General features: G+C 68.6%; 47 protein-coding genes and 1 pseudogene. 32 read left to right on the top strand and 16 right to left on the bottom strand.

What is annotated here, in order from left to right:
• Positions 1-345 precede the first annotated feature (345 nt).
• Positions 346-741, top strand: a complete 396-nt coding sequence (locus tag H5U26_RS13625; protein ID WP_290620622.1) for a hypothetical protein — start codon at positions 346-348, stop codon at positions 739-741.
• A gap of 145 nt (positions 742-886) precedes the next feature.
• Here H5U26_RS13625 and H5U26_RS13620 read toward each other — a convergent pair whose 3' ends face one another.
• The 6 genes and pseudogenes from H5U26_RS13620 to H5U26_RS13600 all read right to left on the bottom strand — a co-directional run bounded on the left by H5U26_RS13620 (position 887) and on the right by H5U26_RS13600 (position 8562).
• The gene (locus tag H5U26_RS13620) at positions 887-1966 is read right to left on the bottom strand and encodes a hypothetical protein (RefSeq protein ID WP_290620620.1); all 1080 of its coding nucleotides are present in this window, start codon (positions 1964-1966) and stop codon (positions 887-889) included.
• 418 nt (positions 1967-2384) lie between these two features.
• Positions 2385-2537: pseudogene (locus H5U26_RS14985) on the bottom strand (cysteine synthase A); the annotation flags it as partial.
• A gap of 141 nt (positions 2538-2678) precedes the next feature.
• Positions 2679-2867, bottom strand: coding sequence for a DUF3008 family protein (locus tag H5U26_RS13615; protein ID WP_290620618.1), 189 nt, complete (start codon positions 2865-2867; stop codon positions 2679-2681).
• Between the two features lie 88 nt (positions 2868-2955).
• Positions 2956-5058 (bottom strand): catalase, encoded by a 2103-nt coding sequence (locus tag H5U26_RS13610; protein ID WP_290620617.1) that lies wholly within the window; start codon positions 5056-5058, stop codon positions 2956-2958.
• Between the two features lie 265 nt (positions 5059-5323).
• Complete coding sequence (locus H5U26_RS13605) at positions 5324-6706, bottom strand: sodium:alanine symporter family protein (RefSeq protein WP_290620615.1); 1383 nt, start codon at positions 6704-6706, stop codon at positions 5324-5326.
• Between the two features lie 287 nt (positions 6707-6993).
• Positions 6994-8562, bottom strand: coding sequence for a class I adenylate-forming enzyme family protein (locus tag H5U26_RS13600; RefSeq protein ID WP_290620613.1), 1569 nt, complete (start codon positions 8560-8562; stop codon positions 6994-6996).
• A gap of 245 nt (positions 8563-8807) precedes the next feature.
• Between H5U26_RS13600 and H5U26_RS13595 the strand changes: the two genes are divergently transcribed.
• Positions 8808-9959: a CaiB/BaiF CoA-transferase family protein gene (locus H5U26_RS13595; protein ID WP_290620611.1), complete on the top strand. Its 1152-nt coding sequence runs from the start codon at positions 8808-8810 to the stop codon at positions 9957-9959.
• A gap of 71 nt (positions 9960-10030) precedes the next feature.
• On the opposite strand, the gene H5U26_RS13590 is transcribed toward H5U26_RS13595, so the two are convergent.
• The 3 genes from H5U26_RS13590 to nfi form a co-directional block, all read right to left on the bottom strand.
• The gene (locus H5U26_RS13590; RefSeq protein WP_290620609.1) at positions 10031-12148 is read right to left on the bottom strand and encodes a DUF1631 family protein; all 2118 of its coding nucleotides are present in this window, start codon (positions 12146-12148) and stop codon (positions 10031-10033) included.
• Between the two features lie 78 nt (positions 12149-12226).
• A complete protein-coding gene (locus H5U26_RS13585; protein WP_290620607.1) occupies positions 12227-12577 on the bottom strand; it encodes a PilZ domain-containing protein in 351 nt (116 codons plus the stop codon).
• A gap of 94 nt (positions 12578-12671) precedes the next feature.
• The gene (gene nfi / locus H5U26_RS13580) at positions 12672-13355 is read right to left on the bottom strand and encodes a deoxyribonuclease V (protein ID WP_290620605.1); all 684 of its coding nucleotides are present in this window, start codon (positions 13353-13355) and stop codon (positions 12672-12674) included.
• On the opposite strand from nfi, the gene paaI reads away from it, so the two are divergent.
• Positions 13354-13803, top strand: coding sequence for a hydroxyphenylacetyl-CoA thioesterase PaaI (gene paaI, locus H5U26_RS13575; protein ID WP_290620603.1), 450 nt, complete (start codon positions 13354-13356; stop codon positions 13801-13803). The two genes, nfi and paaI, sit on opposite strands and share 2 nt — an antisense overlap.
• 11 nt (positions 13804-13814) lie before the next feature.
• Here the strand turns inward: paaI and mazG are convergent, their stop codons facing one another.
• Positions 13815-14597 carry a nucleoside triphosphate pyrophosphohydrolase gene (mazG, locus tag H5U26_RS13570; protein WP_290620601.1) on the bottom strand — a complete coding sequence of 261 codons (783 nt, stop codon included), beginning with the start codon at positions 14595-14597 and terminating at the stop codon, positions 13815-13817.
• Between the two features lie 140 nt (positions 14598-14737).
• On the opposite strand from mazG, the gene H5U26_RS13565 reads away from it, so the two are divergent.
• Positions 14738-15538, top strand: a complete 801-nt coding sequence (locus H5U26_RS13565; RefSeq protein ID WP_290620599.1) for a UDP-2,3-diacylglucosamine diphosphatase — start codon at positions 14738-14740, stop codon at positions 15536-15538.
• Entirely contained in the window at positions 15535-16581 is a 1047-nt protein-coding gene (locus H5U26_RS13560) for a glycosyltransferase family 1 protein (RefSeq protein ID WP_290620597.1), read from the top strand. Before H5U26_RS13565 ends, H5U26_RS13560 begins: the two co-directional genes overlap by 4 nt.
• A 39-nt stretch (positions 16582-16620) precedes the next feature.
• On the opposite strand, the gene H5U26_RS13555 is transcribed toward H5U26_RS13560, so the two are convergent.
• The gene (locus H5U26_RS13555) at positions 16621-17460 is read right to left on the bottom strand and encodes an NAD(P)H-binding protein (RefSeq protein WP_290620595.1); all 840 of its coding nucleotides are present in this window, start codon (positions 17458-17460) and stop codon (positions 16621-16623) included.
• A gap of 187 nt (positions 17461-17647) precedes the next feature.
• On the opposite strand from H5U26_RS13555, the gene gstA reads away from it, so the two are divergent.
• From gstA to H5U26_RS13505, 10 genes are all read left to right on the top strand, one after another.
• Positions 17648-18256, top strand: coding sequence for a glutathione transferase GstA (gene gstA / locus H5U26_RS13550; protein ID WP_290620593.1), 609 nt, complete (start codon positions 17648-17650; stop codon positions 18254-18256).
• A gap of 160 nt (positions 18257-18416) precedes the next feature.
• Positions 18417-20177, top strand: coding sequence for an arginine--tRNA ligase (gene argS / locus H5U26_RS13545; RefSeq protein WP_290620591.1), 1761 nt, complete (start codon positions 18417-18419; stop codon positions 20175-20177).
• The gene (locus H5U26_RS13540; protein WP_290620589.1) at positions 20177-20821 is read left to right on the top strand and encodes an SPOR domain-containing protein; all 645 of its coding nucleotides are present in this window, start codon (positions 20177-20179) and stop codon (positions 20819-20821) included. The genes argS and H5U26_RS13540 overlap by 1 nt, the downstream gene beginning before the upstream one ends.
• Before the next feature lie 66 nt (positions 20822-20887).
• The gene (locus H5U26_RS13535; RefSeq protein WP_290620587.1) at positions 20888-21370 is read left to right on the top strand and encodes an arginine decarboxylase, pyruvoyl-dependent; all 483 of its coding nucleotides are present in this window, start codon (positions 20888-20890) and stop codon (positions 21368-21370) included.
• A 3-nt stretch (positions 21371-21373) separates the two neighbouring features.
• Entirely contained in the window at positions 21374-22213 is an 840-nt protein-coding gene (gene speE / locus H5U26_RS13530) for a polyamine aminopropyltransferase (protein WP_290620585.1), read from the top strand.
• A gap of 41 nt (positions 22214-22254) precedes the next feature.
• A complete protein-coding gene (galU, locus tag H5U26_RS13525) occupies positions 22255-23172 on the top strand; it encodes a UTP--glucose-1-phosphate uridylyltransferase GalU (protein ID WP_290620583.1) in 918 nt (305 codons plus the stop codon).
• The gene (locus tag H5U26_RS13520) at positions 23169-23726 is read left to right on the top strand and encodes a hypoxanthine-guanine phosphoribosyltransferase (protein WP_290620581.1); all 558 of its coding nucleotides are present in this window, start codon (positions 23169-23171) and stop codon (positions 23724-23726) included. Before galU ends, H5U26_RS13520 begins: the two co-directional genes overlap by 4 nt.
• The gene (locus H5U26_RS13515; RefSeq protein WP_290620579.1) at positions 23723-24523 is read left to right on the top strand and encodes an S-methyl-5'-thioinosine phosphorylase; all 801 of its coding nucleotides are present in this window, start codon (positions 23723-23725) and stop codon (positions 24521-24523) included. Before H5U26_RS13520 ends, H5U26_RS13515 begins: the two co-directional genes overlap by 4 nt.
• Positions 24524-24663: 140 nt before the next feature.
• Complete coding sequence (locus H5U26_RS13510; protein ID WP_290620577.1) at positions 24664-25332, top strand: response regulator transcription factor; 669 nt, start codon at positions 24664-24666, stop codon at positions 25330-25332.
• 100 nt (positions 25333-25432) lie between these two features.
• Positions 25433-25744: a hypothetical protein gene (locus H5U26_RS13505; protein WP_290620575.1), complete on the top strand. Its 312-nt coding sequence runs from the start codon at positions 25433-25435 to the stop codon at positions 25742-25744.
• Positions 25745-25801: 57 nt separating this feature from the next.
• Here H5U26_RS13505 and H5U26_RS13500 read toward each other — a convergent pair whose 3' ends face one another.
• Genes H5U26_RS13500 through H5U26_RS13480 form a run of 5 tightly spaced genes read right to left on the bottom strand, consistent with a single transcriptional unit; the run spans position 25802 to position 31017 of the window.
• Positions 25802-26542 carry a polysaccharide deacetylase family protein gene (locus H5U26_RS13500; protein WP_290620573.1) on the bottom strand — a complete coding sequence of 247 codons (741 nt, stop codon included), beginning with the start codon at positions 26540-26542 and terminating at the stop codon, positions 25802-25804.
• A gap of 1 nt (position 26543) precedes the next feature.
• Complete coding sequence (locus H5U26_RS13495) at positions 26544-27605, bottom strand: glycosyltransferase (protein WP_290620571.1); 1062 nt, start codon at positions 27603-27605, stop codon at positions 26544-26546.
• A 6-nt stretch (positions 27606-27611) separates the two neighbouring features.
• Positions 27612-28727, bottom strand: a complete 1116-nt coding sequence (locus H5U26_RS13490) for a glycosyltransferase (protein WP_290620569.1) — start codon at positions 28725-28727, stop codon at positions 27612-27614.
• Complete coding sequence (locus H5U26_RS13485; RefSeq protein ID WP_290620567.1) at positions 28724-29749, bottom strand: glycosyltransferase family 9 protein; 1026 nt, start codon at positions 29747-29749, stop codon at positions 28724-28726. Before H5U26_RS13485 ends, H5U26_RS13490 begins: the two co-directional genes overlap by 4 nt.
• Positions 29737-31017 (bottom strand): O-antigen ligase family protein, encoded by a 1281-nt coding sequence (locus H5U26_RS13480; RefSeq protein ID WP_290620565.1) that lies wholly within the window; start codon positions 31015-31017, stop codon positions 29737-29739. The genes H5U26_RS13485 and H5U26_RS13480 overlap by 13 nt, the downstream gene beginning before the upstream one ends.
• A gap of 112 nt (positions 31018-31129) precedes the next feature.
• Between H5U26_RS13480 and H5U26_RS13475 the strand changes: the two genes are divergently transcribed.
• From H5U26_RS13475 to H5U26_RS13395, 17 genes are all read left to right on the top strand, one after another.
• Complete coding sequence (locus H5U26_RS13475) at positions 31130-32251, top strand: glycosyltransferase (protein WP_290620563.1); 1122 nt, start codon at positions 31130-31132, stop codon at positions 32249-32251.
• Positions 32248-33375 carry a glycosyltransferase gene (locus tag H5U26_RS13470; RefSeq protein ID WP_290620561.1) on the top strand — a complete coding sequence of 376 codons (1128 nt, stop codon included), beginning with the start codon at positions 32248-32250 and terminating at the stop codon, positions 33373-33375. The genes H5U26_RS13475 and H5U26_RS13470 overlap by 4 nt, the downstream gene beginning before the upstream one ends.
• A 24-nt stretch (positions 33376-33399) precedes the next feature.
• Positions 33400-34497, top strand: coding sequence for a glycosyltransferase (locus tag H5U26_RS13465; RefSeq protein WP_290620559.1), 1098 nt, complete (start codon positions 33400-33402; stop codon positions 34495-34497).
• Between the two features lie 17 nt (positions 34498-34514).
• Positions 34515-35204 (top strand): sulfotransferase family 2 domain-containing protein, encoded by a 690-nt coding sequence (locus H5U26_RS13460; RefSeq protein WP_290620557.1) that lies wholly within the window; start codon positions 34515-34517, stop codon positions 35202-35204.
• A 37-nt stretch (positions 35205-35241) separates the two neighbouring features.
• Positions 35242-36501: a Rieske 2Fe-2S domain-containing protein gene (locus H5U26_RS13455; protein ID WP_290620555.1), complete on the top strand. Its 1260-nt coding sequence runs from the start codon at positions 35242-35244 to the stop codon at positions 36499-36501.
• 4 nt (positions 36502-36505) lie between these two features.
• A complete protein-coding gene (locus H5U26_RS13450) occupies positions 36506-37045 on the top strand; it encodes an NUDIX hydrolase (protein ID WP_290620553.1) in 540 nt (179 codons plus the stop codon).
• A gap of 262 nt (positions 37046-37307) precedes the next feature.
• Entirely contained in the window at positions 37308-38735 is a 1428-nt protein-coding gene (ccoN, locus tag H5U26_RS13445; RefSeq protein ID WP_290620551.1) for a cytochrome-c oxidase, cbb3-type subunit I, read from the top strand.
• A gap of 10 nt (positions 38736-38745) precedes the next feature.
• Positions 38746-39360: a cytochrome-c oxidase, cbb3-type subunit II gene (gene ccoO, locus H5U26_RS13440; RefSeq protein ID WP_290620549.1), complete on the top strand. Its 615-nt coding sequence runs from the start codon at positions 38746-38748 to the stop codon at positions 39358-39360.
• Positions 39357-39521: a hypothetical protein gene (locus tag H5U26_RS13435; protein WP_290620547.1), complete on the top strand. Its 165-nt coding sequence runs from the start codon at positions 39357-39359 to the stop codon at positions 39519-39521. Before ccoO ends, H5U26_RS13435 begins: the two co-directional genes overlap by 4 nt.
• On the top strand, positions 39518-40411 hold the full coding sequence (gene ccoP / locus H5U26_RS13430) for a cytochrome-c oxidase, cbb3-type subunit III (protein WP_290620545.1): 894 nt from the start codon (positions 39518-39520) through the stop codon (positions 40409-40411). Before H5U26_RS13435 ends, ccoP begins: the two co-directional genes overlap by 4 nt.
• Positions 40398-40703 carry a hypothetical protein gene (locus tag H5U26_RS13425; protein ID WP_290620544.1) on the top strand — a complete coding sequence of 102 codons (306 nt, stop codon included), beginning with the start codon at positions 40398-40400 and terminating at the stop codon, positions 40701-40703. Before ccoP ends, H5U26_RS13425 begins: the two co-directional genes overlap by 14 nt.
• Positions 40696-42075 carry a cytochrome c oxidase accessory protein CcoG gene (ccoG, locus tag H5U26_RS13420; RefSeq protein WP_290620542.1) on the top strand — a complete coding sequence of 460 codons (1380 nt, stop codon included), beginning with the start codon at positions 40696-40698 and terminating at the stop codon, positions 42073-42075. Before H5U26_RS13425 ends, ccoG begins: the two co-directional genes overlap by 8 nt.
• The gene (locus H5U26_RS13415; protein ID WP_290620540.1) at positions 42068-42574 is read left to right on the top strand and encodes a FixH family protein; all 507 of its coding nucleotides are present in this window, start codon (positions 42068-42070) and stop codon (positions 42572-42574) included. Before ccoG ends, H5U26_RS13415 begins: the two co-directional genes overlap by 8 nt.
• Positions 42571-45009: a heavy metal translocating P-type ATPase gene (locus tag H5U26_RS13410; protein ID WP_290620538.1), complete on the top strand. Its 2439-nt coding sequence runs from the start codon at positions 42571-42573 to the stop codon at positions 45007-45009. Before H5U26_RS13415 ends, H5U26_RS13410 begins: the two co-directional genes overlap by 4 nt.
• A 9-nt stretch (positions 45010-45018) precedes the next feature.
• Positions 45019-45207, top strand: coding sequence for a cbb3-type cytochrome oxidase assembly protein CcoS (gene ccoS, locus H5U26_RS13405; protein WP_290620535.1), 189 nt, complete (start codon positions 45019-45021; stop codon positions 45205-45207).
• A complete protein-coding gene (locus tag H5U26_RS13400) occupies positions 45188-45922 on the top strand; it encodes a sulfite exporter TauE/SafE family protein (RefSeq protein WP_290620533.1) in 735 nt (244 codons plus the stop codon). Before ccoS ends, H5U26_RS13400 begins: the two co-directional genes overlap by 20 nt.
• A 75-nt stretch (positions 45923-45997) precedes the next feature.
• Positions 45998-46813, top strand: coding sequence for a TIGR01458 family HAD-type hydrolase (locus H5U26_RS13395; RefSeq protein WP_290620531.1), 816 nt, complete (start codon positions 45998-46000; stop codon positions 46811-46813).
• Positions 46814-46996 lie beyond the last annotated feature (183 nt).

The raw sequence follows: 46996 nt of genomic DNA, 5'->3' as shown, positions 1-46996 counted from the left end.
GACATCGCCCGGCTTCTGAACGGCCGTCCTCGAAAAACCTTGGACTGGAGAACACCGGACGAAGCCATGGCCGAAGAAATCGCCAATTTCTCAAATCGTGTTGCACTTGATTCTTGAATCCAAGCCCTCCTCCGGAGGGAAATCGACTCGCACATTCCGAGTGGAAAGCCTTCCGAAAACATCATAGACATTCGCTATCGGTTTCATCCCGATCTTGCAACTGGGAAATACGTATTCCCAGAAGTCGCCGATGAAGCCCTTGATGAAGAAAACTGCAAGACCCGTGGAAACGTTGCCTCCTTTATCCAGCGGGCGCAGGTTATCGCCGAGGTCTTTCCTGAATTGTTGAGCGGCAGTGACTCCGATAGGGAAAGCGCCAAGAATGAAGCAATCCGCATCATCGCTACCGATACCGCCTCAGTCTTGAAGTTCTACGGCGCCCTTGAACCATCGCCCGGAGAGGAACCACTACCTCCTGCTGAAATTGTTACTCCCGAATGGGCACTATTCCGCTGGGTACAGGTTCAGCTTCTCATGTCCCTGGACGTCTTCTTTCGTTACCGTGGAAGAGTACCTGAGGCTTCGGCGCTGACTCACTGTTGGTACGAGAAGATCGAACATGATTTTCTCGATGCCGAATATCTTGTCCTCGGAGTGCTCGAAGGCGCGTTCGCGACCTTTGAACGAAAGCTTCAGGCATATTGGCAGATGTTGCGCCCCGACGGAGTGCTAATGTCATGACTGCTAGCATTGCAGTCAACCGGATCCCCGGTAAGAGGTCGTAGGGTGGGCAAAGGCCGTCAGGCCGTGCCCACGTTGTCGGCGCCATCACCGGCCGCGCTGCGTGGGCACGCTTCGCTTTGCCCACCCTACCTGGGTACCGCGCTCACCGGAGTAGGGCTGCGAGTTCATTTATCTCGGATTGCTGGAGTCTTGGCATAAATTCAGTGCCGAGGGAGTAGTGCAAATTGAGTAGCGCATCGACGGTGCTCTCGCCGCGTACTGCTAGTGCACTCCAGAATTCGGCGAGAGCGCGGTCAGCGGTACAAAGTGCAAACTGACCGTCGTCGACTACTGCTCCGCTCAGGGCAGCCAACTCGACATGGCGAAGGTCGCTAATCACATTGTATGCATCTTCTGACGAGTAATTCGCCTTCGGCTTAACCAAGCGCCTTCCGATCGATGGTACGGAACCATGCACGTCATCAAAGAGGGCAGAAAATATGGCTAGGCAAATTAGCGCGTTGGGAATCACTCCGTGCTTGAGCGAAAGCTCAAGGATTTTGTCCCGTACTTTAGCCTCTGACCTTCGAGATACTCGTTCGACAATCAGAGGCACCGCATCCAACAAAAAGCGGGCGTCGCGCTCTCCTCGAACGACAAGAGCCTCAAGCTGTGCGTATGCGGCTTCTGCATGCGCTTCGTGGAACGCGATGATGGTAGCGTCAGGAAACGCTTGGACCAGTTCTCGCCTGCCCTCCAAAAATGACTGTTCGAATTCTTCCTTGGTTGGTATACGCCTGCGTGCACCCTCGTATGCATACGGGAGAGGGTTGAAAATGGCAGCACCACCCTGGAAGAAATTTGTCCACCATTCGAACGTCGCATCTCCATCCCTGGCGCCGTGCTCACGGATTCGACGAAGGGTGCTGACAACATTGCGATCAAGCAGAAACCGTTGAGGCAATACGAAGGGCAAAGGTAGCCAGCCACCTGCCACCAACGCGTATGGCGTTGGTGCCATAGTTAAGTGCAGTGTCATCGAGACGTCTAGCTGTCCCTCTTGTTTAACGCCGTCAAACTTGGCACCCCTTCCGCGGAATCGGAACTGAAGCCCTGCAGAGCGGTCGGCCTGAATCTTCCAGAGGTCAATCACCCCCAGCGGCTGGAATGCCACAGGGGTCACTACGACTGTTTGGCCGTCGTCAAGTTCGCATCGGATGCGCGGATGCAGTACATCTGCCATGTGGAGCCTGACGCTCGGACTCAGGGGGGCGCGACCACGCATCAAGCGCGGCGAGCACTATAAAGAAAAGAAGCATACACATTCGCCGCGCGCTGCGGTGCTACGGCTCGCGCGCAATAAGCCTGTTGGGGGGAGCCTGCGAACCCCAACAGGTCACGATAGGTCATGACCTGTCGTGACAAGCGCTGCGCTTGGCGGCGATCCACCCACGCCGTTCTGGCTGGGGCGGCACGCGCTTGAAGGAAACTGAATAAATCCATCCTGGATTTTCCAGCGCCCGCTATCCGGAAATAGCCTTGTAACGCAGCTTTTCTGCGCGATGATCGCCCGGCGAAGCCGGGCTCCTGCAGTTCGCCGATGGCTCGCAATCTTTAATTCGGCTATCCGGGCTCCCCGGGCCGGCTTGGCCGCGGCTGCCTCACTCCAGCCAGTCGGGCGTCGGCAGGCCTTTCTCACGCAGAAAGGCCGGGTTCCACAGCTTGTTCTGGTAGCGCTGGCCGTAGTCGCACAGCAGCGTGACGATGGTGTGGCCCGGCCCGAGTTCCCGCGCCAGGCGCCGCGCGCCGGCCAGCCCGTAGGTTGGGGTGAGCTTGCGAACCCCAACAGATCATGACAAGCGAGGCAATGGAAAAAAATTTCGATATTGGCGTCCGGATACAATAGCCGGGCGCTAGCAATTCGACGTGTCCCTGACGGAACTGCTTCGCCGATATCACGACTTCGATGCATGATCGGGCTTGCCCTTCTGCTTTGTTGCCGCCATGTCATGAAGCTCTCCTTCGCTCATGGATTTATACATGGACTTGGATGAGCCTTTCAGGTCAGCGACCTTCTTTTTGCCGCGCTTGGCCGCAAGCGCTGCGCCGGCGGCCATTTGCTGGGATTTGGATTTGGCTGGCATTTGAATATCTCCATGCTATTGATAAGGGGGTGCCGCTTCGAATCGATTTGCCATCGTATCTTTAGCGGCACCCCGGTCACCCGTGCCGTTATGCCAACATGCGCACACTGGGCTCACGGTCCCAATAGCGTGTGCCGGCGGCTTTGACGAATGCCTTGTCCGCCGGTACCACGCCGGCATCCGGCTTGACACCCGCCTTGTCGAGCAGGGGTTTTGCTTCCGGCGTATGGCCGATTGCCTTCAGATGGCCGAAGGCGTCCATCATGAACTGGATGGCCGCCGCCTCATTCATCAACATGTCGCAGCCTTCCTTGGACAGGACTACGGCAATGGCATCGACCATGACCGAGGGGCAGCCGGCGAGTTGGGCATCCGCCTTGCGCAAGGAACCGTCTGACATTTTCGCGCCGCCGACCCGGGGTGCAATGATCAGGGGTCGGGCGCCCGCTTCGCCAACGGCTGCAACCAGATCGGCCACGCACTTCGCATCCGACCCGTCCGCGATCAGAATGCCAACCGTGCGGCCTTCCAGCGTGACGAGCTGACGCGGGCCGCCGATGATCCGCAGCGCCGGGGACAGATCGAGATCCTGCACCGGCGCCGCGGTCTTCGAAGCCTTGGGCACGCTCGCGTTGAGGCCCTTCGCCACCCGGCCGGCCAGATCAGGGTCGACGTTGACGAGGTTGGAGAGCATGCGCGTGCGCACGTGCTCCAGTTCCACCTTGGACAGCTCGAAGACCAGCGCCGAGGCCAGATGCGCCTGCTCCGGCTTGGCCAGCGAGCGAAAGAACAGCCGTGCCTGGCTGTAATGGTCGGCGAAGCTCTCCGGCCTGATGCGCAGCTTGTCGCCCTCTTCGTCACGCTCGGCGCGACCCTCGAAGGTCTTGAAGCCGGTAACCGGGCATTCGCGCGGGCCAGTTTCTTCGCCGGCAGCATCGAGGCTGTTTGGCTCGTAGCTGGCGCGGCCCTCGGGCTGAAGCATTTGCATCTGCCCGTCGCGCTGAAAGTTCATCACCGGGCATTTGGGCGCATTGACGGGAATCTGGTGAAAATTGGCGGTGCCCAGTCGGCTCTTTTGCGTATCGAGATAGGAGAACAGCCGGCCCTGGAGCAAGGGGTCGTTGGTAAAGTCGATTCCGGGCACAACGTTGGCCGGGCAATAGGCAACCTGTTCGGTTTCGGCAAAGAAATTGTCGGGCCAGCGGTCCAGCACCATCCGCCCGACAATGCGGATTGGCAACACCTCTTCCGGAATGATCTTGGTCGGGTCCAGCACGTCAAAGGGCAATGCATCGGCAAACTTTTGATCAAAGGCCTGAATGCCGAACTCCCATTCCGGATAATCACCACGGGAGATGGCCTCGAACAGGTCGCGGCGGTGGAAATCGGGATCCGCGCCGGCGATCTTTACCGCCTCGTCCCACAGCGTCGATTGCAGGCCCTGTTTCGGCTTCCAGTGGAATTTAACAAAGGTCGACTTGCCGTTGGCATTCACCAGCCTGAAGGTGTGGACGCCGAAGCCCTCGATCGTGCGCAGCGACCGCGGGATGGTGCGATCCGACATTGCCCACATGATCATGTGAGTCGATTCTGGCATCAGCGAGATGAAATCCCAGAACGTATCGTGCGCGCTGGCCGCCTGTGGAAAGCCACGGTCGGCCTCCATCTTTACCGAGTGGATCAGGTCCGGGAACTTGATCGCATCCTGGATGAAAAACACGGGAATATTGTTGCCGACCAGGTCCCAGTTACCTTCGCGGGTATAGAACTTGACGGCGAAGCCGCGTACGTCGCGCGGCGTATCGACAGAGCCCGCGCCGCCGGCGACGGTCGAAAAGCGGGTGAAGACCGGCGTCTTTTCGCCGGCCCGCTGAAACAGGTCAGCCTTGCTGATATCCGAAAGCGACTCGTAGAGTTCGAAATAGCCATGCGCGGCCGAGCCGCGGGCATGGACGATGCGCTCGGGAATGCGCTCATGGTCGAAGTGGAAGATTTTCTCGCGCAGCACGAAGTCTTCGAGCAATACCGGGCCGCGTTCACCCGACTTGAGCTGGTTTTGATTGTCCGAGACGCGGATACCCTGGTTGGTGGTCAGGTGGCCTTCCGGGTCGTGGCTCCCTTTGGCAGGCACGCGTTGATGCGTCTCGCCGCCTTTGCCTGTTTCCACGTCGTGATTGCTGGGCGTAGCCATCGGAATTTTCCTCGTCGCTGCAGGGGGTACTCGGTTCGACCCTTGGGCTCCGCGACAGTTCTTGCGTCTGGGGACTTATGACGACCAACGTGCCCCCGCCCCCGCTAAAAAAAGGCAGAAGCAGGACATGGACGCGGGCCTCCCGCTTGAGACAGCCCGTTCTTCTACGGTCGACCGAACCAGGCCAGGCCTCGCGCGCCACCGGCAGGCCGCGGACGGCCGACGAGGATGGTTACATGGGCCACGTCAGCCGGCGGGCGGCAAGCTAATCCAGTTGCACCGGCACCGGGGCGCCGGCAATCCCGCGCTCGGCCGCGAAGTACTCGCGCGTCAGCCCGACGATCACCGGGCTGAGCAGCAGTATCGAGATCAGATTGGGAATCGCCATCAGGGCGTTCAGGGTGTCGGCCACCAGCCAGGCGAAGTCCAGGCTGAGCACCGCCCCGAAGAACACCATCACGGTCCATAAAATCCGAAACGGCTTCTCGGACACGGTGCCGACCAGGTATTCCCAGCACTTCTCGCCGTAATAGCTCCAGCCCAGAATGGTGGTGAACGCGAACAGCGACAGCGTCACCGCCAGCAGGTATTTGCCGATGCCCGGCATGCCCGCCTCGAAGGCGGCGGAGCTGAGCACGGCGCCGGTTGCGCCGGAGCTCCACACGCCGCTGACCATGATCGCCAGACCGGTCATCGTGCACACGATGATGGTGTCGATGAAGGTGCCCATCATGCCGATCAGGCCGGAATAGACCGGGTTGCTGGTGGCGCCCGCAGCCTGTGCGATGCCGGCGGTGCCCAGGCCGGCTTCGTTCGAGAAGATGCCGCGCGCCACGCCTTTTTGAATCGCCATCAGAACGGTCGAACCCAGAAAGCCGCCGGTGGCAGCAGTCGGGTTGAAGGCCTGCGTGAAGATCAGCGCCAACGCCTGCGGAATGCGGTCGGCGAACACATACAGCACCACCGCCACGCAGCCCAGGTAGAGCAGGCACATGAACGGCACCAGGTATTCGGCGACACGCCCGATGCGCCTGATGCCGCCCAGCAGCACCGCGCCGGTGATCGCTGCCATCACCACGCCGGTCACCCAGGTCTGGACGCCGAAGGCGTTGTGGATGGCGCTGGAGATGCCGTTGGCCTGCACCATGTTGCCGATGCCAAACCCCGCCAGGCCGCCAAAGATCGCAAAGGACGTACCCAGCCAGCGCCAGCGTTTGCCAAGCCCATTCTTGATGGCGTACATGGGGCCGCCGGCGTGTTCGCCGTTGGCGTCCACCTCGCGGTACTTCACCGCCAGCACGACCTCGGCGTATTTGGTGGCCATGCCGACCAGGGCCGTCATCCACATCCAGAACAGCGCCCCCGGCCCGCCGACGGCGATGGCCGTGGCCACACCGGCAATGTTGCCGGTGCCGATGGTTGCCGACAGGGCGGTCATCAGCGCCGCGAAAGGCGAGATCTCGCCCTCGCCGGCGGCGCCCGGTTGGCGGCTTTTCCACACCATGCGAAATCCGTGGCCGATCCTGAAAATCGGCATGAAGCCGAGCCGCAGCTGCAGATACAGGCCCGTGCCCAGGATCAGCACGATCATCGGCACGCCCCAGACGATGCCGTTCAGGGCGGTGAAAAATTCGTTCAGGTAGTGCATTTCGCGCTCGTGTTGGCCCGGAAAATCGCGCACCCGCTGTCCGGGCGGCGGGCAGTTTGCCGCAAGAATCGGGCCGGCAGACACGCACTCGCCCGCCGCAGCCGGGCTCCCACAGTTTTCCCATCGCCCAGCGAATCAGCAGCTTGCAGCCACGGATTCTCCGACGGCGCATTCAGGGCTATCGGGAAAGTAGGCTGCTTCGCCGGTTCCCTACGGCCCACGCGGTGGTCGCCGGAGTCGGCGCAGGACCCCAGCAGCGCATGATGTTCGGGTCTGCTTGCCGACTCTCAGTCGCCGGCCAGCAGCGCGCGCAGCCCCTTGCGGCTGAGCTTGCCGGTGTTGCCCTTGGGCAGCTCGTCCATGAAGCGGTACTCGCGCGGGCGGGCGTAGGACGCAAGGTCCGTTTCGTGCACGAAAGCGTCCAGTTCCTGCGCCGTCACCTCGCCGCGCGTGACCACGCAGGCCACCACGCGCTGACCCCAGCGTGCATCCGGGACGCCGATCACCGCCGCTTCGCTGACCGCCGGATGGCGCATGACGGCGTCCTCGACGACGCTGGGCAGGATGTTGATGCCGCCGGAGATGATCATGTCGTCGATCCGGCCGCGCAGGTACAGGTAGCGGTCGGCGTCGATCATTCCCATGTCGCCGGAATGCCACCACGGGCCCTCGAACACCTTGCGCGCCAGTTCCGGGCGATACCAGAAACCGACCGCCACCGATGGGCCGCGGATCAGCACCTCGCCCTCCTCGCCCGGCGGCAGCACGTCGTCGGCGGTGCCGCCCGGTTTGATGATGCGGATGTCCGAATTGAGCATCGGCCGCCCGACGCTGTCGATGCGCGACTCGTCCTGCAGGTCGTGCGGGAACATCACCGTGCCGGCCGAGCAGGAGCCGGACTCGGTACTGCCGTAGATGTTGAAGATATTGGGCGAGATGCGCGCCTTGATCTCGCGCAGCGTGGCCGTGTCCATCGGTTCGCCGGCAAAGCCGGCCGAGGTGATCGACGACAGGTCGTAGCCTTCCAGGCCGTGGCGCAGCAGCATGCGCCACATGGTCGGGGCCAGGAAGGCATGCGTGCAGCGCTCGTTCTGCACCGCCTGCAGGAAGCCCTGCGCGTCCCAGTGCGGCATGAACACCACCTTGGCGCCGGCGTTGATCACCGGCAGGGTCACGTTGTACCAGCCGATGAACGCCGTCGACATCATGTTGCACATGGCGTCGGACGGCATCATGCGCCACAGATAGCTGCCGCCGCGGGCGCTTTCCATGAGCGTGCGGTTGCTGTGCATCACGCCCTTGGGCAGGCCGGTGGTACCCGACGACAGGGCGATGATGGCCGTGTCGTGCTCATGGATTTCCATCGGCTCGAAGTCGAGGCGATAGCCCTCCAGATCGCGCGGCAGGATGGGGTCAGTGCCGGCCGTCCGCTGCTCCGGCGGCGTGTGCGGCGACACGATGCGCACAAAGCCGGTCACCAGCCGATTGCGTTGCCGCAGCTCGTCGGCCACGCCGGCGAAGGCGCCGTCGTAGACCAATACCCGCGGCGAGAGCTGTTCCAGGACGCCGCTCAGCGTGCCGACCGACTCGCGCACGTGCAGCGCTGCCGGAATCGCGCCCAGCTCGATGGCGCCAAACAGCGCCACCACATGCTGCACGGAGCCGACCGTCATCAGGGCGACACGATCGCCCTTGCGCACGCCCAGCTGGTGGTACAGCGCGGCGCAGCGCTGCACCTGCTCGCGCAGCTGTGGATAGGTGTAGCGAAACAGGCCGTCCACCACCCGCTCGCCCTGCGGGAACCAGTCCGCCGCACGGTGCAGCATGTCCCGTGCGGTCACATCGCGTGTCGCCATCGCGCCTCCGGGGATGGTGAATTTCCATTCGCCCAACCGTTCGTTTAGCATGAATCTTGCGCATGCAGGCCATGAGCGTCAACCGGCGCCAAGTTCATTGACGGGCGCGAAAAGCCCGTGTTTAGGCCGGTCCTGAGCTACGTGCCACAACGCCGAACACGCCTCTGCGCCAGCGAGCGCATGATGGCCGCCGGCATCATTTGGGAGCGGCGCACGACCGCACATCGACACCCCCGGAGCAAGGCATGGGACCGCTGCAAGGCATCAAAGTCATCGAAATGGTCGGCCTGGGGCCGGGCCCGCTGTGCGCCATGATGCTGGCCGACATGGGTGCGGAAGTGATCCGCGTCGACCGGCCGGGCGGCAACATGTTCAGCGGCGCCAAGGCCGACTTGTTGGGGCGAAACCGCCCATCGCTCGCCGTGGACCTGAAGCACCCGGACGGTGTCGCCACCGTGCTGCGGCTGGTCGAGCAGGCCGATGCCCTGCTGGAGGGCTTTCGCCCCGGCGTGATGGAGCGCCTGGGCCTGGGCCCCGACACATGCCTGGCACGCAACGAGAAGCTCGTCTACGGCCGCATGACCGGCTGGGGCCAGGACGGCCCGCTGGCGCAGGCCGCCGGGCACGACATCAACTACATCGCCCTGGCCGGTGCGCTGCATGCCATCGGCGAGAAGGGCGGCAAGCCGATCCCGCCGCTGAACCTGGTGGGCGATTTCGGCGGCGGCGGCATGTTCCTGGCCTTCGGCATCGTCTGCGGCCTGCTCGAAGCGCAAAAATCCGGCCTCGGGCAGGTCATCGACTGCTCCATGGTCGAGGGCAGCGCCGTGCTGATGGGCATGTTCTACGCCATGCACCAAGCCGGAATGTGGCAGGACGAGCGCGGCAGCAACATGCTCGACGGCGCCTCGCACTACTACAACACCTACGAGACGGCCGACGGCAAATGGGTGTCGGTCGGCGCCATGGAGCCGCAGTTCTACGCCACGCTGGTGCGGGAAACCGGCGCCGATCCGGAATTGTTCAAGAACCAGCACGACGCCAAAGCATGGCCGCAGCTGAAAGCCGAATTGGCCCGCATCTTCAAGACCAGGACGCGCGACGAATGGTCCGCGCTTCTGGAAGGCGGCGACGCCTGCTTCGCGCCCGTGCTGTCGCTGGCCGAGGCGCCCCACCATCCGCACACCGTGGCGCGCGAGAGCTTCATCGAGGTCGATGGCATGCTGCACCCGGCCCCGGCACCCCGCTTCAGCCGCACCCGGCCGGAGCTGAAACATGGCCCGCGCCCGGTCGGAGCAGACACCGATCAGGTTCTCGCGGACTGGGGTTTCGAGGCGGCGCAGATTGCGTGGCTGAAGGCGACTGGTGCCGTTTCGTCCGCGCAGACCACAGATTGATTCAAGGCGCAGCCATCAGCAGCCGGACGGTTGGCCAACGACCGCCCGGCGCCGGGGGCCAGCAGCGGCGATCAGCCGCGCGCGCCCCGCTCGGTGATTTCCACCTCTTCCACCTGCGCGACAGACGTCAGGCCGCGCCGGCGCAGCAGGGCCTCCAGAGTGCCCGCGCCGGTCGCAGCAGGCGGTGGTTCCGGTTCGGTGACGGCCGGCGCTTCGGGCTCGTCTACACGGTCTGCACGCTCGTCGACAGCCTCCAGCCGCGCGTCGTCGCCGGCCGGCGCAGCGTCCGCGAGCTGCGCCGGCTCACTCTGGCCCTGGCCGGGCAGGGCCAGCGGGACCACATCTTCGACCTCCATCTCCTCGGCCAGGTCTTCCAGACTCACCACTTCTTCCTGTGCCGAGGCTTCGGGACTCGGCGCCACATCATCCTGCCCCGTGGCAGGATGCGTTGCAGCCGGTGCCCGGGGCGCGGGTTCAACGACCGCCGCCATGTGCACCGGCGGCACCGGCGTTCCCAGATCGACGACGCTCACGCCGCTGGCCGGCGGCGGGTCCGCAACGTGGGTACCGAGCAATTCGTCAATCGCGGATTCTTCCTGCCAATCCCAGACCGGCTGCCCGGCCTGGGCCCGATCCAGAATTTCGTCCAACGTGTCCAGGAACGCCTCCTGCTCGAACATCGACACGCCGACCTGGTCCATGCCCTGGCGCAGCCGACGCAGCATGCGCGGACGCAGTTCGGCGAGGCGCTGCTGCGCAGAACCTTCCTTGGGGCCAAGACTCCACAGCAACGCGTCCAGCGTGGCCAATGCTTGCTGCCAGGGTGACGCGTCGGCGCCGTGGCGCTCCAGACAGTCCACCAGATACTGCTTCCAATGAGTGCGCAGGAACGCGTCCACCGGGTCCGGCAAGCGCCCGACCTGGTGCCGCCGCTCGGCCAGTTCCTTCTCGGCCCGCGCCGCCAGCGCCTTGCGATGCGACTGCGCGGTTTGTGTCGGATCCGGGGAGGGCAAAGACAAGGTGCGCAGGTCGGCCAGGCCCGTTTCGGCGGCGGCGGCGAATGCCCGATGATCGTCCATGCAGGCTTCGCCGACGCTGTCGATCAGGGCTCCCAGCAGTTCCTGCTGCGGCGCCGTCAGCGGCTCCTGCCAGCCACGGGTGACGGCGATCAACTGATCGAAAAAGCGCCGTCCAAGATGCGAGCGGCGTGCCAGCACGGCGCGATCGCGCAGCGCCAGGCGCAGAAACGGGATCTGCAGCCGGGCGATCTGCAGGCGCGCCGACACCGGCACTGCGCTGTCCGTGAACAGGCTGTCGAACAGCAGCGCCACCATGTCCAGCACCATCTGCTGCGACAGATCCCCGCCGACACCCGCGGCATCGGCCGGCCGCGTGGCGAAACGCGCGAGATCGATCGAAGCCGACCGGCTGCGGCTGCCCGGCTTGTCGTGCTGCTGCAGGGTGGCCAGCAGCTTCATCGCCTCACCGCTCGGGGCGGTCTCACCGCCGGCAAGCGCTCGCTGAATCAGATCGTTCAGGTCAAACTCGGGCGAACCTTGATCCACATCCGCCGCCTGCGCCTGCAGCGGCGGCAGGTCGCTCAGGGTGGTCGGCAAGCCGCGGGTCGCACTCTGCGAGGGCGACATCAGGGCACTCGCCAGGGCGCGGTAGATCGCGGGCAAGGCCACGCCCACATGGCGCTCGAAGAACTTCAGCACCACCAGCCGCACGGCGGGATCCGCTGGCGTGTCCCGACTCGCCGACTCAAACGCGGCGAACACCTGACGCGGTCCAATGATCTCGTCGCCGTCCGGCACGCCCACGGCAAGCGCCAGACCGTCGCGCACTTCGCGCAGCGCGTCGGCGCATTCGGTTTCAGCCCGCCTCACGGCGGCGGTCAGCGCGATGACCTCGCTGCGATCCTGCCCGCTCAGCTGGCGTTGCGCAGGTCCATCACCACGCTCCAAGGCCTGCCAGCAGGCGAGCAACTTGTCTATGAAGCGGCTTTCGATGGTCTCCCGGCCGAGGCGCAGTTCGCGGATGGCGTCGAAGTAATTGCCCCGCTCCAGATCGCTGTCGGCAGACTCCGCCAGCCCAAAAAGGGCATCGTCGAGTTTGCCGAGCATGGCCACGAAAGCAGCCTGCACGGCCGCCAGGAAGGTGTCGCGCGCCGCGGCAAGCACAGACACGTCGTCGCCCCCGGTCGTGGCCGATTTGCGGGAACTCATACGCAAGGTCGCTGTGAAACGCGCGTCACGACACAAGACTCATTCGAAACAGCGCTGCCAGCGCGCCAGATCGTCGCCCGGCACCGGGATCAGCTGAATCCCGTGCAGGTAGTCCGGCGCCACGGGCCGCGACCAGCGCACCTCCCCGCACAGGAAGAACTTGCCGGGCAAGCCGTTCACATTGACCCACAACTCGAGCCGCACGCCGGGCGCCAGCTCACGGTCCAGCCACAGGCCAATGCCGCCTGATGACACGTCGCAGGTGCGCGACGGCAAGGTGGCTCCGGCCAGCTCGGGGGCACCGACCGCACTGACCACTTGCACCAGTAGCCGCTCGTCACGTGATCGACGCCGGTTGGTTCGTCGATCGGCCTCTTCTGGCTGGGACATGTTTCCGCCTGAGATCGATCTGATCGAAGATGTCATGGGAATCCTACACCGCTCCTGCCACATGGTCTGCGTATCGGAACGGCGGAACGAAACTTTACGCGTCTGCCGACGCAAGCGCATGGGCCGCGCGCGTGGTCTGTGGCAGACGATAGCGACCGGTGCAAGCCATGACCCATTCGACCGCTCGCTCCAGACTCAGCCGATGTCCCACCGAGACATAGATGGGCTTGACGCCGACCCGGCTGCGCAGCACCGCGCCGATCACCTCGCCGCGATCATGCAGCGGCACCCAGGCACCACGCCGGTCGGGCACCGGATCGTGCGCACCGACCAGGCGCGTCTTGGCGACACCAATGCAGGGCAGCCCGGTCAGCACTCCGAGGTGGCAGGCGATGCCGAAACGGCGCGGGTGAGCCAGACCCTGACCGTCCACCAGCAGCAGGTCCGCCGGCTGCGCCAGACCGGCCAGCGCCGCCAGCACCGCCGGCAGCTCGCGAAATGACAACAGGCCGGGAACATACGGAAACGCAACCGGCAGCTCGGCCAGCGCCTGCTCGACCGGCCGCAGGTCTGGGAACGACAACACCGCCACGGCCGCCCGGGCGATCTGGCCGCCGCCCGGAAAACCCACGTCCACGCCGGCCACCCGCCGCACGCTGCCGACATCGTCCACCCGCAGGACGCGGCCGGCCAGCTCGCGCTGCAATGCAATGGCCTGCGCCGGGGTTTGCGGCCAGGACAGGTCCGTCGCAATGCCGATGCTATCCTCGCTCACCATGTCCGAGCCTGAATCCTCATCTGCGCTGGCCGCGGCTGTTTCACGCGCGCTCTACGCCCGCGACACAGCCGCCCAGCACCTGGGCATCGTGGTCCAGCACTGCGCCCCCGGGCAGGCGGTGCTGACCATGACCGTCCAGGACGTGATGCTCAACGGCCACGGCATCTGCCACGGCGGCTTCATCTTCAGCCTGGCCGACACCGCCTTCGCCTACGCCTGCAACAGCGGCAACGAGCTCACCGTCGCCCAGCATTGCAGCATCGATTTCCTGCGCCCGGCGCGCGCCGGCGAACAGCTGACCGCGACCGCGCGCGAGGTGGCGCGCCGTCCGCGCAGCGGTATTTACGACGTCACCGTATGCGGCGCAGACGGCGACACGGTGGCCATGTTTCGGGGTCTGTCGCGCAGCCGGCCGGGTACGCCGGTGATCGACGACGCCCCGCCCTGAGCGGGCACGCCTTACAGTCCCTGCGCCTTGGCAGCGTCCCACAGCGCATCCAGCTCGGCGAGTGTGCAGTCCTCGGCCTGCCGGCCGGACGCCTGCAATGCCGCCTCGATGTAGGCAAAGCGGCGCTCGAACTTGGCATTGCCGCGGCGCAGCGCGTCCTCGGCGTCCACCTCGAGGTGCCGGGCCAGATTCGCCATCACGAACAGCAGGTCGCCCAGTTCGTCGGCCACGGCGTCGCGGTCGCCCTGCGCCAGGGCATCGCGCACTTCGGCCAGTTCCTCGTCCAGCTTGTCCAGCACCGGCGCCAGGTCCGGCCAGTCGAACCCGACCCGCGCCGCACGCTGCTGCAGCTTTTGCGCGCGCTTGAGTGCCGGCTGGGCCAGCGCCACACCGGCCAGCACGCCGCCCTGCGGCGCCCGCTCGGCGCGTTCGGCAGCCTTGGCCGCTTCCCAGGCGGCCGAGCGCTCGGCGTCCGTGTCGAACACCGCGCCCGCGAACACGTGCGGGTGGCGACGCAGCAGCTTGTCGCAGATGCCGGCCGCGACGTCCTCGAAATCGAACAAGCCGGCCTCCTGCGCCATCTGCGCGTGGAACACCACCTGCAGCAGCAGGTCGCCCAGTTCCAGGCGCAGATCGTCGAAGTCCTCGCGCGCGATGGCGTCGGCCACCTCGTAAGCTTCCTCCAGCGTGTACGGCGCGACGCTGGCGAAATCCTGGCGCAGATCCCAGGGGCAGCCTTCCTGCGGGTGACGCAGGCGGGCCATGAGTTCGAGCAGACGGCGGGTGTGTTGCATGGCGGCTATTATCGGGGCGGGCGGCAGCGAGCTTCGGCGCTATTCCGGCGGAAAAATATTACATTTCAAAAACAGCACGTTAATAAATCTGCAACAAACCATCTTCAAACTGGCCGCAATTTCATCCAGGGGATACCTGAATGTCGCCAGCAAAAGGCCAGCCCCGGCACTACCGTACGGTGTGGATTTCCGATGTCCATCTGGGTTTCCGGGGCTGCCGGGCAGACTTCCTGCTGGATTTCTTGCATCAGGTCACCTGCGACCGGCTGTACCTGGTCGGCGACATCATCGATTTCTGGAACATGCGCCGCGGCCTGTACTGGCCGCAGGCGCACAACAACGTGGTACGGACCCTGCTGGGCAAGGCCAAGCACGGCACCGAGGTCATCTACGTGCCGGGCAACCACGACGAGCTGCTGCGCGAGCACGATGGCCTGCAGATGGGTAACCTCAGCATCCGCAGCCGGGCCATCCACGAAACCGCCGACGGCCGCCGCCTGCTGGTGATGCACGGCGACGAGTTCGACAGCGTGGTGCAATGCAGCCGCCTGCTCGCCCTGGCCGGCAGCCAGGCCTATGCGCTGCTGCTGCGCGCCAACCGGCTGGTCAACTTCGTGCGCACCAAGCTTGGCCTGCCCTACTGGTCGCTGGCCGGGCACCTGAAGCACAAGGTAAAGAACGCCGTGAATTTCATCTCCAACTTCGAGTCCGCGGTGGCGCTGGCGGCCCGCAAACACGGCGTCGACGGGGTCGTGTGCGGGCACATCCACCGCGCCGAGATCAGCGTCGCCGGCGGTGTGCTGTACCTGAACTGCGGCGATTGGGTGGAGAGCTGCACCGCCCTGGTCGAGCATGGCGATGGCAAGATCGAGCTGCTGCACTGGTCGGATCAACAGCACGCGCTGAAGACCGAAGCCGCCGTGCCGGCGCTCGCGGCATGAGGATCGTACTGGTCAGCGATGCCTGGGAACCGCAGATCAACGGCGTCGTCACCACCCTCAAACGCACCTGCGAGGAGCTGACTGCGCTGGGACACACGGTGGAGGTGATCGGGCCGAACCGCTTTCGCACCCTGCCCTGCCCCGGCTACCGGTCGATCCGCCTGGCGGTGTTGCCGGGCCGGCGTCTGACGCAGATGCTGGACGGACTGGCGCCTGATGCCATCCACATCGCCACCGAAGGTCCGCTCGGCCAGACGGCGCGGCGTTACTGCCTGAACCGTGGCCTGGACTTCACCACCGCCTACCACACGCAGTTTCCGGAGTACCTGGCGTTGCGCACGCCGATCCCGGCGCGCTGGACCTACGCTGCGGTACGCCGCTTTCATGCCCCGGCCGCGCGCACGATGGTCGCCACCGCTTCCCAGCAGGCCTTGCTGGAGGAGCACGGCTTCGAGCATCTGGTGCGCTGGAGCCGCGGCGTGGACACGACGCTGTTCCGGCCACGCGACAAGGACTTCCTGCTCGCGCCGCGACCGATCGCCATGTACGTCGGCCGGGTGGCGGTCGAGAAGAACCTCGACGCCTTCCTGGCGCTGGACCTGCCGGGCAGCAAGTTCGTGGTCGGCGATGGGCCGGCGCTGGCCGGCCTGCGCGAACGCTACCCGACGGTACGCTTCACCGGCTTCAAGCATGGCGAGGAGCTGGCGCAGCACCTGGCGGCAGCGGACGTGTTCGTGTTCCCCAGCCGCACCGACACCTTTGGTCTGGTGCTGCTGGAGGCGATGGCCTGCGGCGTGCCGGTGGCGGCCTTCCCGGTCACTGGACCGAAGGACGTGGTGCTGCCCGACGTGACCGGGGTGCTGCATGAGGATTTGGGCCGCGCCGTCCAGCAAGCTCTGCGCCTGGACCCGGCCGCCTGCGTGGCGCACGCCAAGGCGTATTCGTGGCGCAACGCCACGCTGCAGTTCCTGACCAACCTGGCGCCATTGAGACAACCGGCCAGGCCTGCTGCCGCGCCGGCGCCCGACACCGGCCATTGCTGAGCCCGGCGCGGTGTCGCCGCACGAGGTGACCTTGCCCAATCAGCCAAGCACGGCCCGATAGCCCTCGCGCCAGCTCGGGTACACGAAGCGAAACCCGCTGGCCAGCAGACGCGCATTGCGACAGCGGCGGTTGGCTGCGGGCGGCGGCAGCGGCGCGGACTCGGGCGCCGGCACGCCGATCCAGGCAGCCAGTTCACGCAGCAACTCGGCGTGGTCCGTGGGTTCACAGTCCACGCCCAGGTACAGCGGCGCCGGAGCGGCCACTCCCAGCAGGTGCACGATGGCACGGGCGGCATCGTCACGGTGCATGCGGTTGCTCCAGCGCGGCGCCCCGGCTGCACAGCGCGCCCGACCCTCGCGCAGGCTGCGCAGCAGCGGCCCTTCCCCCGCGCCATACAGCCCGGCCGGGCGCAGCACCAGTCCGGGCAGGCCGCTGTCGCGCAGCATGGATTCGGCGCGCAGCAGGCTGCCCGTCTGCGCGTCATGGGCGCTGACGGGCGAGTCCTCGTCCACCCAATCGCCGTCCCGCTGCGCATACGGCCGCGTGCTGGTCACCAGCACGACTCGCTGCGGCGGCGTGTCGGCGGCGCACAAGGCAGCCAGCAGATTGCCCCAGGCCGCTTCATAGACAGCGCGGTAGGCAGCAGCATCGCCGCTGTCCGGGGCGGCGCAGAACACGACCTGATCGACCCTGGGCAACTGCGGCACGCCGACGGCAAGGTCCGCCGCCAGGGCCTGTACCCGCGGTGGCAGTGCTCGCGCCTGGCGCCGCAGGCCGATGACGTGCCGACCCTGGTCAAGCAGCAGGCGCGCCAGCCGGCTACCCAGATCGCCACAGCCTGCGATCAGCACCGTGCGGGGTATTTGGCGGCCGTCCATTCAGTGCCTCTGTCGGATTTACGCGAGCCGATCGGCAACGCAGGTGTCACGCCGCTGGGTTAATCTACTTCGACACACAAACCGCTGGTCTGACCGGCAGCTTGCGTGCACACCCCACTTGCCTGCCTGTCGCCCGACCCCCGGCGGTCGGTTCGCGACCAGGAACACACGACCCGAGGAGCCTTCCATGAAGCTTTACTACACCCCTGGTGCCTGTTCCATGGCCCCGCACATTGCCCTGCGCGAAGCCGGCCTGAGCTTCGACCTGGAAAAGGTCGACCTGATGGGCAAGAAGACCGAAACCGGCGCCGATTTCACCACCATCAACCCGAAAGGCTACGTGCCGGCCCTGCAGCTGGACAACGGCCAGGTGCTGACCGAGGTCGGCGTGCTGCTGCAGTACATCGCCGACCAGAAGCCGGCCAGCGGCCTGGCACCGGCCGCCGGAACCCTTGAGCGCTACCGCCTGATGGAGGTGCTGAACTTCATCGCCACCGAGCTGCACAAGAGCTTCGGCCCGCTGTTCAACCCGGCCTCCACCGATGAGGCCAAGAAAGCCGCCATCGACATGATCGGCAAGCGCTTTGGGTATCTGGACCAGCAACTGGCCGGCAAACAGTACCTGCTCGGCGACACCTTCACCGTGGCCGACTGCTACTTCGGCACCGTGCTCGGCTGGTGCCAGTACGCCAAGCTGGACCTGTCGCCGTGGCCGAACATCGGCGCCTATGCTGGCCGCGTGATGTCCCGCCCGGCAGTGCTCGAGACGCTGAAGGCCGAAGGTCTGATGGGCTGACAGCAACACCGAAGGGTCTGCGAGAACCGGCCCTGCCGTCACGGCGGGGCCGGTTTTTTTTGGCCTGTCGAGACCAGGCTCGTGCCCACGCCGGGAACCGACCCGGCAGCCTGCTAGAATTTTCCGCCCCGCCCGCCATCCATTCGCGCAGGAATCGGCTTTGCGTTCACTGCTCCAGTCCCTTATCGCCCAGGCCCTGACCCGACTGCACGAGGACGGTGTCCTCCCCGGCGTGCCGGCCCCCGACGAGGTGCACATCGAGCGGACCCGCGACAAGACCCACGGCGATTTCGCCAGCAACGTCGCCATGACGCTCGGCAAGGCTGCGCGCACCGCGCCGCGGGCATTGGCCGAGCGCATCGCCGCCGCCCTGCCGGCCGCCAGTGCCGTCGAACGGGTGGAGATCGCCGGTCCCGGCTTCATCAACTTCTTCCTGCATCCGACTGCCCAGTTGGGCGTGCTGCTGGAGGTGCTCGAGGCTGGCGACGCCTATGGCCAAGGCCGGATCGGCAACGGCCAGCGCGTGCACCTGGAGTTCGTGTCCGCCAACCCGACCGGCCCGCTGCACGTGGGCCACGGCCGCGGCGCGGCGTACGGGTCCAGCCTGGCCAACCTGCTGAGCACGGCCGGTTTCGAGGTCGAGCGCGAGTACTACGTCAACGACGCCGGCCGGCAGATGGACATCCTGGCCGTCAGCGTGTGGCTGCGCTACCTGGAGTTCCTGGGCCAGGAACTGCCCTTCCCCGCCGGCGGCTACCGCGGCGATTACGTGCGCGCCATCGCCGTCTCGCTCGAACAGCAGGTCGCCGACGGTTTTCGCAGGACCGTCAGCGAGGTACTGGATGGCCTGCCGCCGGACGGCCCGCAGGGCGGCGATGCCGACCAGTACCTGGACGCGCTGATCGCCCGCGCCAAGCTGCTGCTGGGCAGTGTCGATTACGGCCGCCTGCACCGCCACGGCTGCGACACCATCCTGGCCGACATCGACGACGACCTGACGGCGTTCGGGGTCAGCTTCGATCGCTGGTTTCGCGAGAGCAGCCTGGTCGACAGCGGCGCGCTGGACCGCGCCATCCAGGCCCTGCGTGCCGGGGATCACCTGTACCAGAAGGACGGCGCCTGGTGGTTTCGGGCCACCGCCTTCGGCGATCGCCAGGACCGGGTGGTCATCCGCGAGAACGGCGAGCCGACCTACTTCGCCAGCGATGTTGCGTATCACCTGGACAAACTGAACCGCGGCTTCGACCGCATCATCGACATCTGGGGCGCCGACCACCACGGTTACATGGACCGCATCCGCGCCGCCCTGCGCGCCCTGCACGGCGATGACTCGACGCTGACCGTGCTGCTGGTGCAGTTCGCGGTCCTGTACCGAGGCCTGGAGAAGGTCTCCATGTCCACCCGCAGCGGCGAGTTCGTGACCCTGCGCGAGCTGTGCGACGAGGTCGGCAACGACGCGGCGCGGTTTTTCTACGTGCTGCGCAAGTGCGACCAGCACCTGGACTTCGACCTCGAGCTGGCCCGCTCCAGCAGCAACGACAACCCGGTCTACTACGTGCAGTACGCGCATGCGCGCATCGGCGCGGTGCTGCGCCAGCTCGCCGAGCGCGGCCTGAAGTACGAACAACCCGCGGCCGAGGCGCTGGCCCTGCTGGCCGAACATCCGGAGCTGGATCTGGCCGCCGCGCTGGCCCGTTACCCGGAACTGATCGAAAGCGCCGCCCTGGCCTATGAGCCGCACCAGATCGCCTACTACCTGCGCGAGCTGGCCGCGCTGTTTCATGCCTACTACAACAACCATCCCTTCCTGGTGGACGACGCCGAGCTGCGCAACGCGCGTCTGACGCTGGTACTGGCGGTGCGTCAGGTGCTCAGGAACGGCCTGCGCCTGCTGGGCGTATCGGCGCCGGAGCAGATGTAATGGCCGTCAAGCGACGCGGCGCGCAGCGCGCCGGCGGCGGCGTCTGGGCGCGGGGCTTTTTCACCGGGCTGGCCAGCGGCGGCCTGGCGGCGGCGATGGTCTATTTTTCAGTGCTCAGCCCGGACCCGGCAGCCATACCCGACGCCACACCCAAGGCGGCCGATGCCGCCAAGACCGTCAGCGGCCCCAAGCCGAAGTTCGAGTTCTACACCATCCTGCCGGAACTCGAAGTGCCGGTACCGGACCAGCCGTCCGGGGAGACACGTCAGGCCAGCGTGCCGCCCGCGCTGCAAACCCCGCCGCCGCCCATTCAGGGAACGGTCGCGCCGGGCGCCGCGGGTGCGCCCAGCCAGCCCCTGCCTGCGCCACAGGCACTGCCGCCGGTAACACCTCCCGCCAGCACCAGCGGGCGCTACATCCTGCAGGCCGGCTCTTCGCGCAACGGTGCCGATGCCGAGCGCCTGCGCGCCAGTCTCGCCCTGCAGGGCATGGTGGCGCAGGTGCAGCCGGTCAACATCAACGGCGAGACCTGGCACCGCATCCGGGTCGGACCGTTCGCGTCGCGCGCCGAGGCTGACGCCGCCCAGCGCCAGCTGCACGGCGCCAAGATCAACACCATGCTGCTGGAACTGCGTGCTCCCTGACACGCAGCCGCCACAACGCCGCCCTATCCTTACCCGTTTCGACCCGCCCTGGAGACCCTCGCCGCCATGATCACCCAGACCCCCACCCTGCACGCCTTCGTGTCCGGCCGCAGCGAGGGCTTCACGCCGCTGAACGCCTTCGACGGCGCGCTGCTCGACGCCGGCGTCGGCAACACCAACCTGGTCAAGATGTCGTCCATCGTGCCGCCGGCCACGCGCGAGGTGGCCGTGGCCGACATGCGCCTGCCGCCGGGCGCACTGGTGCCGATCGCCTATGCGGCGATGGAATCGGACATCCCTGGCTCGATGATCTGCGCCGCCGTGGCCGCCGCCTGGACGCATGACCCGGCCAAGCCGGGGCTGATCATGGAATACCACTCCCACGGCCACCGCGAGGACGCCGAGCGCGTGGTGCGGCGCATGGCCGAGGAAGGCATGAAGATGCGCGGCTGGGAAATCCGCGAACTGAAATCGCTGGCCATCGACATGCAGGTGGAAAAGATCGGCTGCGTGTTCGCCGCCGTCGTACTGTGGCACCACGAGGCCTGAGCCATGCTGGACGACACCTGGTACACCGAACAATGGGCCGGCGAAGGCAGCGCCATCTCGCTTGAGCTGAAGGAACAAATCCACGACTTCCAGTCGCCCTACCAGCGCGTGGAAGTGTTCCAGACCACGCGCTTTGGCAAGCTGATGACCCTCGACGGCCTGGTCATGGTCACCGAGCGGGACGAGTTCGTGTACCACGAGATGCTGGTGCACCCGGCCATGTTCACCCACGCCGATCCGAAGCGCGTGCTGATCATCGGCGGCGGTGACTGCGGCACCCTGCGCGAGGTGCTCAAGCACGACAGCGTGCAGCAGGTGGACATGGTCGAGCTCGACCAGGCGGTCACCGAGGCGGCGGCGCTGCACTTTCCCACCTTGCATGCGGCCAGCTTCGACCCGCGCGCGCGGCTGTACTTCCAGGACGGCATCGCCTGGGTGGCGGATGCCGAGCCGGGCAGCTACGACGTGATCCTGATCGACTCCACCGACCCGGTCGGCCCGGCGCAGGGGCTGTTCAGCGTGGACTTCTACCGCAACTGCCAGCGCGCGCTGGCGAGCGGTGGCGTACTGGCTGCGCAGAGCGAATCGCCGCTGTTCCATGCCGACCTGATCCGCGCCATGCAGCGCGACCTGAAAGCCGCCGGCTTCAACGACGTGGCCACCGTGGATTTTCCGCAGTGCACCTACCCATCCGGCTGGTGGAGCGTGACCATCGGCGCACGCGACGGGTCGGCCAGCACCTTCCGCGGCGAAGGCGGTGCGCCGCCGACGCTTGCCAGCCGCTACTACAACGCCGCCCGCCACCGCGGTGCGCTGGCTCCAGCCCAGTTCATGCTCGGCTGAAACGGCCACTTCCTCACGCCATCACCAGGAGTTCATCCCCGATGACAGCCATCAAGCGCGTCACCAAGGCAGTTTTCCCGGTCGCCGGTCTTGGCACGCGCTTCCTGCCGGCCACCAAGGCGAACCCGAAGGAAATGCTGCCGGTAGTGGACAAGCCGCTGATCCAGTACGCGGTCGAGGAAGCGGTGGCGGCCGGCATCACCGAGCTGGTGTTCATCACCGGACGCAGCAAGCGCGCCATCCCGGACCACTTCGACACCGCCTACGAACTCGAGGCCACGCTCGAGAAAGGCGGCAAGAACGACATGCTCGAACTGGTGCGCAACATCACGCCGCCGAATGTCACCTGCATCTACATCCGCCAGGCGGCGCCGCTGGGTCTGGGCCACGCCGTGCTGTGCGCCGCGCCGGTGGTCGGCGACGCGCCGTTTGCGGTGCTGCTGGCCGACGACCTGATCGCCGCCCGCGACCCCGGCCTGCACACCGCCACCTGCCTGAAGGACATGATCGATGTCTACAACCAGCGCGGCGCCAGCATCATCGGGGTCGAGGAAATCCCGATCGAGTTCTCGCGCCGTTACGGCATCGTCAAGCCGCGCGCGGTCGGCAACGGCCTGTACGAAGTCGACGATATCGTCGAGAAGCCGGCGCCGGAAAACGCCCCGTCCAACCTGGGCGTGGTCGGCCGCTACGTGCTCACGCCGCGCGTGTTCGACCTGCTGCGCGCCACCCAGCGCGGCGCCGGCGGCGAGATCCAGCTCACCGACGCCCTGGCCGAGCTGATCAAGTTCGAACGCCTGTTCGCCTACAACATCCCCGGCCACCGCTACGACTGCGGCAGCAAGCTGGGGTATCTGGAAGCCACTATCGAGTACGGCCTGCGCCACCCGGAGCTCGGCGAGGACTTCAAGCAATTCCTGCTCGAGCGCGCCAACGAGTCCTTCGAGCCGCGCTCTTGAGCGACGCGCTCGCCGCCGAGGCCTGGGCCGTCTACCGCGCCGCCGAGTGCCTGTACGACGAGGCGACCGTGCGCGCCGCGGTCGATCGCCTGGCCGGCGAGGTCACGGCGGCGCTGGCGGGCCACAATCCGCTGCTGCTGTGTCCGATGACCGGCGGCGTGGTGCTGGCCGGCCACCTGCTGCCGCAGCTCGATTTCCCGCTGGAGTTCGATTACATCCACGCCACCCGCTACGCGGGCGCGCTCAGCGGCGGCGAACTGGCCTGGAAAGTCACGCCCACGGCCGAACTGGCCGGCAGGCATGTGCTGATCGTGGACGACGTGCTCGACCGCGGCATCACCCTGGCCGCGCTGGTCGATTTTTGCCGGCGCGCCGGCGCCGCCAGCGTGCATACCCTGGTACTGGTGGACAAACGCTGCCAGCGCGAGGCAGCCATAGAGGCCGATTTCGTGGGGCTGACCACGCCCGACCGCTACCTGTTCGGCTGGGGCATGGACTACAAGGGCTATCTGCGCAACGTGCCGGGCATCTACGCCGTGACGCAAGCGTCATGATCGCGATCCTCGGCGGATCGGGCCTGGACCGCTGGCCGCAACTGGGCCCGCTCACGCCACAGTCGGTCAGCACGCCCTATGGCGAGCCGGCGGCGCCGCTGCTGTGCGGCCAGGTCGGCGGCATCGCGGTGTGTTTCCTGCCCCGCCACGGCGCCGCCCACAGCCTGCCGCCGCACCGCATCAACTACCGCGCCAACCTGTGGGCGCTCAAGCAGGCCGGCGCGCGCGCCGTGCTGGCGGTGGCCACCGTCGGCTCGATCCCGGCCCACATCCCGCCCGGCGCCCTGGTGCTGCCGGACCAGATCGTGGACTACACCCACGGCCGCGAAGCGACCTTCTTCGACGGCGATCCCGTTGACGGCGCAGGCGGCCGCGTCGAACACATCGAGTTCACCGAGCCCTACGACGCCGGCCTGCGCGGGGCGCTGCGCACGGCAGCGGCCGAGCACGGCATCGCCCTCATCGACGGCGCCACCTATGCCGCCACGCAGGGGCCGCGCCTGGAAACCCGCGCCGAAATCGACCGCCTGGAGCGCGACGGCTGCCACATCGTGGGCATGACCGGCATGCCCGAAGCCGCCCTGGCGCGGGAACTTGCCCTGCCCTACGCCTGCCTGGCAGTGGTCGCCAACCGCGCCGCCGGGCGAGGGGGCAGCAGCCTGCTGGCCGAGATCGAGCAGCATCTGGCCGGTGGCATCGCCGCCGCCCAGCGGCTGCTCGTGGCCGCCCTGCCGCGCCTGGCCGCCACCTGCCAGCCGGCCCCAGGCACCGCCCCGGCACCGGGGCGCCCGCTGTAGAATCCCGCCCATGCCGGGCCATGGTGGGCACACACACAGGTCCGGCCTCAAGTCCGCGCGTCCGCTGCCGATAGATGTTGTCGGTAGGCCCGGCGCTGGCGTGCAACGGGCGGATGACCAGTCACTACAGGGCGCGACGCATGATCCTGCTGACCAGCGAGGACGCCTCGTTGATGGACCGCTGGGCGGTGGCGGTGGGCGGGCGCGGCACGCTGATCCGGCGCGTGCGTCTGCTGGCGGAAGCCGAAGGCACCCTGGCCGGGCGGCGGCCCGATGTCATGCTGCTGGATTTATCGCTGACCGATCTGTCGCTGTCTGGCGCTGCCGGCATTGCCGGCTTGCTCAGTTTCAGCCCGCAGACGCGGATCATCGCGCTCAGCCACCAGCCCAACGACGAGGAGGGCATCGCCGCCCTGCGCGCCGGCGCCCGCGGCTACTGCAACGCCTACATCGACCCGCGTCTGCTGGCCAAGGCGGTCACCACGGTGCAAAACGGCGAGGCGTGGGTTGGCCGGCGCCTGACCGACCGGCTGGTGGCGCTGGTCGGACAGAACGCGCCGCTGCAGGTGGACACCGACGGCAGCATCGACCTTGACCTGCTCACCGCCCGCGAGCAGCAAATCGCGCTGCAGATCGGCATGGGCAGCAGCAACAAGCTCATCGCCCAGCGCCTTGGCATTACCGAGCGTACCGTCAAGGCGCATCTGGGCTCGGTGTTCGCCAAGCTCGGCGTGCACGACCGCCTGCAACTGGCGCTGCTGGTGACCGCTCGGATGCAATACACCAGCCCCACCACGCCGGTGTGCTGAGCGCCGCGGCGCAGCAACCAAAGTCCAATAGCCACGGCGGGCAACTGCCGGCATAGTGCGCAGCAACGCGCCGCAAGGCGGCATCCGGTGAGACATCGCAATGGAAACCATAGGCTCGATCAGCGCCGTGTGCGGTCGCGTGACGTGCGTGGACCCGAACGGCAACACCCGCCTGCTGTCTCGCGGCGAGCCGGTATTCGCCGATGACACGCTGGTCGCGGCGCTGGACGCCGCGGCCGCGGTGCAGCTGTCATCCGGTGCCTGCCTGCATGTGGCGCCCGGCAAGCTGGTGGTGCTCGACGCCGACGTGTTCGAGACCGAGGAATCGGCCGACGACGGCAGCCTGCGCCTGGCGGACGTCAATCGGGTGCTGGGCTGGCTCGATTCGCCCGCCCGCCGCTCGGTCGCCTGACAAGCCGGCTTCGACGGCGTCCGGCGTCGCCCGGACAACGCTCGAACGACGCTCGTCTCAGCACCCGGCGCCGCGGGGCTGGTTCTTCATGTGCAGTTTCCACGCGTAGCCGGCCAGGTTGTCGCCGAACGAAATCGCCTTGCGCGGCAGGCGCAGCAGGTCCTGGCCCGGATACGCCGCCGCCCGATCGCAGGTGGTGGCGCTGACGTACCCCGCCTCGGCGACCATCGCCACCACCGCCTCGTCGTAGCTGCCGTAGGGATAGCAGAAATGGCGCACCGGCGCGCCCAGCACCGCTTCGAGCCGGTGCCTGCTGTCGCTCACTTCCTGCCCGGCCACATCCGGGTCGATCTGCGCCAGGCGTTGATGGGACAGGCCGTGGCTGCCAAAGTCGACGCCCGCCCGGTGCAGCTCGCGCACCCGCGAGGCACTCATCAGCGGCGGCGTGGCCCGGCCGTCGGCGGCAAACCAGGCCGCCGGCTGGCCGAGCCGATCCGCCAGCAGGTAGACCATGGCCGGAAAGCCGTACTGCGCCAGCACCGGCCAGGCGTACTCGTAGAAGTTCTCGTAACCGTCGTCGAAGGTGAGCACCACCGCCCGCGACGGCAGCGGGCGCTCGCCGCGCAGACCGGCGATGGCCTCGTCCAGCCGCAGCACCGTGTAGCGCAGGCGATGCAGCCAGGCCATCTGCGCGGCGAAGTTGCGGTGATCGCAGTAGGTCGAGCGGTGTTCGCGCATCGGCGCGAACTGGCCCACCTGGTGATACATGAGGATGGATACCCGGCCGGTGCCCGTCATGTCAGTGCCCCAGCAGGTACCGGTACAGGTCCAGATAGGCACCGACCACGGCTTCCCGGCTGAAGTCGCGGCCAATGCGAACCTGACCGGCGGCGGCCAGGGCGGCGCGCCGGGCATCGTTCGGCAGCAGGCTGGCGATGGCTCCGGTCAACGCGGCCACGTCCTCGCACGGCACCTGCACGGCATCGACGTCGGGGCAGGTGATTTCGCGCGCGCCGTGGCAGGCGCTGCTCAGCACCGGCCGCCCGTGCGCCCAGGCTTCCAGGATCACGTTGCCCAGCGCCTCCGCTGCCCGCGACGGGAACACCACCAGATCGGCCAGCGCGTAGAACGGCGCCGGATCGGCCTGCCAACCGGCGAAGTGCACCCGCCCGGCCACGCCCAGCTGACGGGCCTGCTCCTGCAGCGACTCCCGCAGCGGGCCGTCGCCCAGCAGCAGCAACCCGACCGGCCGCCCGGCAATGGCGCGCGGCAGCCTGGCAAACGCCTGCAGCAGCACGTCCCAGCCCTTGACCGGCACACAGCGGCCGACCGCCAGCAGCAGCCAGGCATCGGCCGGCAAGGGCAGACCGGCGCGCAGGTCGGCCGCCTGCGACGGCGCAAGCGGCGCCGGTGCGTCCACGAAATTGCCGATCAGGTGCACGCGCCGCGCCGGCAAGCCGGCCGCCAGCAGGTGGTCCGCCAAGCCGCGACTGTTCACCACCACGGCATCGGCATGGGCAAAACGCGCCGGCGTGTAATAGCCGCCCAGCCGTGCCACGTGCACCATGCCGCGCGGCGCCCGCGTCAGGCGCGTGGCGCGGCTCATCCAGGTCTGCACCAGGTCCGGCCGCAGCCGCTGCAGCTCGCGCCGCACTTCCAGCCGGGACAGCGGATCCCACACCGTGCGCAGCGGCAGGGCCGAGCGCGCCATATCCGGCGGCAGATCGGCCAGCAGCGCGCCACCCTCGCGCAGCAGCGCGTGAACCTCGCACTCGCGCTCCATCAGCCCGCTGCAAAGCCGCTTGAAAAAGCCCTCCGCGCCACCCAGGCCGCGGCTGGCGATGAGCTGTACGGTACGCAAACCCGCCTACTCGACCGTTACCAGCTCCGGCTGCGACACGGCCGCGTGCCCACCGAGCAGCTTGCGATACACGGCCAGATTGCCGGCCACCATGGCCGCCACCGAGAAACGCCGCTGCACCAGCGCCCGGCCCAGCTCGCCCATCCGTACCGCCTGCCCCGGCTCGTCCAGCACGCGCGCCATGGCCGCCGCCAGCGCCGCGACGTCGCCGGGCGGCACCAGATGACCGTTTTCCTGCACCACTTCCGGCATGCCGCCGGCGTCACTGGCGACGATCGGCACGCCGCAGGCGGCCGCCTGCAGCAGCGACACACCCAGACCCTCCCGCTCGGCCGGGTGCACCAGCAGGTCCAGGCACGGCAACAGGCGCGGCAGGTCGTCGCGAAAGCCCATCATCCGCACCCGGTCGGCCAGACCCTGCGCGGCGATGTCGGCCTGCAACTGCGCCTGCAGCGGACCGCGGCCCAGCAGCAGCACCTGCGCCGCCGGATGGCGCGCCAGCAACGCCGGCAAGGCCGCCAGCAGAAAGCGGTGGCCCTTGCGTGGAATCAGCTGCGCCACCATGCCGATCACCGGCTGCTGCGGCGCGATGCCGGTTTCCGCCGCCAGCCAGGCGCGATCGCGCTGCGGCCGGTAGACGTCGGTATCGACGGCGCTGGGCACGCAGGAGATCTTGGCCGCCGGCACGCCATCGGCGCGCAGTACCGCGGCAATGCCCTGCGAGATGGCGACCACGTGATCGAACAGCGCGTACTTCGGCGGCACCAGCGCGCGCAGCTCGCGGTTGTCCACGCGCCGGGTCAGCAGCACCGGCAGGCCGGCCAGGCGCCCGGCGATGCCGCCCAGCAGATCGGCGCCGCGCCGGCTGTGCAGGTGCAGCAGGTCCGGCCGCTCGCGCCGCAGCAGGCGCCACAGACGCCCGACCAGCGCCAGGTCGAGGTCGCCGCGGGTGTCGCAGGCGTACACCTTCGCCACGCCCTGCGCCGCCTGCGCCAGCGGACTGCGCCGGTCGCACAGCAGCACGTTCCGGTGCCCCAGGCCCGCCAGGCCCTGCATCAGGTACTGCACCTGCAGGGCGCCACCGTACAGGTGGCAGCCGGTTTCGACGTGAAAAATCTTCATCGGATGGCGGCCTCCGCCGGGATGGAACGCAGCACTTCGTCGACACCGATGCTGGTCAGGCACGGATGGGCGCCGCCGCAGCTGGGCGATCGTTTGCAGGGGGAACAGGACAGGCCGTGGTAGAGCACGGTCAGCGGGCGACCGGGGGCGCTCAGGTACGGGCAGGTCGAGCCGAACAGCGCCAGCGTCGGCACCCCGGCGGCGACGCCCATGTGGGTCAAACCCGTATCGACACCCACCACCAGGCGCGCGCCGGCCACCAGCGCGGCGGCGGCGGCGATGTCGGTGCGGCCGGCCAGGTTGCGCACCGCGCCACCGCTGGCGGTCTCGATGCGCTGCCCGGCGTCCACCTCACCCGGCCCGCCCAGCAGCAGTGGCATCAGGCCCCGCTCGTCATGGAGTCGACGTCCCAACTCGCTCCAGGCGCCTTGCGTCCAGTGCTTTTGCGGGCGGGTGGTGAACGGCGCCAGGACGGCGTAGTCACCGGCCACGCCAGCCGCCGTCAGCAGCGCCTGCGCCGCCTCCCGGCCAGGTGCGGTCAGCGGCAGGGCCGGTGCCGGCTCCGCCAGACCAAGCTCGGCGGCGAGATAGCCGTATTCGGCGGCAAAGGTCTTGTCGTTCGGCGTGCGCAGCGCCCGGGTCAGCAGCAGGCGGCTGCCCTCGGCCGGGTCCACGCCAAGCCGCTGCCGGGCGCCACACGCGCGCACCCACAGCGCGCTCTTGAGCAGGCCCTGGGCGTCGATGGCCAGATCGAAACGCCGCGCCCGCAGCCCGCCCACGAAGCGCCGCACCGCGCCCAGCCAGTCGCCATAGCGACCGGCCTGCCGCAGCTGCCGCCACTGGCGGCGTGGCCACACCAGCACCTCGTCGAGCGCCGGATTGGCGGCCGGCAGCGCCTCGAAGCCTTCCTGCACCAGCCAGGCGATGTGCGCCGCCGGATAGCGGGCGCGCAGCGCGCCCGGCAGCCCGCCGGCCATGACGATGTCGCCCAGCGCCGACAGACGCACGATCAGGATGCGCATGCCACAACCCCGCGCCGTGGTAGGTCCAGGCGCAGGCCCAGGCCCAGCGCGATGCCGCCCAGCAACGCCGCGTAAAAGCGGAAATCCTGCGTCAGCAAACGAAAATCGAAGGCGCTCCAGATCAGCGTCAGCGCCAACGCACCGGCCAGAAACAGGCCCAGTTCCACCGGCACCGCCCCACTGCGAACTTGGCGACGCAATCCGGCCGCAAGACCGGCGATCACCGCCGCGAACGCGGCCAGGCCAAGTGCGCCAAAGCGCACCAGCAGCTCCAGGTAGGTGTTGTGCAGATGCGCCATGGAGTGCAAAACCGGATCGCCCGCCGCGGCGATGACTCCATCACCGGCATTCGGACCGAGCCCGGTGAGCGGCCGCTCCCGCCAACGCTCGAAACCGAGCCCGAACAAGCGCAGGCGCAGGCCGACCGAGTCCTGTGGCAGCGCGTCGAAGGTCGGGCCGACATCCTGCACCTGCGCCATGTCGGCCAAGGCCTGGTACGCCGCGCTGTCGTCACCCAGTCGGCGCGCCACCGACTCGCCACCCAGCAGGAATCCACCGACCAGCAGCACGCCCAGGGCCGCGAACGCCGGGCGTGGCAGGCGCCGCCGGCGCAGCATCAGGCCCGCACACACCGGCATTACCAGCGCCAAGGCCAGCCAGGCACCGCGCGAGCGGCACAGCAACAAGCCCATGCCCAGCAGCGCCGCGGCGGCGGTCATCGCCACCAGCGCGGCGCGGCGCTGACCTGCTGCCAGCAAGGCCTCGATGAACGCCGGCGCCAGCAGCAACAGCCCCAGCAACGCGGTCGCGGCATACAGACCAAAGGCGATCATCGGCAGCCCGAAGCCGAGCCGCGTCACGCCGTCGGTGAGTGCCTGCGCCAGTTCGGCCCAGTGCGTGTTCAGGGCCATGCACAGCAGCAGACCGGTGCCGGCGAGCAGCAGCGCCCGGCGCGCGCGACCGAGCTGCCCCGCCACCGCCAGCCCGACCGGCAGCACCAGGCCGAACTTGGCAAGGTCTTGCAGGACATCGACATCGCCCGACGACAGACCGCGGGCGAGCGCGAAGCCGGTGCTGTGCAGGATCAAATAAGCCACCAGCACCAGCAGCGGCAGCCACGCCGGGTGGCAGCGCAGCATTGCCAGGGCGCCGCGCGGCCGACACAGTGCAGCCAGCGCCGTCAGCACCAGGCCGACATTGGCGGCGGCCGGGGCCGCGAAGGCGCCCAGGGCAAACAAGTAAAGGCCGGTGACAGCGATGCGATCCACGCCGCGCAGGCTAGAACCGCGGCGCGACAGAACCGCGACCGAACCGTGACGTTTCGGTTACAGACGACAACTGCAACCAAACCGTCACCATTCATCCGTCATAGTCGTTCGGATGATCGATCCCGCCCCTCGCCGGCCGCGCCTGGCCCTGTACGGTTTCCATCGCGGCGCCAACGGCATCGGCCGGGTCATGTGCAATCTGGCCAATGCAGTCGCCGCGCAGGACGTGGCGGTGGATGTCCTGGTGAGTCAGGCCGACAGCGCCGATCTGCGGCTGCTCGACCCGGCGGTGCGGGTGATCGAACTGGGCGCCCGGCGCGGTCGCACGGCGGTGGCGAGGCTGGCCGATTACCTCGCCCGCGAGCGACCGGCCACACTTCTGAGCAACCGCGAGTGGGCCAACCGCCTGGCGCTGCGCGCCCGTCGCCGCGCCGGCGTGCCGGTGCGGCTGGCGTTTCGGGTCGGCAGCCCAATGTCCGCCTCGCTGGCCCGGCGGCCGTGGCCGAACCGCCTGTGGCACCATCGGCGGCTGCGGCGCGCTTACCGGGCGGCGGAGCACGTGATCGCCATCTCCGCCGGCGTGGCCGATGACGTGCGGGCGGTCATCGGGCCGATGACCGGGCGCCTCGCCGTGCTGCCCAACCCCAGCGTGCCGAGCGACATTGACCGGCAGGCAACGCAGGCGGTCGCGCACCCGTGGGTCGCGCACGCCGACCGGCCGCTGCTGCTGGCCGCCGGGCGGCTGGTGGCGGCCAAGGACTTCGCCCTGCTGCTGCGCGCCTTCGCCCGCCTGCGACGCGAACGCACGGCGCGGCTGGTGATCATCGGCGAGGGACCGCTGCGCCCGGCGCTGCTGGCCCTGGCCGCTGAACTGGGCGTGGCCGACGATCTGGACCTGCCGGGCTTCGTGGCCAATCCGGCCGCCTGGATGGCCAAAGCCTCGCTGTTCGTCGTCTCCTCGGCCTACGAGGGCGGCCCCAACGTGCTGATCGAGGCGCTGGCCTGCGGCACGCCGGCGGTCAGCACCGACTGCCCGCACGGGCCGCGGGAAATTCTGGACAACGGCCGCTGGGGCGCACTGGTGCCGCCCGGCGACGCGGTCGCCCTGGCCGCGGCCATGGCCACCACGCTGGATGCGCCGCTGCCGGCGGCAACCCTGCGTGAGGCGATGGCTCCTTACCGGGCCGATGTGGCGGCGCGCGCCTATCTGCGGGCGCTCGGGCTCGCGCCGTGAGCCTGCCGCCGCCGGACCTGGCCGTGCTGCTGGCCACCTCCGGCCACAGCGGCGTGGACCGGGTGATGGGCAACCTGCTCGCCGCCTGGGGCGAGGCCGGGCTGCGCATCGACCTGCTCGGCATCCGCGGCCATGGTCCGCACATCGCCCCCCTGCCGCCCGGCGTACGGCGCGTGCCGCTGCCGGCCCGTCACGTGAACACCGCCCTGCCGGCGCTGCTGCGCTACCTGCGCCGCGTGCGCCCGCCGCTGCTGCTCACCGACAAGGACCGCGTCAACCGCCTGGCGCTGCTGGCGGCCGCACTGACCGGCCGCCGCACGCCGGTGGCGGTGCGCCTGGGCACCACGGTGTCGGTGAACCTGGCCGGCCGCGGCGCCGTCGAGCGGCAGCTGCAGCGCCTGTCGATGCGGTACCTGTACCGGCGCGCGGCGGCCGTGCTGGTGCCCTCGCAGGGCGCGGCGGATGATCTGGCCGCGTTTGCCGGTCTGCCGCGCGAGCGCATCCGCGTGGTGCCGAGCCCGGTGCTGACCGACGATCTGGCGGCGCGCATGGCGCAGCCGCCGCAGGGCGTGGACTGGCCCGCGGATGGCCCGCCGACCGTGCTTGGCATCGGCGAGTTGTGCGCGCGCAAGGATTTCGAAACCCTGATCCGGGCCTTCGCCGAGTTGCGCGCGCTGCGACCGTGCCGGCTGGTGATCCTCGGCGAGGGCCGCCAGCGGACCCGGCTCGAAGCGCTGGTGGCGCAGCTTGGCCTCGGCGGCCAGGTGCAGCTGCCGGGCTTCGTCGCCAACCCCTATCCGCACCTGGCGCGCGCGGCGCTGTTCGTGCTGGCCTCGCGCTGCGAGGGCATGCCGGTGGCGCTGATCGAGGCGCTCGCCTGCGGCACGCCGGCGGTCAGCACCAACTGCCCGAGCGGTCCGCGCGAACTGCTGCAAGACGGGCAAATCGGCCCGCTGGTGCCGGTGGGCGATGTCGGCGCCTTGACCGGCGCCATGGCCGCCACGCTCGCCGCCCCGCCACCGCGGGCGCTGCTGCAAGGCGCGGCGGCGCCCTACGCGGCGCGGCGCGCCGCCGGCGCCTATCTGGCGGCGCTCGGCCGGCCGCTGCCGGCGGCGCTGGCTTGATCGCCTTGGCATGAAGGCTTTGTCATGAACACCGGCCGGGTCGCCCTGTTTGCGTCCTTCTCCGGCGCCGGCGGCGTCGAGCGCATGCTGCTGAACCTGGCCGCCGGCATCCGCGACGCCGGCTACGGCGTGGACCTGCTGACCATCCGCCGCGACAGCCGCCACCTGACCGCGCTGCCGGCGGGCGTGCGCCACCTGCCGCTGCCGGGCGGCCATGCCTGGGCGGCCGTGCCGGCGCTGGCCCGCTACCTGCGCCGCGAACCCCCGGCGGCGCTGCTGGCGGCCAAGGACCGCGCCAACCGCGCCGCCGTGCTGGCACGCGCGCTGGCCGGCCGATCGATGCCGCTGGGCCTGCGCCTGGGCACGCACCTGGGCGGCGTGCGCGGTGCGCGACGCACGGTCGGCGATCGGCTGCGCGGCGCGCTGTACCGGCGCGCCGAGGCGGTGATCGTCGTATCGCAGGCGATGGCCGACGACCTCATCCCGCGTTTCGGCCTCTCCCCGCAGCGGGTGCGGGTGATCCGCAACCCAGTGCTGACGCCCGGGCTCGCCGCCCAGGCGCAGGCGCCCTGCCCGCATCCGTGGCTGGAGCAGGACACGCCGGTCATCGTCGGCATGGGCCGCTTCACCAGCCAGAAGGACTTCCCCACCCTGCTGCGCGCCTTCGCCGGCCTGCGCGCCAAGCGGCCGGCGCGCCTGGTGCTGCTCGGCGAAGGCGCCGGACAGGCGGAGTGCGCCGCGCTCGCCGCGTCGCTCGGCGTGGCCGATGACCTGCTGCTGCCGGGCTTCGTCGCCAATCCCCATGCCTGGCTGGCTCGGGCGCGCCTGTTCGTGCTCAGCTCGCGCTGGGAAGGCTCGCCCAATGCGCTCGCCGAGGCGCTGGCGCTGGGCGTGCCCAGCGTGGCGACCGACTGCCTGTCCGGTCCGCGCGAGCTGCTGGCCGATGGCCGCTACGGGCCGCTGGTGCCGGTCGGCGATGCGCCTGCCCTGAGCGCGGCGATGGCCGCCACGCTGGCGGCGCCGCTGCCGGCGGCCACGCTGCGCCAGGCGGTGCAGGACTACCGGCAGGATGTGGCCGCCGCCGCGTACCTGCAGGCCCTCGGCCTGCCGCCACGGTGCTGACCCGGAGGGCCTGACCCATGCTGCTGTGCTACCGACACCGATTCTTGTTCATCCACATCGCCAAGACAGGCGGCACCAGCGTGCGCGCGGCGCTGGCGCCGTACCGGCGGCGCGATCCCTGGCGGGCGCTGCTGTGGGCCTGCAGCCGCATGAGCGCGCTGTCCGGCCACACGCTGGGCATCAAGTTCCCGCGCCACGCGCCGGCCATCGCGGCGCGCGAAATGCTGCCGCGCGAGTTCTACGACGGCCTGTTCAAGTTCGCCTTCGTGCGCAACCCGTGGGACCTGCAGGTCAGCTCCTGGCACCACCTGCGCCGCGAGCGCCCGCAGTTGGTGGCCGGCTGCGCCGACTTCGCCGATTTCCTGCGCTACAAGCTGGACCCGCAGCGGCCCTGGCAGTACCACCTCGACACCTCGATCACGCCGCAGGCCGATTACGTCACCGACCAGCACGGCCAGCTGATCGTGGACTTCATCGGCCGCTACGAGCGCCTGGAGCAGGACTTCGCGCACGTGTGCCAGCGCATCGGCGTCCATCCGCCGCCGCTGCCACACCGGCGTCAGGCGCGCGAGCGCAGCGACTACCGGCGCTACTACACGGAGGAAACGGCCCGGTGGGTGGCCGCGCATTTCGCCGCCGACATCGCCCGCTTCGGCTATGCCTTCGACGACCCGGCCGCGCTTGTCGGTGCCAAGCGGCCGGCTTAGAGTGCGCCAGACCGCCGCACCCGAAGGAGAAACAACCATGAACGCCCCCAGCACCCTGCCCGCCCTGCCCTTTGCCTGGCCTGCCGAAGGCCTGCGCCGCGTGCCCTACGCGGTGTTCACCGACCCGGCCATCTACGCCCTGGAGCAGGAGCGCATCTTCCGCGGCCCGACCTGGAACTACGTCGCGCTGGAAGCCGAATTGCCCAATGCTGGCGACTACGTGTCCACCTTCATCGGCGACACGCCGGTGGTGGTCACGCGCGATGACACCGGCGCCCTGCACGCCTGGGTCAACCGCTGCGCCCACCGCGGCGCGCTGGTGTGCCGGGACCTGCGCGGCAACACGCCGACCCACACCTGCGTGTATCACCAGTGGGCCTACGACGCCGCCGGCGGCCTGATCGGCGTGCCGTTTCGCAAGGGCCTGGGCGGCAAGGGCGGCTACCCGGCCGATTTCGACATGCGTCAGCACGGCCTGCAGCGCCTGCGCGTGGCCAGCCGGCGCGGCGTGGTGTTCGCGAGCTTCGCCGAGCACGGCCCGGACTTCGAGACGTATCTTGGCGACACCATGCTGGCCAACATCGACCGGGTAATGACCAAACCGATCGAAATCCTGGGCTACAGCCGCCAGTACGTGCACGCCAACTGGAAGCTGTACGCCGAGAACACGCGCGACTCCTACCACGCCATGCTGCTGCACCTGTTCTATCCCACCTTCGGCATCGCCCGCCCGGCGCAAAAGGTGTCCATCGAAATGAACGAGGCGCGCTACCACAACCTGTTCACGGTCTGGCAGCCGTCCGGCAAGGAGAACATGGACACCTACAAGCAGAACACCACGCGCACCATCCAGGGCGGCCAGGACGCCCTGGAAGCCCCGCAGTTCCTGCGCTACATCAACGAGCGCGGCGACGACATCTGCATCACCATCGAGTCCCTGTTCCCCAACAGCGTGTTCCAGCACATCCAGAACGGCATGGCCGTGCGCCAGATCCGCCCCACCGCCGTGGACCAGTTCGAGCTGTTCTGGACCTACTTCGGCTACACCGACGACACGCCGGAACTGCGCCAGCACCGCCTGCGCCAGGCCAACATGCTGGGCCCGGCCGGACTGATCGCCATGGAAGACGCCGAAGCCGGCGAGATCATCCAGCGCTCGGTATCGGACGGCAGCAACCAGCAGTCCTTCGTCGAAATGGGCGGCTCGGGCACCGAAAACCTGTACGACATCAGCGGCACCGACGAGAACTCCATCCGCGGCTTCTGGCAGGGCTACCGCGACCTCATGGGCTTCTGAACGCATGCGGCATTGCAGCCACTGCGGCGGGCCGGTCGAGCTGCGCGTCCCGCCCGGCGACAACCGCCAGCGCCACGTGTGCCCGGCCTGCGACACCGTCCACTACCAGAACCCGCGCCTGATCGTGGGCTGCATCCCGCAGTGGCAAGGCCAGATCCTGCTGTGCCGGCGCGCCATAGAACCCGCCTACGGGCGCTGGACCCTGCCGGCCGGCTTCCTGGAACTGGGCGAAGGCACGGCCGAAGGCGCTGCCCGCGAGGCGGCTGAGGAAGCCTGCATCGAGGTCGACATCGGCCCCCTGTTCAGCATGATCGACGTGCCACACATCGGCCAGGTGCACATGCTGTACCTGGCCGACCTGCGCGAACCGCGCTGGGCGGCCGGCGAGGAAAGCCTGGAAGTGGCCCTGTTCGCCGAAGAAAACATCCCCTGGCAGGAGCTGTCATTCCGCAGCGTACGCGAAGCCCTGCAGCACTACTTCGACGACCGGCGCCGCGGCGCGTTTGGCCTGCACATGAACGTGCTCGGGCCACCGCCGGGGTAAGACCCCGCCAAGGCGATCACCGCCAAGGAGCCCGGCTGCGCCGGGCGATCATCGGGCCTGCGCACCGCGCACGGGCAGGTCGCGCAGCAAAGCTGCGCACAAGGCCTTTGCGTCGCGGGCACCGAAAAATCCAGGATGGACTCATTCAGCGCCGCCAAGCAGAACGGGCGTTCACGCTGCGGCCATCTGACTTGGATCAACGCCGGCCTTTTGCGGTGCAGCACAATGGCGCGTATCCGATTCGAACCACATAGGTGAGGCCATGCAGGCAGGCGCAAGCAGCGCAGTCGAATACAACGACAAGGTCGTGCGGCAATTCGCCGTGATGACCGTGGTGTGGGGCGTGGTCGGCATGCTGGTGGGGGTGCTCATCGCCGCCGAGCTGATCTGGCCGGACCTCAACATGGGCCTGCCTTACCTCAGCTATGGCCGGCTGCGCCCGCTGCACACCAACGCGGTGATCTTCGCCTTCGGCGGCTCGGCGCTGTTTGCCACCAGTTATTACGTGGTGCAACGCACCTGTGGCGTGCGACTGGCGTTCGAGCGCCTGGCGGCATTCACCTTCTGGGGCTGGCAGGCGGTGATCGTGGCGGCCGCCGTGACGCTGCCGCTGGGCATCACCACGAGCAAGGAATACGCCGAGCTGGAGTGGCCGATCGACATCCTGATCACGCTGGTGTGGGTCAGTTACGCGGTGGTGTTCTTCGGCACCATCGCGCGCCGGCGCATCCGCCACATCTACGTCGCCAACTGGTTCTACGGCGCCTACATCCTGACCATCGCCGTGCTGCACGTGATCAACAGCCTGGAAATCCCGGCCGGACTGACCAAGTCCTACCCCATCTACAGCGGCGCCGTGGATGCCATGGTGCAGTGGTGGTACGGCCACAACGCGGTCGGCTTTTTCCTGACCGCCGGCTTTCTGGGGATGATGTATTACTTCGTGCCCAAGCAGGCGCAGCGGCCGGTGTACTCGTACCGGCTGTCGGTGGTGCACTTCTGGGCGCTGATCTCCACCTACATGTGGGCCGGCCCGCACCACCTGCACTATTCCGCGCTGCCGGAGTGGGCGCAGTCGCTGGGCATGGCGTTCTCGCTGATCCTGCTGGCGCCCTCCTGGGGCGGCATGATCAACGGCGTCATGACCCTGTCCGGCGCCTGGGACAAGCTGCGCACCGACCCCATCCTGCGCTTCATGATCGTGGCCATCTCGTTCTACGGCATGTCGACCTTCGAGGGGCCGATGATGTCGATCAAGACCGTCAACGCCCTGTCACACAACACCGACTGGACCATCGGCCATGTGCACTCGGGCGGCATCGGCTGGGTTGCCTTCATCTCGCTGGGCGCCATGTACGCGCTGATCCCCAAGCTGTTCGGCAAGGAGCGGGTGTACAGCACGCGCCTGGTCGAATGGCACTTCTGGGTGGCCACCATCGGCGTGGTGCTGTACGTGGCCGCCATGTGGATCGCCGGGGTGATGCAGGGCCTGATGTGGCGGGCAGTCAATGCCGACGGCACGCTCACCTACAGCTTCGTCGAGGCGCTGGCGGCCACCAAGCCGTACTACCTGGTGCGCTTCATGGGCGGCGCGATGGTGCTGTCGGGCATGTTCATCATGGTCTACAACCTGTGGCGCACGGTGCGACCGCCGGCATTGGCCGGCCAGCCCGCCACCGCTGCCGCCTGAGGAGCCACCGATGAACCACGAAGTCGTCGAAAAGAACGTCGGCCTGCTGGCGGTGCTGATTGCCGTCGTCATCAGCATCGGCGGGCTGGTGCAGATCGTGCCGCTGATGTTCAGCGCCAAGGTCACGCAGCCGATCCAGGGCGTCACGCCCTACCCGCCGCTGGCCCTGGCCGGGCGGGACGTGTACGTGCGCGAGGGCTGCTACCTGTGCCACACGCAGATGATCCGGCCGTTTCGCGCCGAAACCGAGCGCTACGGCCACTACTCGGTAGCCGGCGAGTTCGTCTATGACCGGCCGTTCCAGTGGGGCAGCAAGCGCACCGGGCCGGATCTGGCGCGGGTCGGTGGGCGCTACAGCGACGACTGGCACCGAGTACATCTGCGCAACCCGCGCGACGTGGTGCCCGAGTCGAACATGCCGGCCTTTGTCTGGCTGGAAAAGAAAGCCGTGGACGGCGCCACGGTGCAGCGCCACATGCAGGCGCTCAAACGCCTGGGCGATCCCTACACCGACGCCGACATCCAGGGCGCGCCGGCTGCCGTGGCCGGCAAGACCGAACTCGACGCCCTGATCGTCTACCTGCAGGGCCTGGGCAAGGCGCTGCCACCTGGAGCGGGCCGATGAGCGCCGCCGTGGCCTGGGGCCTGTTCACGGGCTTGGTGCTGGTGCTGTTCGTGGGCGGCGCGCTGTGGCTTTACACCCGGCCGCGCGACACCTTCGACGCCATGGCGCGCCTGCCACTGCAGGACGACGACAAACCGCTGCGCAAGGAGGATATGCGATGAGCAGCGCCTGGAGCTGGTATGTCACCGTGTTGTCGCTGGCCAACATCCTGGCCTGCCTGTGGCTGATCCGCTGGACGGCGAAAAAACGCCCCGGCGAGGCTGCCGCCTCCGACACCACCGGTCACGAGTGGGACGGCCTGAAGGAATACAACAACCCCATGCCGCGCTGGTGGCTGGGTCTGTTCTATATCACCATCGTGTTCGCGCTGGGCTATCTGCTGCTCTACCCGGGCCTTGGCAACTTCAAGGGCCTGCTCGGCTGGACCCAGGTCGGTGCCTACGAGGCCGAAGTCGCAGCGGTCGAGCGCGATGTAGCGCCGCTGTTCGCCAAATACGCCGCCCTGCCCATTCCCGAATTGGCCAAGGATCCGGCCGCCATGGCCACCGGCCGGCGCTTGTTCGTCACCAACTGCGCGGTCTGCCACGGCGCCGACGGCCACGGCAGCCGCGGCTTTCCGAACCTGGCCGACAACATCTGGCACTGGGGCGGCAGCCCGGAGCAGATCGAGCAGACCATCACCCAGGGCCGCATGGCCATGATGATGCCGTGGGGCGCGACACTGGGCGAGGATGGGGTGAAGGCCGTCGCCGCCTATGTACGCAGCCTCGGCGGTCACGCGGGCGACCCGGCACTGATCGCGGCCGGCCAGGAGAAATACCAGACCTTCTGCATCGCCTGCCATGGGCCCGAGGGCAAGGGCAATCCCATGCTCGGCGCACCGGATCTCACGGACGATTACTGGCTGTACGGCGGCAGCGAGCAGATCATCCAGACCAGCATCCGCGACGGTCGCCAGGGCGTGATGCCGGCCCAGAAAGACCTGCTCGGCGCCGAGCGCATCCACGTGCTGGCGGCCTACGTCTATAGCCTGTCGCATGAACAGCCCTGACCAGAACTTCGTCGTCGACGCCGAGCACCTGCGCCCGCACGGCTGGCTGCACCGGCTGGGCGCCGTGCTGTGGCCGTCGTTCCTGACCGCGGCAGTGGCGACCGCGGTGTTCTTTGCCAATGTCGATCCGGAGGGCCTGCGCCTGGCGAGCTTTCCGGACTGGCAGATCAGCCGTGAAGTCGGCTACACGGTCGGCTTTTTCATGTTCTGGACGGTGACCGCCCTGTCGAGCTTCACCACCGTGGTGCTGCTCGAACCGCCCAAACAGAAGGTCAAATCGCCGCATGCCTGAACCCGCCGCCGCGGAAGCGTTCTACGCCTCCCGCCCCAAGGCTTACCCGCGCGAGATCGACGGCCGCTTCCAGCGCCTGCGCAAACTCGCCGTGCTGGCCCTGCTGGGGCTGTTCTATGGCCTGCCGTGGCTGTCCTGGGACGGCCGCCAGGCGGTGCTGTTCGACCTGCCGGCACGCCAGTTCCACGTCTTCGGCCTGCTGTTCCTGCCGCAGGATTTCTTTTTCCTGACCCTGCTGCTGATCTGCGCCGCGCTGACGCTGTTCTTTTTTACCGCCATGGCCGGCCGCCTGTGGTGCGGCTATGCCTGCCCGCAGACGGTGTGGACGGAGACCTTCCTGTGGATGGAGCGCTGGGTGGAGGGCGACCGCGCCCGGCGCATGAAGCTCGACAAGGGTCCGTGGACGACCGAGAAGGTCCTGCGCAAGACCGCCAAGCACACGCTGTGGATCGCCTTTTCCCTGTTCACCGGTTTTACCTTCGTCAGCTTCTTCACCCCGCGCACCGAGCTGTGGCAGGAACTGACGCAGTTCAACCTGGGCGGCTGGGAGCTGTTCTGGGGCCTGTTCTATGGCTTCGCCACCTACGGCAACGCCGGCTTCCTGCGCGAGAATGTGTGCATTTACATGTGTCCCTACGCGCGCTTCCAGAGCGCCATGTTCGACAAGGACACGCTGATCATCACCTACGACGAGAAGCGCGGCGAGCCACGCGGCGGCCGGCCGCGCGGCGTCGATCCGCGCCAGCGCGGCCTGGGCGACTGCGTGGACTGCACGCTGTGCGTGCAGGTCTGCCCGACCGGCATCGACATCCGCGATGGCCTGCAATACGAATGCATCGGCTGCGCCGCCTGCATCGATGCCTGCGACTCGGTCATGGACCGCGTCGGCTACCCGCGCGGCCTGATCCGCTATGCGACCGAAGCGGCCATCGAGGGCGGCAAGACGCACGTGCTGCGCCCGCGCATCGTCATCTACGGGCTGCTGCTGACTGCCCTGCTGGTGGGCCTTGGCACTGCCGTGGCGCTACGCACGCCGCTGAACGTGGACCTGATCGCCGACCGCGGCCGGCTGTACCGGGAGGTCGGCGACGACCAGATCGAGAACGTCTACACGCTCAAGGTGGTCAACAAATCCGCCGTCAGCCAGCGCTACCGGGCAGCCATCGCCGGCCTGCCGGGAGCGGTGATCGAGACCGATCCGCCAGAATTCGAACTGCCGCCCGGCGGCGTGGCCGTGGTGCCGACCCGCATCCGCGTACCCGAGGACGCCATCCACCGGCGGGTGAGCACGCTCACCCTGACGGTGACGGGTGCCAGCGGCGTATCGGCCCAGCATGAGGTGCGCTTCCTGGGGCCGGTGGAAGATGACTGAGCGCCCGGCTGCCAGCGCGATCGGACCGACGCCCTGGTACCGCAACCGCTGGTTCTGGCTGGTGGCAGCCCCACCCATCGCGGCCGTCATCGGTGGCCTGCTGACGGTGGCGATCGCCGTGCGCAACGCCGATTCGCTGGTGGTCGACGATTACGCCCGCATCGGCCGCGCCTTCGACCTCGACCAGTCACGCGACCGGCGGGCCCTTGCGCTGGGTGTCACGGCCACGCTGCGGGTCGATGCCCCCAGCGGTACGGTGGAACTGAGCATCCGCGGCGTACCGGCGCAGGCCGTCGAACTGAGGCTCATTCACCCGACCGACGCCACCGGCGACCGGCAAATCCGCCTCACTCCCGGAGACGATGACCGCTACACCGGCAATCTGGGCCGGCTCGATGCGATCCGCCATCACGTGGAAATCGCATCGCCGGATCAAGGCTGGCGCCTGCGCGGCGAGCTGCCGGCAAACGCCGGCGAGCTGCAACTGGCGCCGCGGTGAGCCTCGCCTGCTTTCACTGCAGCGAGCCGGTGCCGCCGGGCCTGGATTTGACCGTCACCGTCGATGGCGCGCCGCGACCGGTGTGCTGCCCTGGCTGCCGGGCCGTGGCGCAGCTGATCCTGAGCAGCGGCCATGCCGACTACTACCGCTTTCGCACCGCCCCGGCGCTGCGCCCCGCCGAGCCCGCTGCTGCCGACGCATGGACCGCCTTCGACCGCCCGCAGGCGCAGGCCACCTTCGTGCATCAGGTCTCGGCCGAGCGCGCCGAGGCCGGCTTCGTGGTCGAGGGCCTGCGCTGCGCGGCCTGTGCTTGGCTGATCGAAAGCCAGCTCATGCGCCTGCCGGGCGTCTGCGAGGTGCGCGTGAGCCCCGCCACCGGCCGCGTGCAGCTCGCCTGGCGCCCGGCCGAGCTCAAGTTGTCCGAACTGCTGGGGACGCTGGCCGCGCTCGGCTACCGGCCGCACCCCATTGCCGCCGACGCCCGCGCCGCCGCCACGCGCGAGCGCCACAGCGCGCTCAAGCGGCTGCTGGTGGCCGGCCTTGGCATGATGCAGGTGTCGAGCTTCGCCTTCGCCTTTTACCTGGCCGGCGACACGCTGGAGCCGGCCATGCGCGACTTCCTGCGCCTGATCAGCATGCTGGTGGCGCTGCCGGTGCTGCTGTATGCCGGCACGCCGTTCTTTCTGGGTGCCTGGCGCGGCCTGCGCCACGGCCGGCCGGGCATGGACCTGCCGGTGGCGATTGCGCTCACCCTGGCCGGCGGCGCCAGCGTTTGGATCACCCTGACGGGCGGCGCCGAGGTGTACTTCGACTCGGTGGTCATGTTCGTGTTCTTCCTGTCGGTGAGCCGCTGGTTCGAGGCCGACGCCCGCGGCCGCGTGCGCAGCGTCGGCGAGGCACTGGCGGCCATGCTGCCGGCCAGCGTGCTGCGCCTGGGCGCCGACGGTCCGACGCCGGTGGCGGTGAGCGAACTGGCGCCCGGCGACCGGGTGCTGGTCGGCAGCGGCGAGGTGATCCCGGCCGACGGGCTGCTGCTCGAAGGCGCCACGCAGGTCGATGAGGCTCTGCTGACCGGCGAGTCCGAGCCGCGGCGGCGCACGGCCGGCGAGGCGTTGATCGGCGGCAGCGTCAACCTCGGGCCACCGGTGACGGTGGAACTGCAGCGCGTCGGCACGGCCACGCAGGTGTCGCAGATCGCCCGCCTGCTGCAGCGCGCACAGGCCGACCGGCCGCCGCTGGCGCTGCTCGCCGACCGTTTGGCGAGCGGCTTCATCGGGCTGGTTTTGCTGGCGGCTGCGGCAACCGGCCAGTACTGGTGGCAGGTCGAACCGACGCGCTGGCTGGCCAACACGCTGGCGGTACTGGTGGTGTCCTGCCCCTGCGCGCTGGCGCTGGCCACGCCTACGGCCTTCGCTGCCGCCGCTGCCGGCCTGGCGCGGCGCGGCTTGCTGGTCACCCGCGGCGCGGCGCTCGAAAACCTGACGCGCGTGCGCAGCGTGCTGCTCGACAAGACCGGCACACTCACCGCCGGCCGGCCGCAAATCGCCGCCAGCCGCAGCCTGGACGGCACGCCGATCGAGCAGCACCTGGCCGTCGCCGCGGCGCTGGAAGTCGGTTCGAGCCATCCCTACGCGTGCGCCTTTCTGCCCCACGCCGGCGGGCTCACCGCCGCGCAGGTGGAGCCGGTGACGGCCGGCGGCGTGCGTGGCCAGGTGGACGGCCGGACCTGGCACCTGGGCACGCCCGAGTTCGCCGGTGGCCCGGGACAGACAGCCGCCGTCGACGCGCTGGAACGCGAGCACGGCGCCGGCAGTTGGGTGGGTCTGGGCGACGGCCAGCGGCTGGTGGCGCTGTTCCTGCTCAGCGATCCGCTGCGCACCGACGCGGCCGACACACTGGCTGCGCTCGCCCGGCGCGGGCTGGCGCCGGCCATTTCGAGCGGCGATGCCGCGCCCGCCGTGGCGGCCGTGGCCGGGCGCCTTGGCGTGCGCGACTGGCAGGCGCGCCAGACGCCGCAGCAGAAACTGGCCGCCATCCGCGCCCGCCAGCAGCGCGGCGAGGTGGTGCTGATGGTCGGCGACGGTGTCAACGACGCGCCGATACTGGCCGGCGCGGACGTATCGGTGGCGCTGGCCAGCGGCGCCGCGCTGGCGCACTCGCAAGCCGATCTGCTGCTGCTGGGCGAGCGTCTGGCACCACTGCTGGACGGCATCGACACCGCCCGGCGCACGCTGGCCGTGGTGCGCCAGAACCTCGCCTGGGCGGCGGTCTACAACCTGCTCGCCATCCCGCTGGCGGCCGCCGGCCTGGTGCCGCCCTGGCTGGCGGCGCTTGGCATGTCCGCCAGTTCGGCACTGGTGGTCGGCAACAGCCTGCGCCTGCTGCGCTCACCGCGCGCAAACACGCTCGCACAGGCCGAGCCCCGGCTGGCCTAGCCGCGCCCGATGGAAAGCCTGTTCTTCCTGGTTCCGGTTACCCTGCTGCTGGTGGGCATCGCCGTGGCGGTGTTCTTCTGGGCCATGCGCAGCGGCCAGTTCGATGATCTGGACAGCCCGGCGTGGCGCATCCTGCACGACGACGAGACCCAGCCACCCCGATCCGGGCCACCGAACGATGATCAGCCCCGGCCCTGAACTCGGTTTCGCCGCGGCGCTGCTGGCGGGTCTGGCCGGCAGCGGCCACTGCCTGGCCATGTGCGGCGGCATCAGCGCCGCACTGGCCGGCGCCGGCCGCGGACCGGCGCCGCTGACCGCCCTGCTGCTGAGCACCGGCCGGGTGCTGAGCTACAGCCTGGCCGGCGCGCTGGCCGGCGGCGGCGGCGCGCTGCTCGGCCGGGGCCTGGACCTGCTGCGGCTGGGACTGGCCCTGCGGATCGTGTTCGGCGCGCTGCTGGTGGCGGTGGGTCTGACGCTCGCCCTGCGCTGGCGCGGCCTGCTGCGAATCGAAGCCCTGGGTGCCCGCCTGTGGACGCGCCTGACGCCGGCCCTAGGCGGCCTGCTGCCGCCGCGCGGACCGCTGGCGGCGCTGGCGGTCGGCGCGCTGTGGGGCTGGCTGCCATGCGGCCTGGTGTACAGCATGCTGGCCCTGGCGCTGGCCAGCGGCAGCCCGGGCAACGGCGCCCTGGTCATGGCCGGCTTCGGCCTTGGCACGCTGCCGGCGATCCTGCTGGCCGGCGGTACCGCAGCCGGGCTGCTGCGCCACCTGCGCGGCAGCCGTGGACGGCGCCTGAGCGGCGCCCTGCTGGTGGGCTTCGGCCTGTGGACGGTGCTCGGCGCCCTGCCCCATGCCGGCCATGTCCATCCGGATGGGCCGCCGCCGGCGCCACACACGACCGGTCACCACCACTAGAATCGAATCGGGAAGAAGGAGGCCGCAGCGGGCGGAACCCGCGCTGCCAGCCCGGGCTGGCCGGAGGCCTGCGTGATGAAGCTGCGTACCGTACTGCTGGACCTGGGCGGCGTGTTCTACGAGGGCACGCGCCTGCTACCCGGCGCGCAGCATGCCCTGGCCCGGCTGCGCGCCAGCGGCCTGGCGCTGCGTTTCGTCACCAACACCACGCGCCAGAGTCGCGCCGCGCTGCTGCTGGAACTGGCGCGCCTGGGCCTGGATGTGGCCACTGACGAGCTGCTGACCCCGGCCAGCGCTGCGCGCACGGTGCTGCTCGAACGCGGCCTGCGCCCGCTGCTGCTGATCCATCCTGGCCTCACACCGGACTTCGACGGGCTCGATCTGCACCAACCCAATGCCGTGGTGGTGGGCGATGCCGGGGATCACTTCAGCTACGCCGGCCTCAATCAGGCGTTTCGACTGCTGATGGCCGGCGCGCCGCTGCTGGCGTTGGGTCGCAACCGCTATTTCAAGGAAGCGGACGGACTGTCGCTGGACGCCGGACCGTTCGTCGCGGCGCTGGAATATGCGGCCGGGGTCAGCGCGGAACTGCTGGGCAAGCCGGCACCGGCCCTGTTCGCGGCAGCGCTGCGTCCGCTCGGCTGCAGCCCGGACGAGGCGGTCATGATCGGTGACGACGTCGAAGCCGACGTCAACGGCGCGCTCGCCGCCGGCCTCGGCGGCATCCTGGTGCGTACCGGCAAGTACCGGCCGGCGGACGACATGCGGCTGGCCGCGGGCGGCCGGCTGGCCGACGACATCGGCGCCGCCGTCGAAACCCTGTGCCTCGATCAAGGGAAGCGCTTACGTCTTGACGCTCCTCCTCCCCCTGGGGGAACGTTCTCCGGCTGATCCCCGGAGCGATGGCTGGACAGGCTGAGGAACCGCTGCGGTCTGTTGAACCTGTAATTCAGATAAGCCGCCGGCCATCACCCTGATCTTCAGTTCGAACAGTATCCGAGGCGGTGGCCCTGCGGCCTGAGCCTGCACAGGTAAGGTGGAACGGATCGGGCCAGGGGCGTGTTTTTGGGTTTT

The sequence above is a fragment of the Immundisolibacter sp. genome (genome assembly GCF_014359565.1).
Taxonomy (GTDB): domain Bacteria; phylum Pseudomonadota; class Gammaproteobacteria; order Immundisolibacterales; family Immundisolibacteraceae; genus Immundisolibacter.
The sequence above is the reverse complement of the archived record's forward strand: the minus strand, read 5'-3'. Positions and strand labels throughout refer to the sequence as shown.

Bases quoted from the DNA above. Each gene is read 5' to 3' on its own strand.
- H5U26_RS13620 (WP_290620620.1), bottom strand. From the start codon at position 1,966: ATGGCAGATGTACTGCATCCGCGCATCCGATGCGAACTTGACGACGGC.
- H5U26_RS13615 (WP_290620618.1), bottom strand. From the start codon at position 2,867: ATGCCAGCCAAATCCAAATCCCAGCAAATGGCCGCCGGCGCAGCGCTT.
- H5U26_RS13610 (WP_290620617.1), bottom strand. From the start codon at position 5,058: ATGGCTACGCCCAGCAATCACGACGTGGAAACAGGCAAAGGCGGCGAG.
- H5U26_RS13605 (WP_290620615.1), bottom strand. From the start codon at position 6,706: ATGCACTACCTGAACGAATTTTTCACCGCCCTGAACGGCATCGTCTGG.
- H5U26_RS13600 (WP_290620613.1), bottom strand. From the start codon at position 8,562: ATGGCGACACGCGATGTGACCGCACGGGACATGCTGCACCGTGCGGCG.
- H5U26_RS13595 (WP_290620611.1), top strand. From the start codon at position 8,808: ATGGGACCGCTGCAAGGCATCAAAGTCATCGAAATGGTCGGCCTGGGG.
- H5U26_RS13585 (WP_290620607.1), bottom strand. From the start codon at position 12,577: ATGTCCCAGCCAGAAGAGGCCGATCGACGAACCAACCGGCGTCGATCA.
- paaI (WP_290620603.1), top strand. From the start codon at position 13,354: ATGTCCGAGCCTGAATCCTCATCTGCGCTGGCCGCGGCTGTTTCACGC.
- nfi (WP_290620605.1), bottom strand. From the start codon at position 13,355: ATGGTGAGCGAGGATAGCATCGGCATTGCGACGGACCTGTCCTGGCCG.
- mazG (WP_290620601.1), bottom strand. From the start codon at position 14,597: ATGCAACACACCCGCCGTCTGCTCGAACTCATGGCCCGCCTGCGTCAC.
- H5U26_RS13565 (WP_290620599.1), top strand. From the start codon at position 14,738: ATGTCGCCAGCAAAAGGCCAGCCCCGGCACTACCGTACGGTGTGGATT.
- H5U26_RS13560 (WP_290620597.1), top strand. From the start codon at position 15,535: ATGAGGATCGTACTGGTCAGCGATGCCTGGGAACCGCAGATCAACGGC.
- H5U26_RS13555 (WP_290620595.1), bottom strand. From the start codon at position 17,460: ATGGACGGCCGCCAAATACCCCGCACGGTGCTGATCGCAGGCTGTGGC.
- gstA (WP_290620593.1), top strand. From the start codon at position 17,648: ATGAAGCTTTACTACACCCCTGGTGCCTGTTCCATGGCCCCGCACATT.
- H5U26_RS13540 (WP_290620589.1), top strand. From the start codon at position 20,177: ATGGCCGTCAAGCGACGCGGCGCGCAGCGCGCCGGCGGCGGCGTCTGG.
- H5U26_RS13535 (WP_290620587.1), top strand. From the start codon at position 20,888: ATGATCACCCAGACCCCCACCCTGCACGCCTTCGTGTCCGGCCGCAGC.
- speE (WP_290620585.1), top strand. From the start codon at position 21,374: ATGCTGGACGACACCTGGTACACCGAACAATGGGCCGGCGAAGGCAGC.
- galU (WP_290620583.1), top strand. From the start codon at position 22,255: ATGACAGCCATCAAGCGCGTCACCAAGGCAGTTTTCCCGGTCGCCGGT.
- H5U26_RS13515 (WP_290620579.1), top strand. From the start codon at position 23,723: ATGATCGCGATCCTCGGCGGATCGGGCCTGGACCGCTGGCCGCAACTG.
- H5U26_RS13510 (WP_290620577.1), top strand. From the start codon at position 24,664: ATGATCCTGCTGACCAGCGAGGACGCCTCGTTGATGGACCGCTGGGCG.
- H5U26_RS13505 (WP_290620575.1), top strand. From the start codon at position 25,433: ATGGAAACCATAGGCTCGATCAGCGCCGTGTGCGGTCGCGTGACGTGC.
- H5U26_RS13500 (WP_290620573.1), bottom strand. From the start codon at position 26,542: ATGACGGGCACCGGCCGGGTATCCATCCTCATGTATCACCAGGTGGGC.
- H5U26_RS13490 (WP_290620569.1), bottom strand. From the start codon at position 28,727: ATGAAGATTTTTCACGTCGAAACCGGCTGCCACCTGTACGGTGGCGCC.
- H5U26_RS13485 (WP_290620567.1), bottom strand. From the start codon at position 29,749: ATGCGCATCCTGATCGTGCGTCTGTCGGCGCTGGGCGACATCGTCATG.
- H5U26_RS13475 (WP_290620563.1), top strand. From the start codon at position 31,130: ATGATCGATCCCGCCCCTCGCCGGCCGCGCCTGGCCCTGTACGGTTTC.
- H5U26_RS13465 (WP_290620559.1), top strand. From the start codon at position 33,400: ATGAACACCGGCCGGGTCGCCCTGTTTGCGTCCTTCTCCGGCGCCGGC.
- H5U26_RS13460 (WP_290620557.1), top strand. From the start codon at position 34,515: ATGCTGCTGTGCTACCGACACCGATTCTTGTTCATCCACATCGCCAAG.
- H5U26_RS13455 (WP_290620555.1), top strand. From the start codon at position 35,242: ATGAACGCCCCCAGCACCCTGCCCGCCCTGCCCTTTGCCTGGCCTGCC.
- H5U26_RS13450 (WP_290620553.1), top strand. From the start codon at position 36,506: ATGCGGCATTGCAGCCACTGCGGCGGGCCGGTCGAGCTGCGCGTCCCG.
- ccoN (WP_290620551.1), top strand. From the start codon at position 37,308: ATGCAGGCAGGCGCAAGCAGCGCAGTCGAATACAACGACAAGGTCGTG.
- ccoO (WP_290620549.1), top strand. From the start codon at position 38,746: ATGAACCACGAAGTCGTCGAAAAGAACGTCGGCCTGCTGGCGGTGCTG.
- H5U26_RS13435 (WP_290620547.1), top strand. From the start codon at position 39,357: ATGAGCGCCGCCGTGGCCTGGGGCCTGTTCACGGGCTTGGTGCTGGTG.
- ccoP (WP_290620545.1), top strand. From the start codon at position 39,518: ATGAGCAGCGCCTGGAGCTGGTATGTCACCGTGTTGTCGCTGGCCAAC.
- H5U26_RS13425 (WP_290620544.1), top strand. From the start codon at position 40,398: ATGAACAGCCCTGACCAGAACTTCGTCGTCGACGCCGAGCACCTGCGC.
- ccoG (WP_290620542.1), top strand. From the start codon at position 40,696: ATGCCTGAACCCGCCGCCGCGGAAGCGTTCTACGCCTCCCGCCCCAAG.
- H5U26_RS13415 (WP_290620540.1), top strand. From the start codon at position 42,068: ATGACTGAGCGCCCGGCTGCCAGCGCGATCGGACCGACGCCCTGGTAC.
- ccoS (WP_290620535.1), top strand. From the start codon at position 45,019: ATGGAAAGCCTGTTCTTCCTGGTTCCGGTTACCCTGCTGCTGGTGGGC.
- H5U26_RS13400 (WP_290620533.1), top strand. From the start codon at position 45,188: ATGATCAGCCCCGGCCCTGAACTCGGTTTCGCCGCGGCGCTGCTGGCG.
- H5U26_RS13395 (WP_290620531.1), top strand. From the start codon at position 45,998: ATGAAGCTGCGTACCGTACTGCTGGACCTGGGCGGCGTGTTCTACGAG.